Annotated in this window: 49 protein-coding genes and 1 pseudogene (2 of these 50 cut by a window edge); 22 read left to right on the top strand and 28 right to left on the bottom strand. The window is 62.5% G+C overall.

Features of this window, described 5'->3' with window-relative positions:
* The 4 genes in view from IB264_RS08140 to IB264_RS08155 are tightly spaced (at most 8 nt apart) and all read right to left on the bottom strand, a layout consistent with a single transcriptional unit that may run on beyond the window.
* On the bottom strand, positions 1-723 hold the 5' portion of the coding sequence (locus IB264_RS08140; RefSeq protein ID WP_057222802.1) for a P1 family peptidase. 402 nt of this gene lie to the left of the window's left edge; 723 of the gene's 1,125 nt are visible here — the first part of the coding sequence; the start codon lies at positions 721-723; the stop codon falls past the left edge of the window.
* A 2-nt stretch (positions 724-725) separates the two neighbouring features.
* Complete coding sequence (locus IB264_RS08145) at positions 726-1,556, bottom strand: ABC transporter permease (protein WP_057209943.1); 831 nt, start codon at positions 1,554-1,556, stop codon at positions 726-728.
* 8 nt (positions 1,557-1,564) lie between these two features.
* Positions 1,565-2,464 (bottom strand): ABC transporter permease, encoded by a 900-nt coding sequence (locus IB264_RS08150; protein ID WP_057209942.1) that lies wholly within the window; start codon positions 2,462-2,464, stop codon positions 1,565-1,567.
* A gap of 1 nt (position 2,465) precedes the next feature.
* On the bottom strand, positions 2,466-3,557 hold the full coding sequence (locus IB264_RS08155) for an ABC transporter ATP-binding protein (RefSeq protein WP_057222803.1): 1,092 nt from the start codon (positions 3,555-3,557) through the stop codon (positions 2,466-2,468).
* A gap of 166 nt (positions 3,558-3,723) precedes the next feature.
* Here IB264_RS08155 and IB264_RS08160 point away from each other — a divergent pair, with 166 nt between their 5' ends.
* The 8 genes from IB264_RS08160 (at position 3,724) to IB264_RS08195 (ending at position 13,555) form a co-directional block, all read left to right on the top strand.
* Positions 3,724-4,803, top strand: a complete 1,080-nt coding sequence (locus tag IB264_RS08160; protein WP_025429373.1) for a spermidine/putrescine ABC transporter substrate-binding protein — start codon at positions 3,724-3,726, stop codon at positions 4,801-4,803.
* A 100-nt stretch (positions 4,804-4,903) separates the two neighbouring features.
* Positions 4,904-5,758, top strand: a complete 855-nt coding sequence (locus IB264_RS08165; protein WP_025429372.1) for a MurR/RpiR family transcriptional regulator — start codon at positions 4,904-4,906, stop codon at positions 5,756-5,758.
* Positions 5,759-6,355: 597 nt separating this feature from the next.
* Complete coding sequence (locus IB264_RS08170; protein WP_082571696.1) at positions 6,356-7,192, top strand: MurR/RpiR family transcriptional regulator; 837 nt, start codon at positions 6,356-6,358, stop codon at positions 7,190-7,192.
* A 27-nt stretch (positions 7,193-7,219) separates the two neighbouring features.
* Positions 7,220-8,338, top strand: coding sequence for an ABC transporter substrate-binding protein (locus tag IB264_RS08175; RefSeq protein WP_025429370.1), 1,119 nt, complete (start codon positions 7,220-7,222; stop codon positions 8,336-8,338).
* Between the two features lie 54 nt (positions 8,339-8,392).
* On the top strand, positions 8,393-10,141 hold the full coding sequence (locus IB264_RS08180; RefSeq protein WP_025429369.1) for an iron ABC transporter permease: 1,749 nt from the start codon (positions 8,393-8,395) through the stop codon (positions 10,139-10,141).
* Positions 10,138-11,238 carry an ABC transporter ATP-binding protein gene (locus IB264_RS08185; protein WP_107027416.1) on the top strand — a complete coding sequence of 367 codons (1,101 nt, stop codon included), beginning with the start codon at positions 10,138-10,140 and terminating at the stop codon, positions 11,236-11,238. Before IB264_RS08180 ends, IB264_RS08185 begins: the two co-directional genes overlap by 4 nt.
* Positions 11,235-11,840: a histidine phosphatase family protein gene (locus IB264_RS08190; RefSeq protein ID WP_107027417.1), complete on the top strand. Its 606-nt coding sequence runs from the start codon at positions 11,235-11,237 to the stop codon at positions 11,838-11,840. The genes IB264_RS08185 and IB264_RS08190 overlap by 4 nt, the downstream gene beginning before the upstream one ends.
* A gap of 29 nt (positions 11,841-11,869) precedes the next feature.
* Positions 11,870-13,555, top strand: coding sequence for a Na/Pi cotransporter family protein (locus IB264_RS08195; protein ID WP_107027418.1), 1,686 nt, complete (start codon positions 11,870-11,872; stop codon positions 13,553-13,555).
* 109 nt (positions 13,556-13,664) lie between these two features.
* On the opposite strand, the gene IB264_RS08200 is transcribed toward IB264_RS08195, so the two are convergent.
* Positions 13,665-13,916 (bottom strand): hypothetical protein, encoded by a 252-nt coding sequence (locus IB264_RS08200; protein WP_025429365.1) that lies wholly within the window; start codon positions 13,914-13,916, stop codon positions 13,665-13,667.
* Between the two features lie 370 nt (positions 13,917-14,286).
* On the opposite strand from IB264_RS08200, the gene IB264_RS08205 reads away from it, so the two are divergent.
* Entirely contained in the window at positions 14,287-14,709 is a 423-nt protein-coding gene (locus IB264_RS08205; protein WP_025429364.1) for a RidA family protein, read from the top strand.
* 286 nt (positions 14,710-14,995) lie between these two features.
* Complete coding sequence (locus IB264_RS08210; RefSeq protein ID WP_245449179.1) at positions 14,996-15,877, top strand: 3'-5' exonuclease; 882 nt, start codon at positions 14,996-14,998, stop codon at positions 15,875-15,877.
* Between the two features lie 256 nt (positions 15,878-16,133).
* Here IB264_RS08210 and dinB read toward each other — a convergent pair whose 3' ends face one another.
* Both dinB and IB264_RS08220 read right to left on the bottom strand, forming a co-directional pair.
* The gene (gene dinB / locus IB264_RS08215) at positions 16,134-17,240 is read right to left on the bottom strand and encodes a DNA polymerase IV (RefSeq protein WP_375154959.1); all 1,107 of its coding nucleotides are present in this window, start codon (positions 17,238-17,240) and stop codon (positions 16,134-16,136) included.
* Positions 17,241-17,274: 34 nt separating this feature from the next.
* Positions 17,275-19,341, bottom strand: a complete 2,067-nt coding sequence (locus tag IB264_RS08220) for an ATP-dependent helicase (RefSeq protein WP_192433265.1) — start codon at positions 19,339-19,341, stop codon at positions 17,275-17,277.
* Positions 19,342-19,747: 406 nt separating this feature from the next.
* On the opposite strand from IB264_RS08220, the gene recX reads away from it, so the two are divergent.
* Complete coding sequence (recX, locus tag IB264_RS08225; protein ID WP_057212962.1) at positions 19,748-20,260, top strand: recombination regulator RecX; 513 nt, start codon at positions 19,748-19,750, stop codon at positions 20,258-20,260.
* Between the two features lie 413 nt (positions 20,261-20,673).
* Here the strand turns inward: recX and IB264_RS08230 are convergent, their stop codons facing one another.
* Entirely contained in the window at positions 20,674-21,777 is a 1,104-nt protein-coding gene (locus IB264_RS08230) for an IS110 family transposase (RefSeq protein ID WP_192433267.1), read from the bottom strand.
* Positions 21,778-22,143: 366 nt separating this feature from the next.
* Here IB264_RS08230 and IB264_RS08235 point away from each other — a divergent pair, with 366 nt between their 5' ends.
* Entirely contained in the window at positions 22,144-22,824 is a 681-nt protein-coding gene (locus IB264_RS08235) for a L,D-transpeptidase (RefSeq protein ID WP_246811724.1), read from the top strand.
* 48 nt (positions 22,825-22,872) lie between these two features.
* Here the strand turns inward: IB264_RS08235 and IB264_RS08240 are convergent, their stop codons facing one another.
* From IB264_RS08240 to IB264_RS08285, 10 genes are all read right to left on the bottom strand, one after another.
* On the bottom strand, positions 22,873-23,667 hold the full coding sequence (locus IB264_RS08240) for a L,D-transpeptidase (RefSeq protein ID WP_107027424.1): 795 nt from the start codon (positions 23,665-23,667) through the stop codon (positions 22,873-22,875).
* Positions 23,668-23,746: 79 nt separating this feature from the next.
* Positions 23,747-24,718, bottom strand: a complete 972-nt coding sequence (locus IB264_RS08245; protein ID WP_025429357.1) for a murein L,D-transpeptidase family protein — start codon at positions 24,716-24,718, stop codon at positions 23,747-23,749.
* Between the two features lie 337 nt (positions 24,719-25,055).
* Complete coding sequence (gene dhaL, locus IB264_RS08250; protein WP_107027425.1) at positions 25,056-25,703, bottom strand: dihydroxyacetone kinase subunit DhaL; 648 nt, start codon at positions 25,701-25,703, stop codon at positions 25,056-25,058.
* A gap of 57 nt (positions 25,704-25,760) precedes the next feature.
* Entirely contained in the window at positions 25,761-27,848 is a 2,088-nt protein-coding gene (locus tag IB264_RS08255) for a bifunctional sugar-binding transcriptional regulator/dihydroxyacetone kinase subunit DhaK (RefSeq protein WP_081788964.1), read from the bottom strand.
* Between the two features lie 283 nt (positions 27,849-28,131).
* Entirely contained in the window at positions 28,132-28,773 is a 642-nt protein-coding gene (dhaL, locus tag IB264_RS08260) for a dihydroxyacetone kinase subunit DhaL (RefSeq protein WP_057222808.1), read from the bottom strand.
* 15 nt (positions 28,774-28,788) lie between these two features.
* Entirely contained in the window at positions 28,789-29,781 is a 993-nt protein-coding gene (locus IB264_RS08265; protein WP_057222809.1) for a dihydroxyacetone kinase subunit DhaK, read from the bottom strand.
* 30 nt (positions 29,782-29,811) lie between these two features.
* Positions 29,812-30,585: an SDR family oxidoreductase gene (locus IB264_RS08270; RefSeq protein ID WP_057222810.1), complete on the bottom strand. Its 774-nt coding sequence runs from the start codon at positions 30,583-30,585 to the stop codon at positions 29,812-29,814.
* A 60-nt stretch (positions 30,586-30,645) separates the two neighbouring features.
* Positions 30,646-31,632 (bottom strand): substrate-binding domain-containing protein, encoded by a 987-nt coding sequence (locus IB264_RS08275; protein WP_057222811.1) that lies wholly within the window; start codon positions 31,630-31,632, stop codon positions 30,646-30,648.
* Positions 31,633-31,718: 86 nt separating this feature from the next.
* Positions 31,719-32,723, bottom strand: coding sequence for an ABC transporter permease (locus IB264_RS08280; protein ID WP_057222812.1), 1,005 nt, complete (start codon positions 32,721-32,723; stop codon positions 31,719-31,721).
* Between the two features lie 58 nt (positions 32,724-32,781).
* Positions 32,782-34,260 (bottom strand): sugar ABC transporter ATP-binding protein, encoded by a 1,479-nt coding sequence (locus IB264_RS08285; RefSeq protein ID WP_057210108.1) that lies wholly within the window; start codon positions 34,258-34,260, stop codon positions 32,782-32,784.
* A gap of 301 nt (positions 34,261-34,561) precedes the next feature.
* Here IB264_RS08285 and IB264_RS08290 point away from each other — a divergent pair, with 301 nt between their 5' ends.
* The 6 genes and pseudogenes from IB264_RS08290 to IB264_RS08310 all read left to right on the top strand — a co-directional run bounded on the left by IB264_RS08290 (position 34,562) and on the right by IB264_RS08310 (position 40,782).
* On the top strand, positions 34,562-35,632 hold the full coding sequence (locus IB264_RS08290; RefSeq protein WP_057222813.1) for an HlyD family secretion protein: 1,071 nt from the start codon (positions 34,562-34,564) through the stop codon (positions 35,630-35,632).
* Positions 35,632-38,418, top strand: a complete 2,787-nt coding sequence (gene rbbA, locus IB264_RS08295; RefSeq protein WP_107027426.1) for a ribosome-associated ATPase/putative transporter RbbA — start codon at positions 35,632-35,634, stop codon at positions 38,416-38,418. Before IB264_RS08290 ends, rbbA begins: the two co-directional genes overlap by 1 nt.
* A 2-nt stretch (positions 38,419-38,420) precedes the next feature.
* Positions 38,421-39,533 (top strand): ABC transporter permease, encoded by a 1,113-nt coding sequence (locus tag IB264_RS08300; RefSeq protein ID WP_057209922.1) that lies wholly within the window; start codon positions 38,421-38,423, stop codon positions 39,531-39,533.
* A gap of 3 nt (positions 39,534-39,536) precedes the next feature.
* Complete coding sequence (locus tag IB264_RS34570) at positions 39,537-39,752, top strand: hypothetical protein (protein WP_057222815.1); 216 nt, start codon at positions 39,537-39,539, stop codon at positions 39,750-39,752.
* Positions 39,746-40,018, top strand: a pseudogene (locus IB264_RS34575) (phosphoketolase); the annotation flags it as partial. The gene IB264_RS34570 and the pseudogene IB264_RS34575, both read left to right, overlap by 7 nt.
* A 143-nt stretch (positions 40,019-40,161) precedes the next feature.
* Positions 40,162-40,782, top strand: a complete 621-nt coding sequence (locus tag IB264_RS08310) for a pentapeptide repeat-containing protein (RefSeq protein ID WP_057222817.1) — start codon at positions 40,162-40,164, stop codon at positions 40,780-40,782.
* A 154-nt stretch (positions 40,783-40,936) separates the two neighbouring features.
* Here IB264_RS08310 and IB264_RS35365 read toward each other — a convergent pair whose 3' ends face one another.
* The 3 genes from IB264_RS35365 to IB264_RS08320 form a co-directional block, all read right to left on the bottom strand.
* Positions 40,937-41,191, bottom strand: a complete 255-nt coding sequence (locus tag IB264_RS35365; RefSeq protein ID WP_057222818.1) for a hypothetical protein — start codon at positions 41,189-41,191, stop codon at positions 40,937-40,939.
* A 116-nt stretch (positions 41,192-41,307) separates the two neighbouring features.
* Positions 41,308-41,829: a hypothetical protein gene (locus IB264_RS08315; protein WP_057212808.1), complete on the bottom strand. Its 522-nt coding sequence runs from the start codon at positions 41,827-41,829 to the stop codon at positions 41,308-41,310.
* A gap of 88 nt (positions 41,830-41,917) precedes the next feature.
* The gene (locus IB264_RS08320) at positions 41,918-42,274 is read right to left on the bottom strand and encodes a hypothetical protein (protein WP_057222819.1); all 357 of its coding nucleotides are present in this window, start codon (positions 42,272-42,274) and stop codon (positions 41,918-41,920) included.
* Between the two features lie 475 nt (positions 42,275-42,749).
* On the opposite strand from IB264_RS08320, the gene IB264_RS08325 reads away from it, so the two are divergent.
* Complete coding sequence (locus tag IB264_RS08325; protein WP_158268937.1) at positions 42,750-48,524, top strand: alkaline phosphatase D family protein; 5,775 nt, start codon at positions 42,750-42,752, stop codon at positions 48,522-48,524.
* A gap of 27 nt (positions 48,525-48,551) precedes the next feature.
* On the opposite strand, the gene IB264_RS08330 is transcribed toward IB264_RS08325, so the two are convergent.
* Positions 48,552-49,460, bottom strand: a complete 909-nt coding sequence (locus tag IB264_RS08330) for an SDR family oxidoreductase (RefSeq protein ID WP_107027429.1) — start codon at positions 49,458-49,460, stop codon at positions 48,552-48,554.
* Between the two features lie 89 nt (positions 49,461-49,549).
* Between IB264_RS08330 and IB264_RS08335 the strand changes: the two genes are divergently transcribed.
* From IB264_RS08335 to IB264_RS08345, 3 genes are all read left to right on the top strand, one after another.
* Entirely contained in the window at positions 49,550-50,134 is a 585-nt protein-coding gene (locus IB264_RS08335; protein ID WP_107027546.1) for a TetR/AcrR family transcriptional regulator, read from the top strand.
* A 112-nt stretch (positions 50,135-50,246) separates the two neighbouring features.
* Entirely contained in the window at positions 50,247-51,269 is a 1,023-nt protein-coding gene (locus tag IB264_RS08340) for a serine hydrolase (protein WP_107027430.1), read from the top strand.
* 378 nt (positions 51,270-51,647) lie between these two features.
* Positions 51,648-52,088 (top strand): YHS domain-containing (seleno)protein, encoded by a 441-nt coding sequence (locus tag IB264_RS08345; protein WP_107027431.1) that lies wholly within the window; start codon positions 51,648-51,650, stop codon positions 52,086-52,088.
* A 12-nt stretch (positions 52,089-52,100) separates the two neighbouring features.
* Here the strand turns inward: IB264_RS08345 and IB264_RS08350 are convergent, their stop codons facing one another.
* From IB264_RS08350 to IB264_RS08375, 6 genes are all read right to left on the bottom strand, one after another.
* A complete protein-coding gene (locus IB264_RS08350; protein ID WP_113568516.1) occupies positions 52,101-53,063 on the bottom strand; it encodes a CaiB/BaiF CoA-transferase family protein in 963 nt (320 codons plus the stop codon).
* A gap of 141 nt (positions 53,064-53,204) precedes the next feature.
* Positions 53,205-54,221, bottom strand: a complete 1,017-nt coding sequence (locus tag IB264_RS08355) for a LacI family DNA-binding transcriptional regulator (RefSeq protein ID WP_057221912.1) — start codon at positions 54,219-54,221, stop codon at positions 53,205-53,207.
* A gap of 123 nt (positions 54,222-54,344) precedes the next feature.
* Complete coding sequence (locus tag IB264_RS08360; protein ID WP_107027434.1) at positions 54,345-55,625, bottom strand: D-tagatose-bisphosphate aldolase, class II, non-catalytic subunit; 1,281 nt, start codon at positions 55,623-55,625, stop codon at positions 54,345-54,347.
* 5 nt (positions 55,626-55,630) lie between these two features.
* Complete coding sequence (locus IB264_RS08365; protein WP_107027435.1) at positions 55,631-56,572, bottom strand: sugar kinase; 942 nt, start codon at positions 56,570-56,572, stop codon at positions 55,631-55,633.
* 19 nt (positions 56,573-56,591) lie between these two features.
* Complete coding sequence (locus IB264_RS08370; RefSeq protein ID WP_057219226.1) at positions 56,592-57,554, bottom strand: ABC transporter permease; 963 nt, start codon at positions 57,552-57,554, stop codon at positions 56,592-56,594.
* Positions 57,551-57,671, bottom strand: partial view of a sugar ABC transporter ATP-binding protein gene (locus IB264_RS08375; RefSeq protein ID WP_025429327.1) — the 3' portion only. It continues 1,403 nt past the right edge of the window; only the last 121 of its 1,524 coding nucleotides appear in the window; the start codon falls outside the window, past its right edge; it ends in the stop codon at positions 57,551-57,553. The genes IB264_RS08370 and IB264_RS08375 overlap by 4 nt, the downstream gene beginning before the upstream one ends.

Here is a 57,671-nt window from a genome sequence, read left to right on the forward strand (position 1 = left end):
CGTGCAGTCGCGCATGTGTTCGCCGACCGGTACGCCGCAGATTGTCAGCCAGTCCCGCTGGCCATGGTTTGCCTGCACCAGCGTGCCGATCGTGTAATCACACCCGCCAAACTCGACGATCCGCGATGCGGTGCCGGTGCCGCCCTTGAACCCATAGGCGATCATGCCGGTTCCGCCGCCGCAATTCCCCTCCTCAACAGGTCCGCCGCCGGCGGCGTCGAGCGCTGCCCGGACCTCGGCTTCGCCGATGGGCTGGCCGTTGATGTCGTTCAACACACCGTCATAGGTCTCTGCGACCACCGGCATGATCCAGAGAAAATCGTCGCTGTCATAGGTGGAGGCATAGCGCTCCAGCATCCACTTGATCGTGGCGTGATGGGTCATGCCGACCGCATGGGTGTTGGTGATCATCACCGGGCCGAGGAAAAAGCCGCCATCCTCGATCCAATGAGTGCCGGTCATTTCGCCGTTGCCGTTGAAGCGATGCACGCCCGCATAAACCGGGACGGGCACGGCCGAGCCCGCATGCGGCAGGATGGCGGTGACCCCGGTTCTGACCGGGCGCTTGCGGCCCGGTCGCGGCACGTCTTCTGAGATAGTGTGGAAGCCGACGGCAATCCCCGCGACGTCAGTGATGGCGTTGAAGGGGCCGGTCCGGCCCGTGAATGGCAAGCCGAGGTCCCGGGCGCGCGTTTGAGAGACGGTTTTGCGTTTGTTGTCCATGATCATTTCTGCCGGGAGCGGAGGTAGAGGCCGAGAGAGGCGACGACGAAGGAGAAGGTCAGCATCATCACCGCGATCGCATTGATCTCCGGTTTGATGCCGCGTCGAAGCATGGCGAAGATGAACATCGGCAGCGTGGTCACATCGACGCCGGCGATGAAATAGGTGATCACCAGATCGTCCATCGAGATGATGAAGGCGAGCAGCGCGCCGCCGACGATGCCGGGCAGGAGCTGTGGCAGCACCACCCGTCGAAAGGTCGTCCATTCGTCGGCGCCGAGGTCGGCCGAGGCGTTTTCGAGTGTTCTGTCCATGCCGGCCAGCCGCGCTGAGACAACGATGAAGACATAGGAAATCAGGAAAGTGCACTGGCCGATGACGATCGTCGTCAGGCCGAGGCTGATCCCCGAATTGACGAAGAAGATCAAAAGCGCGATGCCGAGCACGATGTCGGGCATCAGCATCGGCATGAACATGATCACCCGGTAGAAGCGCTGGCCGAGAAAGTCGAAACGGTAGAGGCCGATTGCGATTGCCGTGCCGAAGACGGTGGCGATCAGTGTCGTGGAGGTGGCGATGACGAGGCTGTTCCACACCGCCTGAATAAGCTGGCCGGTCGATTCGATATAGAGCGCGTTCTCGGAGATCGTCGTCTTGAAGCCGAGCACCTGGGCGTACCATTCGGTGGTGAAGCCGGTCCAGGTCATCATGTTGACCGGGTTGGCGTTGAACGAATAGACGGCGATCACCACCAGCGGGATGTAGATGAAGGCGAAGAAGAGGGCGGTGTAGGCGAGCAGGCTTCCGCGGAAGAGGGATTGAGCGATCTTCATGGGGGACCTCAGCGAGCAAGTGCTGCGTCGGTGCCGCGGCGGCTAGACGCGAGCACATAGACGAGCAGCAGCACCAGCATCACGCTCATGACCATCATCGCCAGCGCCGAGCCGAACGGCCAGTTGCGGGCGGCCAGGAACTGCTGCTCGATGAGATTGCCGAGCATCATCACCTTGGCGCCGCCGAGAATGGCCGGGACGACGAAATTGCCGAGCGCCGGAATGAAGACGATGATCGCGCCGCCGGCAATGCCGGGAGCCGTCAGCGGTAGGATAATGCGCCAGAATGTGCGGATAGGCCCGGCGCCGAGATCGAGCGAGGCACGCACCAGCGTCCAGTCCAGCTTCTCGACGCTGGCATAAACAGGCATGAACATGAACGGGATGAAGACATAGACCATGCCGAGGATGATCGCGCCGTCCGTATAGATCAGGTCCAGCGGCCGGGCGATCAGTCCCGTCGACAGCAGCATCTCGTTGACGAGGCCGGTCTGGCGCAGGATCAGCACCCAGACAAACAGCCGCACGATCAGGCTGGTGAAGAAGGGCAAGGTGATGAGGAACAGGCAGAAGTTCTTCCATCGCTCTGACAGGCGGGCGATGCAGAAGGCTGCGGGATAGCAGACCAGCAAAGCGGCAATGACGGTGAGTGCGGCGATCTTCACCGAGCGGATGAAGATGGCGATATAAACAGGATCGAAATCCTCGAACATCGGATCTGCAAAGCCGAGGATGCGGCCGAAATTGTGCGGGTAGAAGGTCCATTCCACGCCACCGTAGAGGCCTGGCGCCAGAAAGCTCGTGACCATCATGATGGCGAGCGGACCGAGAAAGAAGACGGCGAGGAACAGGGAAACGGGACCGAGCAGGACGGCGAGCTGGACGCGGCGGCGAATGGCGATCGACATGTCACGCCTCCGCGCAAGGGTGAATGAGGTGTACGGCTGCCGGGTCATAGGCGAGCCGGGCGCGGCGCGTCCGCTCGATGTCGCCGATCAGGCTGCGACGGCCGGCGGGGATCTCGGCGACGATCTTTCTGCCCGCCTGTGTGCGGCCGAACAGCTCGAACGTCGAGCCGACGAAGACGATGGCTTCCAGGTCGATGTCGAGACAGGGAAAGGGCTCGGCTTCATCGGCGAGGAAGAACTGCTCGGGCCGGATCAGCGCCGTCGCTGCACCCGATGCCGCTGACGGCGTTCGCCGATGGCGGATTTCCGTGCCGTCGCTGGTCATCAACCGATCGCCATCGATCCGGCCGTCGAAGAGATTGCTTGCACCGATGAAGGTGGCGACGAAACTGTTGACCGGATGGTCGTAGATCGCGCGTGGCGTATCGAGTTGCTGGATGCGCCCACCGGAAAGAACCGCAACGCGGTCCGACATGGTGAGAGCCTCCTGCTGATCGTGCGTTACGAAGATGAAGGAGATGCCGAGCTCGTGCTGCAGTGTCTTCAGCTCGATCTGCATGGCCTGGCGCAGGTTCTTGTCGAGGGCCGACAGCGGCTCGTCGAGCAAAAGCAACTTCGGACGCGCGATGATGGCGCGGGCAAGAGCCACGCGTTGCTGCTGGCCGCCGGAAAGCTGGCGCGGGCGCCGGCCCTCCATGCCCTCAAGGCCCACCATCTTCAGCGCGGCTGCCACCTGGTCGCGGCGCTTGGCCCTTGCGACGCCGGCGACCTCCAGCGCATAGGCTGTGTTTTCGCCGACGGTCATATGCGGGAAGAGCGCGTAGTTCTGGAAGACGGTGTTGACGGGGCGGCGATAGGGTGGCCTGTCGGTCATGTCCTCCGCGTCGATCAGGATGCGTCCGCCGTCGAGCTCGACGAAGCCGCTGATCGCCTGCAGCAACGTGGTCTTGCCGCATCCGGATGGTCCGAGAAGCGTGAGGAACTCGTTGCGCCGCACCTGAAGATCGATGGCATCAAGCGCTGTCACGCTCCCGCCTTCCGGAGTGGCGAAGGCTTTACTCGCCCCCTCCAGCCGGACAATGGAATCCTGCATCTGTCATTCCCCAAAATGTTATTTAAATAACGCTTGTGCGTTTTGGATATATGGATACCATTTACTCATCGGTGTCAACGGCCGCAGAAGCCGGAGCCGGCAAGGACCAGGGAACGGTCCGATCCTGGGGGCGCAAGTCCCCACGAACCATCAGAGGAGACTATCTATGACGAAAGCAAGCCGCGTCGTCCGGGCGACCAGGGCCAAACTCTTCGGCCCCGCACGGGCCGCCGCATTCTCGCTGTCCGCCTTGATCGCCATGACCGGCCTCGGCCATGCCGCCGAGCTCAACATCTACAACTGGGGCGAATACATCAATCCGGCGGTCCTGAAGAAGTTCGAGGAGGAGACCCAGATCAAGGTCAACCTCTCCACCTATTCCTCCAACGAGGAGATGCTGGCGAAGATCCAGGGCGGCGCGACCGGCTATGACGTCGTCTTTCCGTCGGTGCACATGCAGGACATCATGTCCAAGCTCGACCTTCTGGAGAAGACCGACATCAATGCCTATGAAGGTTTCAAGAACATCGACCCGGCGTTCCTGAGGGCAAAGAGCGACCCCAAGGGCGAGTTTTGCCTGCCCTACGCCTTCGGAACCGTCGGCATCGTCTACAACCGCAAGGTCCTGGGCAAGGACGTCGTCGGCTGGAAGGACCTGATTGCGACCGTCAAGGAAAAGGGGCTGAAGTTCACCCTGCTCGACGACATGCGCGAGGTTCTGGCCGTGGGCTTGATCCTCAACGGCCACAAGGTCAACTCGACCGACCCCGCCGAGCTGCAGCAGGCGGCCGATACGATCATCGCGATGAAACCTGACGTCGCTGCCTTCACCTACGATACCCGGCCGATGGTGCAGTCCGGCGACGTCGCCGCCGGTCATTTCTTCGTCGGCGCGATGGTCGACGTCTTTGCCAACCAGAAGGACCTTGGCTACGTGATCCCCGAGGAAGGCGCGACCATGTACCAGGAGGATATCTGCGTCCTGAAGACCGCGCCGAACAAGGATAACGCCATTAAGTTCCTGCAGTTCTACACCCGTCCGGAAGTGGCAGCACTCAACGTCTCCCAGCAGACCAACGGCACCGCCAACGTGCCGGCGCGGCAATTGACCCCCGACCAGATCAAGAATAGCAAGGAGATCAATCCGACGCCCGAAACGATGCAAAGGCTCCAGATCTTCGAGGACCTGGGCTCCGGCGTGCGCCAGCTCGATCGTGTCTGGACCAAGGTGAAGACGGCGCAGTAAAGGCGGCAAAGATCGGCAATTCCGCCCGCCTGCAGCAAGTTGAAAGCGTTACAGCGCGCGCGGCGCTGTCAGCGGGCGGAAGTATCTCCGGGGAGGGGACGTGGCACAACGAATCCTGAAGCTCGTGCAGAGCGAGGAACTCAGGCGGTCGAAATCCGACAAGCTGATTGCCCATTACATCGAGCGCAATCTGGCGGAAATCCCGTTCGAAACGGCAAAGTCGATCGCCAGTCGTCTCGAACTGTCGCCGATGACCGTCGGGCGCTACCTCCGGCGCATGGGCTTCGACGGCCTCGACCAGTTGAAGCACGAACTGCGGCGCGGCAGCTCCAATCCGGCCTGGCAGGTGAAAGGACCGGTCGACCGGCTGCGCGAAGACATTCGCGAGGGCAAGCTGCTTGCAGGCTTGATCCAGGAGCAGATCAACAATCTCGGAATGGTCTACGAGCTGACCACCTCGCCGGAATGGCAGCAGGCGATCGATGCGCTGATTGGCGCCAGCGAAGTCTATGTCGCCGCCTATCAGAACGTGCGCGGCATCGCCCAGTATTTTGCCAGCCAGCTCTCCTATACCCGCCCGCGGGTGCAGTTCGTCGACGGTCTGAACGGCACCTATTCGGAACTGCTCGACGGTTCGGTGGAAGGCCGCGTGCTTTTCCTGCACGATGTGCGCCGCTTTGCGGCCAAGGCGAAGCCGCTCGCAATGGAAGCGCGCCGGGCCGGCGTCAAGGTCATCCTCTATACCGACGAATATTGCCCCTGGGCAGCAGAGGTGTCGGATATCTGCCTTGTGGTCCCGGGCTCGCATGGCCCCCTGTGGGATGGTGCTGCCACGACTATTGCCGTCATGGACCTGATGCTCAGCAACATCATCGTCGTCCTGGGTGACGAGGTCAGCGAACGGGTCGGCATGCTGACGCGGCTGCAGGATGTGTTCGGCGATTTCGAGGCCTGAACGGTGCGAAGGGGTGGCTTGTTGACGCCGTCGTCAGTGATGTTCCTGCTTCCCGCGAGGTTTTCAGTGCTGGCCGCCATCGCGTGTTGAAGCGACCAGCAGGTGACCGTTTTTAGGCATCTCGGGCGCTGGCGGCATGTGCCAGCGCCCGAGACCTTGAACGCCTTCCCGCGACAAGCGGCAGCACGGCCATCGCGATCGCGAGAACCCAGAGGATGAGCGAGATCTTGCTCTGGAACAGGATGGCGATATCGCCGCCGCTGAAATGGCAAGCGCATTGCGCAGGTTCACTTCCATGACCTACCTACCAAGAACGGCGCCCGGAGCATTTTCACTGAAGGCATGACGGTGCCAATGCCTTTGCGGACCTTTGCAAAGATTTTTCGGGATTGCGTCCGGCCCTGTCGGAAGCGGCAGTCCGGTGTCATTTTTGGTCCGAAATTCGCCTTATATTGTCGGGAAACCCCCGAAAATCGACTGTTTCTCAAGTGCCGCTCCTTGCTTTGCAGGCTCTTGCAAAGATTCTTGCGGGCGTTGCCTTGACTGCAAGTTGATTTGCTTGAACGATGCGTCATGCAAAGAAACTTGTAGAGCGCCATGACACTCATTGATCGCATAAAGGCACAATCGAAAAGGCTGACCGAGGCCGATCAAAAGCTGATCGCCACGATGCTCGACAACCGGGCGGAGGCTGCCTTTCTGTCCGGCCCGCAGCTGTCGCAGCGGGCCAGTGTTCATGAGGCGACGGTCACCCGTCTGGCGCAGAAATTGGGTTACCGCGGCTTTCCGGATCTGCGCGCACAGCTGCAGCGCGAGGTGCTTGATGATCAGGATGCCGCGACCCGCATGCGCCGCTCGGTCGCCAAGGTCGAGCACGGCGATTATCTGACCGATCTGATTGCCGCAGAGATTTCAGCCCTGGAAACGCTCGCGCGCTCGGTGCCGCAAAGTGATGTGGACCTGGCTGCCGACATGATCTTCGAAGGGCGCCGGGTGTTCGTATTCGGCCAGGGGCATGCGCAGTCCGTCGCCGGCTTCCTGCAGCGCCGCCTCGACCGGTTCGGCATGACGACGATCGCGCTCACCGGCCGCGGCCGGGACATCGCCGAGCGCATGGTCAGCATGGACAAGAGCGACGTCGTCATTGCGCTCGCCTTTCGCAAGCAGCCGCAAAGCTATGCGCCGCTGGTGCAGCATGCCCGGCGCGTCGGCGCGCGAACGATTTTGATTTCGGACCTTGCCGGCCCGCTGATGGAGCCGGTTGCGGATCTGATGCTGGCGGCGCCGCGGGGGCGTTCGGGAAGCGAGTTTCAGACTCCGACCATCCCGTTTGCCATCGTCAACGGCATCGTCCTGACGATCGCCGGCAGGCATGAGCGTGAGGTGATCGGCAGGCTGGAGAAACTGTCGGAGCTGTTCAACGACTTCGATTGACTGGGGAAAATGGAGGAGGAAACCATGTTGAAGCGACTGATGAAGTCCGCACTTGCGGCCTGTGTCGTGCTGCCCACGGCAGCAATGGCGACAGATCTGGATAGCATGACGCCCGAACAACTGCTGCCGCTTGCGCAGAAGGAAGGCAGCGTCACCGTCTTTTCGTTGTCGAGCCGGATCGCCAAGATCGAGAAAGCCTTCGAGGAGGCCTATCCGGGCGTCGACCTGATCGGCCTCGACATGAGCTCGACAAAGCAGATCGCGCGTCTGGAGGCAGAGCAGCAGGCAGGCGTTCATGCGGTCGACGTGCTCTATATCGCCGACACGCCCGTCGTCTTCAGCAAGCTTCTCGAAGCCAAGCGCATCGTCAACTATGTGCCGCCGCGCGTCGCCGCCCAGATCGACGATCGCTACAAGGGGCCGCTGCTCACCCAGCGTCTTTCGACCAAGGTGCTGATGTACAACGAGAAAGCCTTTCCCGGGGGTTCACCGGTTACCAACCTGTGGCAGCTGACCCAGCCGGAGTGGCAGGGCAAGGTGCTGATGGTCGATCCGAGCCAGCGCGGCGAACTGCTCGACCTCCTGACGGAGATTGCGCTCCATCCGGATGAGATGGCCGCGGCCTACAAGGCGCAGTTCGGCAAGGACATTGCCGTTGATGCCGATCTTCAGGGCGCCGGCGAGCAGTTCATCAAGGACCTCTTTGCCAACGACCTGATCCTCGTCCCCAATAGCGACGTGCTCAACAAGTCCGTCGGCGATGCCACTGCCAAGAACCCTCCCGTCGGCTTCGGCACCTATTCGGACCGGCGTGACAATGAGAAGGAAGGCTGGGCACTGCAAGTCGCCAACAATGTCGAGCCCGCCAACGGCATCCTGTTTCCGGCCGTTCTGACGATTGCCGAAAAGGCGCCGCATCCGGCCGCCGCCCGGTTGCTGATCGACTTCATGTTCGGCGACGACACGCCGACGGGAGGTGCCGGCTTCGAGCCGTTCAACGTTCCCGGCGACTATGCCACGCGCACGACCATCGCCCACCATCCGGACTCCGTCAAACTCGGCGAGCTGAAGGCCTGGACCATCGACCCGGCAAAGACCGCCGCTGCCCGTGGGCGCGTCTCCGATCTCATCATCACGCTTCAGTAACGGGCTTATTGCCGGCGCAACTTAGGCTGCGCCGGCAAATGCCGAGGTTCGCAAATGACATTCATATCGACCTTCGCGCCATCGGGCGGTCGCCGGCTGCTCCGATCAGGCTTCGTCATGCCGGCAATCCTCGTTGCCATCGTCGCCATCCTGGTGGTGGCGCCGCTTGTGCGCATCCTTCTGTCGACGCTCACCCCTGCAGGCATCGGGGCCTGGCAGGCGGTGCTCTTCAGCCCGCTGTCCTTCAATCTTTGGTGGCGCCCCCTGTTCAACACCATGGTCCTCGGCTTCGGGGTCGCCAGCGGCTGTCTTATCCTCGGCGGGTTTCTGGCCTGGCTGGTGGTCCTGACCGACGTGCCGGGACGTCGCCTGCTCGGACTGATGGGGACCTTGCCCTACATGATCCCGAGCTTCGCCGCGGCGCTTGCCTGGGGGACGCTGTTTCGAAACTCACGGCTCGGCGGCTCCGCCGGCTTCTTCGAAACCAATGGCCTTGCCATTCCCGACTGGCTCGCCTGGGGGCTGGTGCCGACCGCGATCGTGCTGATCGCCCACTATTATTCGCTGGCCTATACGATTATCGCAGCGGCCCTGAGTTCGGTCGGCGCCGATCTCGTTGAAGCCGGTCAGATGGCTGGTGCGAAGCGTCCGCGTATCTTCTTCGGCATCATCCTGCCCGTCGTCACGCCGGCGCTGATCGCTGCCGCTTCGCTTACCTTCGCCGGCGCCGTTGCCAATTTCGCCGCACCTGCGCTCCTGGGATTGCCGGTGCGCATGCAGACGCTTTCGACCCGCCTCTTCGGCATGATCGAAACCGGCCAGAACGAGCGCGGCTTCGTGCTTGCGCTGTTGCTGATCGCCGTTTCCGCACTGTTCCTGTGGATATCGGACCGCATCGTCTCCGGCCGCAAGGCCTTCATCACGGTCACCGGCAAGGGCGGACGCACGAAACGGTTTCCCCTTGGCGCCTGGCGCTGGCCGCTCTTTGCCGTCGCCGTGCTCGTCGGTCTTCTGACCACGGTGACGCCGGTCCTGGTGCTTGCGGCCTCAAGCCTTGCGCCTCAAAGCGGGGCCCTGTTTTCGAACTGGACGCTGCATTTCTGGATCGGCGAAGGTGGCGGCGAAATTGCCCAGGGGCAGGCGGGCATCTTCCGCAATCCCGTGCTGATCGACGCGATCTGGAATACCATCCGCCTCGGCCTTGTCGTCGCGCTGACGACGATGCTGCTTGGCCTCGCGCTCGCCTATACCATCGTCCAGCGCCGCGGCAGTCTGCTCGCCACGATCCTCAGCCAGCTTGCCTTCATTCCGCTTCTGGTGCCGAGCATTGCCTTTGCGGCCGCCTATATCGCCCTCTTCGGTGCGCCGATTGGTCCGCTGCCTTCGCTTTACGGCACCTTCGCGTTGCTGGTGATCGCGGCCTCTGCCCACAATCTGCCCTTTGCCGTGCAGTCCGGCCGCTCGGTTCTCGGTCAGATCTCCGCCGATATCGAGGAAAGCGCGCGGCTGACCGGGGCCGGCCTGCTCCGGCGGCTGTTTGCGATCATCTTCCCGCTGGCGATCCGCGGCCTGTTTGCCGGTGCGATCCTCGTCTTCGTCAAGATGGTGCGCGATCTCTCGCTGGTCGTGCTGCTATTTACCGCGACGTCGCCCGTACTCAGCATGGTCGCCTATCGTTATGCCGCCGAGGGCTTCATGCAGTTCGCCAACGCCATCACCCTCGTCATCCTTATTGTCTGCCTTGCGGCCTCGTTTCTGGCCCACGCCCTCCAGAACCGCGTCCAGAAATGGAAAGAGTCATGAACGCCTTAGCAACCGGCGCTGCGGACGCCATAGAGATCCGCAACCTCGTCAAACGATTTGGCGCCTTCACGGCGGTCAAGGATGTCAACATCTCGGTCCCGGCCGGCTCGTTCCTGGTACTCGTCGGCCCCTCCGGCTGCGGCAAGTCGACATTGCTGCGCATGCTGGCGGGCCTGGAAGGCCCGAGCGAAGGCGAGATCGCCTTTGTCGGCCAGACGGTCTCCAGTGGTGCGGGAGGCGTCATCGCCGACGCCGGCCGCCGCAACGCCGGCCTCGTCTTCCAGAGCTACGCCCTTTGGCCGCATATGACCGTCGCCGGCAACATTGCCTGGCCGTTGAAGGTCGCGCGATGGCCGCGCGAAAGACGCGACCGCCGCGTCAAGGAGGTGCTTGCCCTACTTGGCATTGGTGCCCTTGCCGAACGTTATCCAGCGGAAATCTCCGGCGGCCAGCAGCAGCGAGTGGCAATCGCCCGCACGATCGCGCCCGAACCCAGCATCCTGCTGTTCGACGAGCCGCTGTCGAACCTCGATGCCAAGCTGCGCATCGAGATGCGCAGCGAATTGATGCGCATCCACCGGGCAACGGGCGCCACGTCTGTTTATGTCACCCACGATCAGGTGGAGGCGATGACCATGGCTACGCATGTGGCCGTGCTCAACAATGGTCGTGTCGAGCAGTTCGGCAAGCCGATCGAGTTGCTGCGCAACCCGGCAACGACCTTCGTCGCCACCTTTCTCGGCACGCCGCCGGCCAACCTCTTACCGGCGCGCCGGGTGGGAGAGACTTTCGTGTTCAATGAAACGCCACTGGTGTCGGGCTCGATCGCCGCTGGCCATCCAGAGGTGCAGCTTCTCTATCGGGCCGAGGACGTCTGCGTCGGCGCGGTGCCGGACAAACCGTCGGTCACCGCGCGGTTTGCCGAGGCAGCACCGATCGCCGGACGCACGATGGTCACCGCCATGCTCGGCGATCTGCGCATCACCGGCATGGCGGAGGGTTACTTCAGCGGAATGCCCGGGGACGCCGTCACACTGTCATTCATCAGGACCCCTGACGCTGTCTTTGCCGTCAGCGGAGAAAGGATAAATCAATGAGGCTGATCCTCATGCGCCATGGCGAAACCGAGTGGAACGCCGAACAACGGCTGCAGGGCCAGGACAACTCGCTGCTGTCTGAACGCGGCGTTGCCCAGGTCCGGCGTTTCCGCCCCTATGCCAAGGCGCTGCAGCCCGCCCGTATCATCGCATCGGATCTCGGCCGGACGCGGCAGACCGTTGCGCTGATCGGACATCCGGACGCGCCGTCCGACGAGCGGTTTCGCGAGCTCGACATGGGCGAATGGACGGGGCGTCGCAAGCCGGAGCTGATCGCCGAACGTCCGGGGGACTACACCGCCTGGCGCGCCGGCACCTTCACGCCCGCCAATGCCGAAACCTGGATCGCCTTTCGCAATCGCGTTGCTGACGGGGTTCGTGACTGGATGTCGCGCACGGATGGCGACCTGCTGGTGGTCGCCCATGGCGGGGTCATTCGCGCAGCCTGCCACGAGTTTCTGGACCTGCCGCCCTCGCGCGTCGTTCCGGTTACCCCCGGCACGGCAACCATCCTGAATTTTCCCATGCCGGACCGATCTGCAGCCCAGCTCGAAGGCTACAACATCGGATCTGTCGCTCCCGACATTTCCGTCGCCGATTGATCGCTTCGAGCGGAAGGACCTTGCTGGACATGAATTCCGGAACGTTTGTCATTGTGGAGCTGCTCGGCGGCGTCGCGCTCCTGCTCTGGGGTGTGCGGATGGTTAGAACCGGCGTCATGCGGGGATGGGGCGATCGGCTGCAGCGGTTCGTCGAACAGCGCCTGTCCAACCGGCTGACAGCATTCGGTGGCGGCATCGCCGCCACCGCTGTTCTCGGCAGCGCCACGGCCATGGCCCTCATTATCGCTGGCCTGGCTGGTGCCGGTGCGATCGGGGCGACGACGGGCCTTGCGGTTCTCCTCGGTGCCGATATCGGCTCGGCGCTCGTATCCGGCCTTTTCGCATCGGGCTCATCGCTGGCAACGACGCTGGCGCCGCTTTTCCTGTTTGCCGGCTATCTCACCTTCGGAGCGTCGAACGAGTTTCGCCCGCGAAACGCCGGCCGCATCATGATGGGGCTCGGCCTCATGTTGCTGGCACTGAAGGTCATCGTTTCGGCGACCGCTCCGCTGCGCGAGGCGACGCTGTTTCACGACGTTCTCGCCGCGATCGCCAACGAGCCGGTGCTCGGTTTCCTCGTCGGCGCCGGTCTCGCCTGGTTCTGCCATTCGACGCTCGCGGTCATCTTGTTAATCGCTTCGCTGCTGACCAATGGCAGTCTGGAAGTGGCCGGCGCCGTGCCCCTGATCCTCGGCGTCAATTTCGGCGGCGGCCTGCCGGCCGTCAGCGCGACCCTCGACCAGCCATCTGTCGCCCGAAGGCTCCCAGTCGCCAATCTGCTTTGCCGCGGCCTTCTGGCAATCGCGCTGCTGCCGTTGGCGCGACAGATCGTCGATGCTGCCGCCGGTGTGCCGCTGGACCCCTTGCATGTCGCGGTCGGACTCCATGCGGCGTTCAACTTGACGGTCGCCGCCGTGTTCCTGCCGATCTCCCCTGTCGTCGTGCGCTTCGTCGACCGGTTGATCCCCAATGCTTCGGCCGCCGATGATCCCTTGGCCACACCGCGCTATCTCGACAGCGCTTCGTTGACGACGCCGGCCGTCGCGCTTTCCAATGCCACGATCGAGACGATCCGGATGAGCGAACTGCTGGAGCGCATGTTCAAGATGTCGCTCACGGCGTTGTCGTCCAGTCGGTTGGAGACATTGAAGGAGGTCAACGCCATCGATTTCAAGCTCGGCACCTACATGGGGTCGGTCCATGCCTATCTCGGCCGGCTGGCCCAGGGCGAACTGTCGGGTGGCGATACGCGCCGCGCTTTTGAGATCATGCTTTTTGCCAGCAATCTCGAACATGCGGGTGATGTGATCAAGCTCAACCTCGCCGACCGCATCCGGGCAAAGATCAAGCAGGACATCCAGTTGGCGCCGAGCCAGCGCGAGGCCCTCGATATGCTCTGCGACGAGGTCGCGGTGTCATTACGCCTTGTGCCGGTGGTTCTTTCGTCGCGCGACGTCGGCGCTGCCGCCCGCCTGGCATCCCAGAAAGATCGCTTCCGCGCGCTCGAGGAGCGCGCGATCAATGAGCATCTCGGCCGGGAAGGCATGGAAAAGGGCGTCAGTCTTAGAAGCAATGCTCTGTTCATCGATCTTATTGGTGACCTGCACCGGATCAATTCGCACATAGCGGCCGCGGCTTACCCGCTGATCCAGGCGGCCGGCCTGTTGAACACCACCCGTCTTCGCACGTCTGCCCTCAGCGAGCGGCTGGCGTGAAAGTCGCCCCGGGCGCTTTCAATGGCGGGAGGTTCGACCCGGGAGCGGCGCCGGTCACTTTATCGGTCGTGGCGCCGTTCGGCCCGGAGCCGGAAAATATGGTAGCTCGTCAGTGCAGCGCCGAAGGCATCACGAACACGGACATGCCATCCTGCTCGACGGCGCTGAGAAATTCGGCGAGCGCTGCGGCATCCGTTGCGAAGAGATCCTCCCAGCGTGTCGACATGCCCTGGGTATCGATGACTTCCAGCGCCCACTCGTTGCCGTCCTCGATCCGGGAGATTTCGACGGTCACAGTGATGCCGTCGCGGGAGAACTCCTGCGAGAGCGGGGACAGGACGATTTTCGGTTCTTCGTTCATGGGGCACCTTTCGCTGTGATGCGGAGACGGTTGGACCGATTTGTCGAACCGACTGCCTAGCTACGCCATTGCTGTTAAAGCAATCAAGGCCGTCGTCGGGTTGGGCAAGAAGCTACCCGATCTGCCCTGTTCGAACGCAAGCAGTTCAATCATCGCGTCGTGCGGGATCCGGCACCCGTGACCGCCTGTGTCTAAATGCGAACGCTCGCAGCCTAAAAAGAAATCCACTCGCCCGCGTCACGGGAAGCATTGCTGGATCGTCAAAACGATATGGAGCCTGAACGCGCTGTCCGGCACGCCGACCCACAACGTCGGCGATCCTCCATACGGCGTTTCCACGGCTTCGTCGTGCAACAACGGAAAGCAAAAAATGTCGTCTACAACTACAAAATCGCCTATTCGCCTTTTCAATCCTCCTGGGCTTTATGATGCATCGGTCAATGGTTACTCCCATGTCGGCCTGGTCCCGGCGGGCGTGCGGCTGGTCTTTGTCGCCGGCCAGGGAGGCGAGGACGTGCAAGGGGCTCTCGATCCGGATTTCCGACTGCAGGTCCGCCAGGCGCTCGCCAATCTGCGCACCGCGCTTGGTGCCGCGGGCGCTGATACAAGCGACATCGTCAAGCTGACGGTGCTGATCGTCGACCACTCCGAAGAACGGTTGCATATCTTCGGCGCTGAAATGGAAGCGGCGCTGGGTGAGGGCGCAAAACCCACATGCACACTGATCCCGGTGCCGCGGTTGGCGCTTGACGGGATGCTGTTCGAGATCGAGGCTGTTGCCGCGCTCGGCTAACCGGAACCATCGCGGGCGCCGTGAGTGGCGCCCGTTCGACCCTTCCGGGCCGAGATCTTGCCGCTTGGCGGTCCGCTCACAGGTTTTCCCGGGTTAAATCCGGCCCGCTCGCCACAGGTTGTTGACAGTGGGGGAAAGTGATGGCGCGATAGGCGCTCGGTCTTCCCTTTCGCCAAAAGTTCCGGGAGAAGGGCTGATGGCATTGCAATACGACATGTTTGTTTCGTCCGATCCGGACGAGAAGGGCGCACGCTCCAAGCGCGCGTCCTCACGCGCGGCTGCCGGCATGAGCGCCGGCGCCATGGTCGATCATCTGGAGGCGACGGGTCGCTACCGCGTTCTGCAAAAGCTGGAGCCGCGCCCCGTCGTGGCCGCGCCGCGCGCCGAGTTTCCGCTCGTCGGCGTCATCCTCGACACCGAGACCACCGGCCTCAACCATCGCAAGGACGAGATCATCGAGATCGGCGTCATTGCGTTCACCTTTGACGCTCACGGGGCCATCGGCGACGTGATCGACGTCTATGGCGGTCTGCGGCAGCCGAGCGGCTCCATTCCAGCCGAGATCACGCGCATCACCGGCATTACCGACGAAATGGTCGCCGGCGAAACCATCGATGTTGCCCGGCTTCAGGCGATCATTGAGCGCGCCGATCTGATCATCGCCCACAATGCCGGGTTCGACCGGCCGTTTTGCGAAGCTTTTTCGCCGATCTTCGAGAAGAAGGCCTGGGCCTGCTCGGTCTCCGAGATCGGCTGGAGCGACCGCGGCTTCGAGGGCACGAAGCTCGGCTACCTCATCGGCCAGGCGGGATATTTCCACGACGGCCACCGCGCCGTCGACGATTGTTTTGCCCTGCTCGAGGTGATTGCGGGCCCAGCCCATGATACGCAAGAGACACCTTTTGCCGAGCTCTACGCGGCAAGCCAGCGATCACGCGTTCGCCTCTATGCGGAAAACAGCCCCTTCGAAATGAAGGACCACCTGAAGGGCCGCGGCTATCGCTGGTCCGACGGCAGCGATGGGCGCCCAAAATCCTGGTGGATCGAGATCGGCGAAGAGGGGCTGGACGAGGAGCTGCGCTACCTCAGAACCGAAATCTATCGCTGGAACGAGGCCGATCCGCCGACGGTGCGGCTGACAGCCTTCGACCGCTTCAAGGCGCGCTGAGCCGCTTGACCGGCGCTCCACGCATGGCTGGTCTGCGAAGTCAGATCTACGAAATCGGTAGGTTTCTTCTATAGTCAACTCATCGAAGCGATGCATCTCCTCCCGCAGGACTTCGAGTGTGCAAGCGCTTTCTCCTCCTCCCAACGAGCGCTTGCCGGAATGGCGACACTCCTCCTCCCGGTTGCCATTCAATCCCTTTAAAAGCCTGCCGCACCTCCTCCCGCGGCAGGCTTTTTCTTTTGGCATGGCCTGATCGTCAGAAAGAAAGCTCCAGCTGCGGGCGGGCTTCTTCCTCATTGCCGTTGAGCGACGACAGCGTGACCCCAAGCAGGCGCACGCCGCGCTTGAACGGGTGGACCGATGCCAGCAGCGAAACGGCCACCTCAAGCATCTCGGACGCTCCTGCAACTGGTGCGCCGAGCGTCTTGCTGCGTGTCGCCTGGGTAAAGTCCGAGTACTTCACCTTGACGGTCACCGTCTTGCCGCTCATGCCCTGCGCCTCGCAGTATCGCCAGACCTTGTCGGCCAATGGCAGCAACTCGGCACATGCCGGTTCGAACTCGAAAATATCCTCGACGAATGTGTCTTCCGCACCAACCGATTTGCGCACCCGGTCGGGCTGCACCCGTCGCTCGTCAATGCCGCGGGCGATGCCGTAGAAGTACGGGCCGGATTTGCCGAAATGCTCCTGCAGGAAGGCCAGGGTCTGTTGCCGCAGGTCGAAGCCGGTTTCGATGCCCAGCCGCTTCATCCGCTCGGCCGTCGCCGGCCCGACGCCATGGAACTTTTTCACCGGAAGCGCCTCGACGAATGCCGGTCCGTTCTTGGGCGTGATGACGAACAGCCCGTCCGGCTTTCGCTGGTCGCTCGCCATCTTGGCGAGGAACTTGTTGTAGCTGACGCCGGCCGAGGCCGTCAGGTTCGTCGTTGCCTTGATCTTCGCGCGGATCTCCTCGGCGATCTCGGTCGCGATCTCCATGCCCTTCAGATTGTCGGTCACGTCGAGATAGGCCTCATCGAGCGACAGGGGTTCGATGACAGGCGTATATTCGGCAAAAATCTCGCGGATCTGCTGCGACACGGCGCGATAGACGTCGAAGCGCGGCTTGACGAAGATGAGATCGGGGCATTTTCGCTTCGCAGTGACGGATGGCATGGCGGAATGGACGCCGAACTTGCGTGCCTCGTAACTTGCGGCGGCAACGACACCTCGCGCAGCCGCGCCGCCGACAGCCACCGGCTTGCCGCGCAGCTCCGGATTGTCGCGCTGTTCGACCGAAGCATAGAAGGCGTCCATATCGATATGGATGATCTTGCGCTGCCGCTCCGTTCCCGACGCATCGGCTGTAGTCTGTCTTCCGATCACGGTGTCGCTAGGCTCGGCCACGTGCCGCTCCTTACTTCCACATGGTCCGCATGCGCGCGCCGACATCGATGCGGATCTGCCTGGCGCTGCGCTCGGACGCTGAGGCGCTGACCACCGGCCAGGATGCCGTCTCGAAGAACTGCAGGAGCGTTGCCGGAATGAACCGCGTGCGCGAGGCGTAGACGTGGCGATCGCCCTGCGCATGCTGGCCGCTCGTGAAGAACCGCTGTGGGGTGATCAGCGTCAGGCTGTCCTTTGCCCGTGTCATGCCGACGTAGAGCAGCCGCCGTTCCTCTTCGATCTCGTGCGTGGTGCCGACGCCAAGATCGGAGGGGATGCAGCCGTCGACGACATTGAGCATGAAGACCGAGCGCCATTCCTGCCCCTTGGCCGAATGGATCGTCGAAAGGATCAGATAGTCCTCATCAAGCAGCGGCACGCCGGCCTGGTCGCTGGTCGCATCAGGCGGATCGAGCGTCAGTTCGGTGAGGAAGCGTTCGCGGCTCGGATAGCCGCCGGCGATCTGCTCCAGTTGCAGGAGGTCGGCCTTTCTGGTGTCGGCATCCTCGTGGATGCGGTCGAGATGCGGCTCGTACCATTCGCGTGCCTGGGCAATTTCACCCGGCCAGCCGCCTGCCTGTTTGCGTAGCCCCTCGATCAGGGTGACGAAATCCCGCCAGTTGTCGCCGGAACGCGGCGGGGCGGGGATCTCCCCGAGGGCTGCCAGAGGTTCCGGGGCGGCGGCGATCGCGTCAAGGATCTTGCCGGCCGTCTGCGGGCCGACACCGGGGATCATGTGCAGCAGGCGAAAGCCGGCGACCCGGTCCCGCGGGTTTTGCGCAAACCTGAGTACCGCCAGCATGTCCTTGACATGGGCGCTGTCGAGAAACTTCAGCCCGCCGAATTTCACGAAGGGGATATTGCGCCGGGTCAGCTCCACCTCGAGCGGCCCGCTGTGGTTCGATGAGCGAAACAGCACCGCCTGCTGCTTCAGCGTCATGCCTATTTCCCGGTTCTCCAGAACCTTCTCGACGATATAGCGTGCCTGGTCGGCCTCATCGGCGACCGCCAGCAGCTTGGGCCTTTCCGCAGACTGCCGCTCGGTCCAGAGGTTCTTGGTGAAGCGTTCCCGGGCGAGATCGATGACGCCGTTGGCGGCGGCAAGGATCGTCTGGGTGGAGCGATAGTTTCGATCAAGCGTGATGACGTCGGCCGGAGGGGTGAACTCGCCCGGAAAATCCAGGATGTTGCGCACTGTCGCTGCCCGGAACGAATAGATCGACTGGGCATCGTCGCCCACGACCGTCAGGCCCCTGCCGCCTGGCTTCAACGCCATCAGCACGGATGATTGAAGACGGTTGGTATCCTGATATTCGTCGACCAGCACATGGTCGAAACGGTTGCCGATGTCCTCGGCCAGTTCCGGCTCGCTGACGGTCTGCGCCCAGTAGAGCAGCAGGTCGTCGTAATCGAGCACGTTCTGCGTCTGCTTTGCCTCGACATAACAGGAAAACAGCTGCTTCAACTGCTCCTCCCAACCTCCGACCCAGGGATAATGCGCGCGCAAGACCTCGCTCAGCGGCGTCTCGGAGTTGACGGCACGAGAATAGATCGACAGGCAGGTGCCCTTGGTCGGGAACCGGGTCTCGGTCTTCGAGAGGCCGAGCTCATGCCGGACAAGGTTCATCAGGTCGGCACTGTCTTCCCGGTCATGGATCGTGAAATCGACATTCAATCCGATCTGCTCGGCATAGATGCGCAGCAGGCGCGCTCCGATGCCGTGGAATGTTCCGGCCCAGGTGAGCGCGTCGGTGGCAACAGTGGCGTTTGCCCCAAGTACCTGGGCGCAGATGCGCTCGACCCGTCGCGCCATTTCGTTGGCGGCGCGGCGTGAAAACGTCATCAGCAGGATGCGGCGGGGGTCGGCGCCGTTGACGATGAGGTGGGCAACACGATGGGCGAGCGTATTCGTTTTGCCCGACCCGGCGCCGGCGATGATCAGGAGTGGCCCTGCAATCGTTTCGCCCGGTGCGGTTACGCCAAATTCGACGGCATCGCGCTGTCGATCATTCAATTTTTCCAGATAGGCCGCCGCCACGCCGAAGTCCCCGGTAAGTTCCTGCCGATTCTACCCCTTGCGCCCAGCGCCGGCACCGATTGCCCGGCCCTGCGGGCGACGCCGAGGCATCCCCGCGCTCGATATGAGAGATTCACGACGGGGAACGAATTAGGAACATATCAGCCGGGGATCACATTGCAAAGGCCCGGTTGGCAATGGCTGAAATGCCCATCGGTTTCCGGTCGCAAAATGCCGGGCTAGCGTTACCGCAATCAATCCCGCCGGTGGCGACTACCGAAGCGTCACGTTTGCGGCTATCTCTGTGGGCGAAATATCGCCCATCAAGCGCATCCCAAACGAGCCCGCCCACCCCGTGACATCAAACGATCTACAAGCCGACGATCCGTCTTCTGACACGCCGCCCTCCGACGCGCCGACCGCGCGCATGCTGTCTTGGGCGCGCAATTCGGCGGTCTATCGCCTCGAACGACAGATGATGACGGAGAAACAGTTGTTCGACGCCATCACCCGGAAGGCACGACAGAAGTTCGAGGATATCAGCCAGCAGCAGCTCAAGGCCGTTGCCGAGTTCGCGGTCAAGTTCGCCTATGATCTGAATGCCCTGAACGACGCGGATTATGCGCAGCTCAGCACGCAGTCGGCGGTGCGCAGCGGGAAGTCGAAACGGGCGATTGCGCAGAAGCTTTCGGCGAAGGGCATCGACAGGGAAACCGCCGCCGTGGCGCTGGAGGAGACCGACGATCTGTTTGCTGCCGTGGTCTTTGCTCGCAAGCGCGCTTTCGGCCCCTTCCGCCGCGGCGAGCTCGACGACAAGCGCAAGGCCAAGGAGCTGTCCGCATTCGCTCGCAACGGTTTCGGGTTCGAGATAGGCAGAAAAGTGTTCGAGATGAGCTCGGAGCAGGCCGAGAGTGTGCTGCGGAAGGACGCTTTCACCTAAAGCGCGTCGCGATTTCCAGGGTTCGCTTGCTGCGCTTTAAGCTCTTGTTTTTGTGCATGTCGTCATCGCAAAACCGCTGCGCACTTTTGCGCGGTTCGCCTTTTCAAGTCGCAGGAATAGAAATTCTCCCGCCCGATTTTCTCGGACGTCGTGTTTCGTATGAGTGCGTCCTGGGGAAAGCAGGAGGCACGGTCAATGAACGACGGTTGATCATGCTCTGATGCGCGGGTTGGTTACCGCCGGACCTGATGCGTCGCGGAGCGTCCTCAGTCTAGTTGGCAGCGTCGGAATTAAACCGGCTGATAGTCGAAACGAGGGTTCTCCTGCCGTGACCGTGCCCCCAGCCTTGCCCAGGTGCACATGGCTTTCTGATCGGCTCTTCTCCTCCTCGCTAATCTACACTTTGGCGGCGTTCAACGCGGTGAGACCTGGCAGGCAATCGCCCAGACGAAGCCCGATAGTTCGCGCGCGATCGCCGTGGTTACGGTCGTGGCCGGCTTTCCGGCCCTGGTGAGCTTGCGGTAGCGGCCGCAGAGCCGCTCCTGCGCTTTCCACGCCGTGTCGCGGATCGTTTTTGGGAGCTGCTCCTGGCGCAGCAATTGTTCGCGGCTCACCCTTGCGGGAAACCGGTAGCTCCAGGCCGCCTCGATCAACATGCGACGTGCAGTTCCGTTCCCCGCTTTTGTAATTCCGCCCTGGCGTCGAGTGCCGCCGCTCGAATGCTCCGATGGTACGAGCCCCAGATAGGCCATCAGCTGACGCGGATTGGCAAAGCGACTGATATCACCCAATTCGGCAATCATCGTTGCTGCGGTCACCAGAGCCATGCCGCGCAGTGATTGCAGTGCATGGACGACCGGGGCCAATGACCAATCGCTCAACATCATCTCGATTTGCTTCGTCAGCCGATCGCGCCGGTCCGTAGCAGCCTCGACCGTCGCGATATGATCCTCAAGCACAATGTGGTGGGCCGGTTGCGCGAAGCGAAGACCGGCCAGCCAGCGGCGGTGCATCTGCGTCCAGGCTGGACGGCCATAATGGCAGCCATGGCGCAGGAGGAATCCGCTGAGCTGCTGGCGCGCCTGTCGCAGGCTGCGCACGGCAGCCAGGCGTGCCCGCACCAGATCGCGCATCGCCTCATGGGCGGGATCGGGGATCCAGACGGCGCTCAGTTCACCAGCGCGATGAAGCCTTGCCAAATTGTTGGCATCCCGGCGGTCCGTCTTGATGCGATCGCCTGGCTTTCGAGGGATCAAAGACGGGGCCACGACTACGCAGTGATGGCCAGCGGCAGACAGTTGCCGCTGAATGCCGTAGCCGCAAGGTCCGGCTTCGTAGCAAAACTTCAGCGTCCGGCCCGACTGCGAAAGCTTGGCCAGCATGCGGGCCAAGGCCGTTGGTGTGTTGACGATCTGGCCAAACGCGCGCACGTCACCGCGCTTACCGCCTTCAGCAAGCGCGACCGAAATCGTTTCCTTGTGAACATCCAATCCGACATATGTGGTAGTCTCTTCCATGGCCCGTCTCCTATGCATGAGGCTCTGTGCGAGGATAACTCACGCAACCCTCGATACCTGCATATTGTGAGACGGGTCACCCAGTCCCCAGGCGAACATTTAGTCTAGGCTGAACGCGACTTGCCGCTTCCGTCTGCCGTCAAGTTGACTCCCCGCTCGCGCCCGACCGGGTGAATTTTGCAACACTCAGTTGGCGGCGAGCGACTGGCGAGGATCATCCACCAAAGAGATCGGCTTTGACCACATTTCGGTCACGAATGGGACCAACAGCCACAACTCTCTCCTCGCATACATCCAACCCGGAATAAAAAAGTGTCTTTTCAATTGTCCCGCCGATCACTGCTTGCAGTGGTCGCAAGCTCTATTTTGAGCGCCTGCACACAGGTCCCCAAGCCCGGTCTCGAGCCAAATGCCGCCGACAAGACCAGCAAGGGCGTCATCACCCCGCCAGAGAAGGCCCCGATCGAGCTTGAGCGCAAGGATGAGCCGGCGCCGAAGCTCGATTACGCCCAGATCTACGGTCCGGTAAAGGACGAGGGCTATGATGTTCCGGGGGTGCAGTTCGATGCGATAAAGCCGGAATTCCTGCGGCAGGAGGTCGCCTATGCGACCAACGAGCCGGCCTATTCGATCGTCGTCGATACGCAGAAGATGTTCCTCTACTGGGTGCTGCCCGGCGGCAAGGCGATCCGCTATGGCGTCGGTCTTGGCGCACAGGGACGCGCCTGGAAGGGCAGGGCGGTCGTGCACTGGAAGCGCAAGTGGCCGCGTTGGACGGTGCCGGACGACATGGTCGCGCGCCAGCCGCACCTGAAGAAATATGGCATCGAGGCGGGCGGCATGGATCCGGGCCTCAGCAATCCGCTCGGCGCGCGGGCGATGTATATCTTCCAGGATGGCCAGGATACGCTCTACCGGATCCATGGGTCGCCGCAGTGGCGCTCGATCGGCAAGAACGCTTCGGCCGGCTGCGTGCGGATGCTGCAACAGGACGCGATCGATCTCTATAATCGCGTCCGGGGAAAGACGCCGCTGCTCGTCATCTGAGGCCAGCCGTCGACTGTGGGAGCGCTCCCACAGTCGACATCGCCGGTCCTAATAAATCGGCGGGGGTGCGCCGGGGATGCCGCCTTCGCCGGGCAGGAGATTGTCCTGCGGCTGGGCCGGTGTTTGCGCCGCCATTCCGCCGCCCGACAGATCCGTCACCACGACCGGCGTGCCGTTCGGCACGCGGTCATAGAGATCGACGACGTCCTGGTTGATCATGCGCACGCACCCCGACGACACCGACTGGCCGATGGTCCACCATTCCGGGGAGCCATGGATGCGGTAAAGCGTATCTTCCCCGTTCTGGAAGATATACATCGCGCGGGCGCCAAGCGGGTTCTTCAACCCCGGCTCCATGCCGCCGGCCTCGATGCTGTACTGCTGCAGTTCCGGCTGGCGTGCGACCATTTCGTTCGGCGGTTTCCAGCGCGGCCAAGGCCGCTTGTACTGGATGACGCCGCGACCGGCCCAGGCGAAGCCGGCCCGGCCGAGGCCGACGCCGTAGCGCATCGCCTGGCCGTTCTCATAGACGCGATAGAGGAAATGGTTGCCGACATCGACAACCAAAGTGCCGGGCCGCTCGCCCGTCGGATCGGGCACCATCTGCCTGTAATATCGCGGGTCGATCTTTTCGTAAGGGATCGCCGGCAGAGGATAGGTTTCTCCCGGCCGTTCGCCATACATCTCGGAGAGCACGGTGTTGGCGGCCGGCACTGGTTCCGGCGCCGGGGCGTATTGCTGCGAAACCCGCTCGCGCGTCGAGCCGCACCCCGCCAAACCGAGCACCGCCATGCCGGCGGAAAGCTTGAGGAAGGATCGGCGACAGACGTCACGTTGCGGCATGGGGAACCTCGATTACCTGTGTTCGGTGACCACCGGGGGAATGACGCATCTAGCGCTGCTCATCTCCCGCCGCCACCGATCACAGGCCGGCATAGGGATCTGCCAGCGCCGCGTCCGGTCGGCTAATGGGGTATTTAGTTCCCGAGATCTTGGCGGCCAGCTTTTCAGCGCCGTTTTTCTCAAGCAGCGTCCGGAAGCTTGGATGCATGCCGCCATCGACATAGGAATTCACCGGAGCGGGCGTCTGATTGGCGACCATGCCCGCGACCTTGGCGTCTTCCGTTTGCAGCCTTGCCATCAGCCCGGCGTCCGATGTTGCCGTGGTCGCAGGGCAGGCGCCAAGCGGGTCGGTCGGCTCGCCGTTGGCAAAGTCGGTGTTGAAGACGTAACGACCGCCACAGACCGAAACCTTCGGCTGGCGCTTCGTCGCTTCAAAAATGTCGTAGCCTTGTTTGATGTTCTTCCAGAAATTGAAGTTCGGGTCACCGCTGTTCCGCGCCATATTCGTTGCCGTCATGCGGAACGGATAGGCCTGCACCTGGAATTGCCCCTGACCGCCGGCAAGCGCGCGCTGGACGACGGGATAGATTTCTCCGACCCCCTGGTCCGTCAGCGCGTAGCAACCGGATGACGAACAGGCACCATGCACCATCAGCGCCTCACCGGTGTAGCCGAGAGCCTGCTCGAGCCGGTTGGGGTAGCCGAGATTGAACGACAGATAGAATTGCGACTTCGGATTCAGCATGCGGGCGGACACGTGGTAAAACCCTTCCGGCGCCTGGCGGTCGCCCGCCTTGGTCTTCGGCCCGAGCTTTCCAGACCAACGGCACATCGGATAGGTTTTGAGGAGCGCATACTGCCCGGATTTGTTCTGTTTCCAGATCTCGAGTTCGCTTTCCTGCTTGAAGATGCGAACGAGCACCGGGCTTTCCGGCTTGGAGCCGTTCTTGGCCATGGCGCCGATCAGCTTCGCCGGGATCGGCGGGGGCGCACGAACTTCGTCAAAGGCCGACATGCAGCCGGAAAGGGCGATGGCGATCGTCGCGGCCATGGCGGCGCGCAGGGCGGGCTTCGTCTTGCCCAGGAATTCGCCGGCGTTTGCGGGCGAAAGGGAAAGAAGGTGTCTCGTTATGCGCCGCATGCGGGCTCCTTGAAATGGCGACCGGACCATAAAACCTCTAGCGGCTTTAGCTGCAAGCGCTTGCCGCTGGCTTTCGTCTGTCGGCAGTTCAATAAAACTTGAACGCCGGACATCCCCACTGCTCACCAGCCTTGGCATGTGATGGTAAATTTTGTCCAAACAGCGGCATCACGTGCGCGTTACTCGCGAACGCAGGTTCGCGCTACTCCCGAACCTGGTTTCGCGGCTGTTGGTCGGCGCCCGCGCGCTAGGCCGCTCTGTTGAGCGAAGATGCCATGGCGCGCAGGATCACGACGGACGAGGCGGCTCCGGGATCGACATGGCCAAGCGAGCGCTCGCGCACCCTTGCGGCGCGTCCCTTTGTAGCGATCATCGAGCGCGTCGCATTGGCGCCGGCCTCGGCCGAGGCGACAACGTCTCGCCAGAAACCGTCAGCTCCCTTGTTGTCTGCAAGCGCTGCTGCGGCGGCATCGGCTGCCGGCAGCCAGGCGTCGAGCATCGTCTTGTCGCCGCGTTGCCCCTTGCCGCGCTCGCGCATCCCCGAACCCATGGCATCGATGATGGCGGCGCAGGTGGCGAGATCGAGCTCCGTCTTGCCGGCGACGGCTTGTGCGGCGCGGCGAAAGGCCGTGGCATAGAGCGGTCCGGTCGAGGCGCCGACGGCATTGAGGAAAGCGCCCGCCGCCGTCGCCATGACGTCGGAGATCTGGGCATGGTCGAGGTCGAGCTTGGCCAGTTCGGCCTTCACCGCCAGGAAGCCGAGTGACATCGTCGTGCCGTGATCGGCATCGCCGATGGCGCCGTCGAGTTCCGACAGATGATCCTTTTCGGCTTCGACAGCCTCGGAGATCGCCTGAAACATGCTGACCAAGCGGCGCGCCGCACTTTCCGACATCACTGTCCTCCCAGAACGCCCGGTACCCATGCTTGACCATGGGTCCCTGACGGGATGCTAATTGATACGCAGGAAAGCCGTTTCGCAAGGGTGATGCAGCAGATCGGTCAGTTCCTGGTCGAGATGGAGGATCGAGATCGATGCACCGACCATATCGAGAGACGTGCAATAATGGCCGATCCAGTTGGCTTCAATCTCTATGTTCTTGGCGGCAAGGCGCTGCGCAACCCGCCGGTAAAGGATGTAGAGTTCCATCAGCGGCGTCGCGCCGAACGAATTGATGAGCACGGCGACACGATCTCCGGCCGAAGCTTTCATCTCCTTGAAGATGTTGTCCATGATCGCATCGGTGATGTCGTCGGCCGGCTTGATGTGCTCGCGGGTCACGCCGGGCTCGCCGTGGATGCCCATGCCGATTTCCATGTCGTCGGGGCCGATCTCGAAATTGTGGCGTCGGGTCTGCGGCATCGAGCAGGGCTCGAGCGCAACGCCGACCGTATAGGTGCGAAGGTTGGCCTTCCTGGTCACGGCCTCGCAGGCGTCGAGCGAAAGTCCCCGATCGCAGGCCGCACCGGCGATCTTGAAGATGAAGAAATTGCCGGCAACGCCGCGCCGACCCTCGCGATCCTCGATCGGCGAGGAGGCGATATCGTCCGTGGTCAGGACGGTACGGACCTTGATGCCCTTTTCCTCGGCGATCTCGGCTGCCATCTCGAAGTTCATCACGTCACCGGCGTAGTTGCCATAGACGAAAAGCACGCCCTCGCCGCCCGATGCGGCAACCGCACATTGGACGATCGGATCAGGCGGCGGCGAGGAGAAGATGTTGCCGACCGCCACGGCGTCGGCGAGGCCCTTGCCGACATAACCGAGGAAACAGGGTTCATGGCCGGTGCCGCCGCCGATGACGAGGCCGACCTTGCCCGGCCGCGGTCCGGTCTTGGCAACGAGCGCGCGATGCGAACCGTTGATCGGCTCGATATAGTCCCGGTGTGCCCTGACGACGCCGTCGAGCATCTCCTCGACAACCTCATTGGGGTTGTTGAGGAACTTCTTGACGTGGGTGCGGTAGGAGCTGGGCGTCTGGGCAAGCTTCGGCCGCTGCGAGATCCTCGTGTCGAGGCCGGTGACGCCGTCTGCCCTGAGGATGCCGTGACCGGTCGCCGCGTCGGTAATCAGCACGTTGGCGTAACCACCGCGCAGCGCCGCAAGCAGCGCCGGAACCTTGTCGAAGCCGCCGGCAACGGCAATGCGCGTGCCGATCCGGCGTAGCATGTCGAGCGAAATCCCAACTGTCCTGTCGTCGAGTGGTCCCGCGACGGGCCGTCCGCGCTCGTCGATGAACCGTCCGGCGACGACGCCGACGGCGCCGGCTGCGAGATAGTGTTGCAGCGAGACCGATTCGAAGAAACCGCTGGTATGGATGGTCGAGTTAGGGCGCAGCGACGAGATGCCGAAGAGGATGCGGTTCGCCTGTGCCAGCGTGGCGAATTGTTCCTGCAGCAGCGGCTCGTCGAGCAGCATCTGCCGCAATTCCGGCGACTTGACGATCGCCGGCGCGGTTATGCCGACGCAGCGCGCAGAGATCGCACGGGCGATCGAAGCGGCGCAGAGCTCCGGCGTATAGGAGAACGCCGCCGTCGTGCCGCCGGTCGCCTGCACCACGGTCGCGTCCTGGAGCGCATGCACATCGGCATGCTCGCCCACCGACATCACCGTGCGTCCCCAGGAGACCGCCAGCGTGTCGCCGGATTTCACCAGCTTCTGCAACGCCATTGCGCCGGCCACGCCGAGCCGGTCGATCAGCGGCCGGGCGTTGTCGTCGCTTGGAACGACGAGACAGTCGGCGAGGCCGAAATGGCGCTTGAGTTCCTGGGCGATCGTGAGCGACGCAAGACGCGCCGGCTCGAGCGAGATGTTGACGATGCCCTTTTCCCGGGCTTCGGCGAGGTAGCTGTTGACGGTCGCACGCGAGACGCCCATCGCATCGGCGATCTCGCCCTGGGTCATTCCGTCTTCGTAGTAGAGCCAGCAGGCCCAGACATAGGGATCGTCACCATAGCGCAGGGGGATGGCGTCCGACGTATCGGTCGCGCCGCTCCTGCTCGCACCGCCCTTGCGTGGTGAGGATGTCTTCGATGTCATCTGGTTGCGTTCGTTCCCTGTTTTGGTTGGTGAACATGGAAGCAACGTCGTGCTTTTGCAACCTTACTGCACCGTTCCTTAGGTCGGGTCTGATCGAAGTGCAGGTTTATACAGTAGATTTGGAATGTCGCGCATTCAGCCATCTGTGCCGGCCGGCACCAGCAGCTGGTATGACTGTCGTCGCGGTGTGCGATCCCGCTGTTTTTGAGCGGGATCGCACCGGCCTTGGGAGGCGAAGGTGTCTGGCGACGGCACGGAACCGTGCCGTCGCCTTCGGCAGGGGTTACGTCAGGCGTGCGCGTGCGCCCAGCGAAAGTTCCTTCAGGATGATCGCGCAGGAGGTCGCACCGGCGTCGAGCACGCCGAGCGAGCGCTCGCCGAGCCGGCTGGCGCGGCCGATCTTGGCGACGAGGTCGCGGGTCGATTCGCGGCCAGCTTCGGCTGCGGAAACAAGCGCATTGAGCGCCTCGTCGAACGGTTTGCCGCTCGCGGTCGCACCGTCAAAGGCTTCCACGGCCGGAACGAGCGTGTCGATCAGCGTCTTGTCTCCGACCTTGGCCGAGCCGATCGACTGGATGCCCTCGAGGCCGGCATGCAGCATGAGGCTATAGGTTGCCGCATCGATGGCAGGCACACCGTCGAGCTTTTCGGCGAACTCGGTGAACATCACCCCGTAGAGCGGGCCCATGGATCCGCCGATCTCGGTCATCAGCACGGTTCCGAGCGTATCCAGCGCCTCGGACAAGGTTGCCTCCTTGCCCTTCAGCCGATCGGCGGCCATGCCGAAGCCCTTGGCCATGTTGACGCCGTGGTCGCCGTCGCCAATCTTGCCGTCGATCTCGCTCAGATAGGCGCGGTTCTCGATGATGCGCTCTGCGAGCGACAGCACGATCGCGCCTGAGTTGGCGTTGCTAAACGTCTGCATGATGCGCCTCTTTCGTCACAGGATGGTGGTGCAGCGAACCTCGACGTCGAGGAGCGCCTTGAGTTCGTCGTCGAGCGCCAGCACGGTCAGCGTGGCGCCGACCATTTCCAGCGAGGTGAAGTAGTTGCCGATATAGGTCCGGTAGATGCGAAGACCGCGACCGGTGATTTCCTTCTCGATCGTGTCATTCAGGATATAGAGTTCGTTGAGCGGCGTTGCGCCGAGACCAGAGACCAGCACCGCGACCTCGGTACCTGACGCCAGGTTGTGATCGTCGAGCACGATCTGGCACATGTCCTTGGCGACGTCGTCGGCGGTCTTCAGCGCTTCGACGCGTACGCCCGGTTCGCCGTGATGACCGATACCGACTTCCATCGTGCCGGGCTCGATCTGAAAGTTCGGATGGCCGACCGCCGGAAGCGTGCATGGCCCGAGACCGACGCCGATCGAACGGCAATTGTCGATGGCCTTCTGCGCGGTTACACGCACCTCCTCGAGGCTTGCGCCTTCAGCCGCCTTGGCACCGCCGATCTTCCACATGAAGATTTCGCCGGCCACGCCGCGGCGCTTCTCGCGCTCCTCCGGCGGTGCCGAGCAGACGTCGTCATTGGCAACGACGGTCAGGACGTCGATGCCGTCCTTGGCGGCGAGCTTCATCGCCATCTTCACGTTCATGTTGTCGCCGGCGTAGTTGCCATAGAGGCAGACGACGCCCTTGCCGCCATTCGCTTCACGGATGGCATCATGGAAGCTCTTGGCGGTCGGCGACGAAAAGAGTTCGCCGACGGCGACCGCGTCCAGCATGTTGCGGCCGGTGTAGCCGATGAAGGCAGGTTCGTGGCCGGAACCGCCGCCGGTGACGACGCCGACCTTGCCGGCAACCGGTGCGCCCTTGGCGACGACCACGCGCGGGTTGTCAGCCAGGCGCACGATGTCGGAGTGCGCCTTGACGAAGCCCTTGACGGTGTCCTCGACCACCTCGTCGGGATTGTTGATGAACCTTTGCATGGTGTCTCCTGTAGATGGGGTCGTGCGTCGTCAGAGAATGGTGTAGCCGCCGTCGATCAAGAGATCGGCGCCGTTGATCATGTCGGCTCCCGCCGACGACAGGAACACGGCAGCGGCCGCGATTTCCTCGGGATAGGCGAAACGGCCGGCCGGAATGCGCTTCTTGGCGGCTTCGCCCTTTTCGCCGCTCCAGGCCTTCTTGCCGAGTTCGGTCAGGACGATGGTCGGCGAGATGGTGTTGACGGAGATGCCGTGTTTGCCCCATTCGGCCGCAAAGGTCTTCGACATGCCGATGACGCCGAACTTCGAGGCGCAATAGGCGACATGGTCTTCGATCGCGACGGTACCGGCCTGCGAGGCGAGGTTGATGATCTTGCCGCCCTTGCCGGCGGCGATCATCGCCCGGCCGACGGCCTGGGTGACGAGGAAGCTGCCCTTGAGGTTGATGGCGATGGTCTTGTCCCAGTAGTCGAGCGACAGCTCTTCGGCAGGCGCCAGAAGCGCTACGCCGGCGCTGTTGACGGCGATGTCGATGCCGCCGAAAGCGGCGACCACGCCCGACACGGCCGCATTGACCGAGGCTGGGTCCGAGACGTCGCAGACGAAGGGTCTTGCATCAGCCCCGAGAGCCTCGGCTTTTGTGCGCGCGGCATCCTCGTTGATGTCGAGCACCGCCACTTTCGCGCCCTTGGCGGCAAAGGCGCTGGCAATCGCCGCGCCGATGCCGGAGGCACCGCCGGTGACGAGGGCAACCTTGCCCGTCAGCGGGAAATTGAGGTCGATCTGCGGTGTGGTCTCGGTCATGTCGTTTTCCCTAGGCGGTTGGAAAGCGGGGCGGGCAGGCCGCCCCGCTTGAGTTGGCGATTACTTGCGGGCTTCGAGCAGCTTGTCGACGTTTTCGGTCGTGACCGGCGTCCACGGAACGTTGTATTCCTTGTCCTTGCCGTCGTTGAACGGCATGTCCGGATACTGCGCCCAGATGTCCGACTGTGGCTTGTAGTCACCCTTTTTCGCCTGGAAGATCGCGAGGTCGAGCGCGCCCTGTGCCTGCGCGCGGGCATCCTGCAGGATCGAGGTCATCGTGCCTTCCTTGACGGCCGTCAGGGCATCGGTCACGCCGTCGATGCCGGCAATGGCGAAGTCGTCGACCTTGAGGCCGGCAGACTTGATCGCTTCGATCGCGCCGAGCGCCATCTCGTCGTTCTGGCCGATGACGCCGTTGATCTGGCCTGAATGGGCCGTCAGCCAGTTTTCCATCAGGGTCTGGGCTTCGGCGCGCGACCAGTTGGCCGTCTGCTGCTCGAGAACTTTGACGTCAGGGCACTCGGCAAGCGCCTTCTTGTTGCCCTCGAGGCGGGAGATCTGCGCCGACTGGCCGATCGGGCCTTCGATAATGACGACGTTGCCCTTGCAGCCGATCTTGTCGAGCACGGTCTTGGCTTCCATGTAGCCGGAGACGGTGTCGTCGGAGCCGACATAGGCGGTCAAGAGGTCGGAGTTGACGCGGGTGTTGGATCCGACGACCGGGATCCCGGCATCACGCGCCGCCTGAACGGCGGTTGCGCCGGCCTCGATGTCGATCGGCACGAAGATGATCGCGTTGAACTTCTGCGTGATCATCGTGTTGAACTGTTCCTGCTGGACCAGCGCGTCGTAGCGACCGTCAAACACGGTCAGTTCGACTTCGCCACTCTTGACGGCGGGGTGCTCTTCAAGCGCCGCCGACCAGATCTGCATGAATTCGGCATTGAGTCCGTAGGGCGCTGCACCGATCTTGAGCTTTTCCTGCGCGACGGCTGATGACGCGAAGAGGGCCGTGGCGGAAGCCAGGGCGATCACGAGTTTCTTCATGCTACTCCTCCATATTGTGGTTTCCGCGACCTTCATGGCGCACGGATTGGTTCATGGCAGCCGCTCGGCGGCCAATCTCTTAGGGGTCAAAGACCCTGATTGCGTTTCTGGTCGAGCATCACGGCGCCGACGATCAGCGCGCCCTTGAGGACCTGCTGGTAGTAGGATTGGATGCCCATCAGATCGAGGCCGTTGTTCATTACGCCGATGATCAGCGCGCCGATCAGCGTTCCCGTCACCCGGCCGACGCCGCCCGAAAGGCTGGTGCCGCCGATCACGACCGCGGCGATTGCGTCGAGTTCATAGGCGATGCCGGCCTGCGGCAGGGCCGAGCCCGTCCTGGCAGAGAGCATCATGCCTGCAAGGCCCGAAAGACCGCCGGAAATGACGTAGACGAGGAAGCGAATGCGAGTGACATTGATGCCCGAGGTTTTGGCCGCATGCGGGTTGCCGCCGACGGCGTAGATGTAGCGGCCGAAGCGCGTGCGGGTCAGGATCCACCAGGAGGCCAGGAAGACGATCGCCAGCAGGATGACCGGCATCGGGATGCCGAGGATGTTGCCCGTTCCGATCCAACGGAATTCCGGCGTCAGCGCCGGCACCGGCTTGCCGCCGCCATAGATCAGCGTCGTGCCGCGCGCCGCAGACAGCATGCCGAGCGTGGCGACGAAGGCCGGAACAGAGAAGCGCGAGACGATGAAGCCGACGATGATACCGCAGGCGACGCCGACGAGAATGCCGATCGCCAATGCGATGAAGAAAGGGTAGGGCGCGCCGGCGATGCCTGCCGTCGCCGAGGTCGTCGCGAAGCTGGCGCTCACCATGCCGGCAAGGGCCACGACCGAGCCGACGGAAAGATCGATGCCGCGCGTCAGGATGACGAAGGTCATGCCGATGGCGAGCACGCCGTTGATCGACGTCTGCAGCAGCACGTTCGAAATGTTGCCCGGCGTCAGGAAATATTCGTTGGAGAGCGAAAGGATGAACGCCAACAGCAGGAAGGCGAGAAAGATGCCGTATTCCTGGATCATCGTGCCGCGGTTTTCGGCATTGAACCAGCTGCTGGACGATTTGTTTTCGATATTGGACACGGTTCTCAGGCCCCTTTGATGTCGGACAAGCGCTTCTGGCGTCGATCTCGCGGGTGGTTCAGGTCGACAGGTGGACGAGCGAACGGGCGTCGGTCGCCCGGCGGTCATAGATGCCGGCGGATTTTCCCTGGCGCATGACCAGGATGCGATCGGACATGCCGAGCACCTCGTCGATCTCCGAGGAAATCATGACAACGGTGCCACCGGCCGCGGTGAAGTCGCAGATGATGCGGTAGATTTCGCGCTTGGCACCGACGTCGACGCCGCGGGTCGGCTCATCGAGCAAGAGCAATCTCGGCTGGCGCAGGAACCATTTGCCGAGCACCACCTTCTGCTGGTTTCCGCCCGAAAGGCCCGAGACCGGCATCGTGTCGCGGGCGGCCTTGATGCCGAACCGGGCGATCATCTGGGCGCTTGCCGCGGCCTCGTCCCGGCGCTTCATGACGAAGCTCGGGCTCATCTCCGGGAGGCTTGCAAGGCAGATGTTGCCGCGAACGCTGTCTGCAAGGTTGAGGCCGCTCACTTTCCTGTCTTCGGTGACGAAGGCGATGCCGCTGGCCATCGCGTCGGCTGGCTTGGTGACGTTGACCGGTTCACCTTCGAGCCTGACGTCGCCTTGCGACGGGCGATCGAGGCCGAACAGGCAGTTGAAGATTTCCGTGCGGCCGGAGCCCATCAGCCCGTAGATGCCGAAGATTTCGCCCCTGCGCACCGAAAACGAGATGTCCTCGATTTTGCCCGGCAGCGTCAGGCCCGAAACCTCCAGGCCGATCTCGTCGGTCGGGTCGTTGGTCTTGATATATTCTTCGCCAAGTTCGCGCCCGACAATCATCTTGATCAGGCCCGGGCGGTCGATATCGGCGAGCAGGCCGCTGCCGACATAGCCGCCATCGCGAAAGACAGTGTAGCTGTCGGCAATCTGGAAGATCTCCGACAGCCGGTGCGAGACGTAGACGACGCCCTTGCCTTCGGCCTTGAGGCGGGCAACCGCAGCGAAGAGGTGCTGAGCTTCCTTCTCGCCGATCGCCGATGTCGGCTCGTCCATGAAGATGACTTCGGCTTCATGGCTGAAAGCCTTGGCGATCTCGACCAGCTGCATCTGCGCAACCGAAAGGGTCATCATCGTCTGGGTTGCACGGATGCCGAATTCGAGCCGATCCAGCAGTTGCTGGGCATCCCGGTTCATCTTCTTGAAGTCGATGCCGCCGAAGCGCCCCGAGGGCTCGCGGCCGAGATAGATGTTTTCGGCGACCGTCATATGCGGGACGGGGCTCAGTTCCTGCTCGATGATGGCGATGCCGGAGGCGAGCGCTTCGGCGGGGTTGCCGTAGTGCACTTCCTTGCCGCGGCGCCAGATTGTGCCACCGTCGCGCTGCTGGATGCCCATCAGGATCGACAGAAACGTCGACTTTCCGGCGCCATTGCCGCCGCAAAGCGCATGAACGGAGCCGGCTTGAAGCTCCAGGCGGCCGTCGCGCAATGCAGCAACGCCCCCGAATGATTTCTTCAGCCCTTCAACCTTCAAAAGCGGTTGCATGGTGTCCTCCCACGCTGCGATGGCGATTTTGCCACCATCGAGTTCGACAAAAATCACACGATGATCGACATCTGTCAATATCAGCTTTTTACTTTTGATTTTTTCAATCGTCTTTTGTCAAATGGCAGTGCCTGTCTTGAGCCCAATTGACATGAGTCAATGCGATGACCTGCTCCTTCGCGTCTGCTTTAGCGATCCGTTTACGCCGCGGTGACGGTTCCCCGCGCCAGGCCTATTCCCGGTTGTGTTTGGGTGACCGCGGTCTATTGTCGTGGGATGCATTTGAAGGTGGGACGCTGATATGGAAAAAGCCCGGAAGAATTGGCTCGTGATCGGTCTGGTCGTTCTTGCGCTGGCGGGCGGCTACTACGCCTGGCAGAATCTGGATCGCAATGCGCTACCCGCCGGGATCGCCAGCGGCAACGGACGCATCGAGGCGGTCGAGATCGATATCTCGACGAAAACGCCGGGCAGAATCAAAGAGATCATGGTGGACGAGGGGGACTTCGTCACTGCCGGTCAGGTGCTTGCCCAGATGGATACGGTCCAACTGGAGGCCCATAAACGGCAGGCGGAAGCACAGGAGAGGCGCGCCGTCATCGGCGTCGAAGCGGCAAAGAACCTTGTGACCCAGCGCGAGGCGGAAAAGGCGGCAGCCGACGCCGTTCTGGCACAACGCCGGGCACAACTGGACGCTGCCGAGCGGCGGCTCGCCCGTTCCGAGCAGCTCGTCAAGACGAGCACGGTTTCACAGCAGGTGCTCGACGACGACCGGGCGACGGCAGAGGGGGCAAGAGCTGCCGCCAGTGCCGCGGAAGCCTCGCTCGCCGCGTCGAATGCGGCGATCAATTCGGCGAAATCCCAGGTCGTCGATGCCGAAGCCTCGGTCGAGGCAGCCAAGGCATCGGTCGAAAGCATCGTCGCAGACATCAACGACAGCACTCTGGTCTCGCCGCGTGATGGCCGCATCCAATATCGTGTCGTCCAGCCCGGCGAAGTGTTGGCGGCGGGCGGCCGTGTGCTCAATCTCGTCGATCTCGGCGATGTCTACATGACATTCTTCCTGCCGACGGATCAGGCGGGGCGTCTATCGATCGGCAGCGAGGTCCGTCTCGTGCTGGATGCAGCGCCGCAGTACATCATTCCCGCCAAGGTTTCCTATGTCGCCGATGTCGCGCAGTTCACGCCGAAGACGGTCGAGACGGCCGAGGAGCGGCAGAAGCTGACGTTCCGCATCAAGGCGCAGATCCCCAAGGAACTCCTGAAGAAGTATATCCGCATGGTGAAAACCGGTCTTCCGGGCGTTGCCTATGTGAAGGTCGACCCCAATGCTGAGTGGCCGGCGAGCCAGACCGGCACGCTGGTGCAGTGATGGCGGATCCCGACCGGGCCGGCCTGCCGCCGGCGGAGCCCGTGGTTCGCCTGAGCGCCGTCACGCTTTCCTATGGGAAGACGAAGGCGCTGGACGACGTGACGCTCGATATACCCTCGGGCTGCATGGCCGGCCTGATCGGGCCGGACGGGGTGGGAAAATCGAGCCTGCTCTCTCTCGTCGCCGGTGCACGCGCCGTGCAGGGCGAACGCGTCGACGTGCTCGGCGGCGACATCGCCGATGCCGGCCACCGGCGCCGCACCTGCCCGCGCATCGCCTATATGCCGCAGGGCCTCGGAAAAAACCTTTATCCGACGCTTTCTGTTTTCGAGAACGTCGATTTCTTCGGCCGTCTGTTCGGCCACGATCGCGAGGAGCGTAAAAAGCGGATCGCAAGCCTGCTCGAAAGCACGGGTCTGGCTCCCTTTGCGGAGCGTCCTGCGGGCAAGCTTTCCGGCGGCATGAAGCAGAAGCTTGGGCTCTGCTGCGCGCTGATCCACGATCCCGATCTCCTGATCCTCGACGAGCCGACCACCGGCGTCGACCCCTTGTCGCGCCGCCAGTTCTGGGAACTGATCGACGACATCCGCACTGAGCGGCCGGGTATGAGCGTCATCGTCGCAACCGCCTATATGGAAGAGGCGGCGCGCTTCGACTGGCTGGTGGCAATGGATGCCGGCCGGGTGCTGGCAACGGGCACGCCCGGTGAACTGCTTGAAAAGACTGGCGTCGACACGCTCGACGCCGCCTTCATCGCCCTGCTTCCCGAGGAGTTGCGGCGCGAGCATCATGACGTCGTCATTCCGCCGCGCCCGGAAGGTGTTGGCGAGGATATCGCCATCGAGGCGAACAACCTCACCATGCGCTTTGGCGATTTCGTCGCGGTCGACAATGTCAGCTTCCGCATCGGCCGCGGTGAGATCTTCGGCTTTCTCGGCTCCAACGGCTGCGGCAAGACGACGACGATGAAGATGCTGACGGGCTTGCTTGCCGCCAGCGAAGGCACGGCAAAGCTGTTCGGCCGCGAGGTTGACCCGCGCGACATGGAGGTCCGCCACCGTGTCGGCTACATGTCGCAGGCCTTCTCGCTCTATACCGAGCTTACGGTTCTGCAGAACCTCGAACTGCACGCCAAGCTTTTCGGCATGGCGGCCGATACCATTCCTGACCGAATCGAGGAACTTGCGGCACGCTTCGACCTCTCAGGCGTGATGGAGGCTTTGCCGGACGCGTTGCCGCTCGGCGTGCGCCAGCGGCTCTCGCTCGCGGTCGCCCTGATCCATTCGCCCGACATCCTCATCCTCGATGAACCGACATCGGGCGTCGATCCCGTGGCGCGTGACAGTTTCTGGCAGATCCTCGTCGACCTCTCCCGCAACGAGCAGGTGACGATCTTTATCTCCACCCATTTCATGAACGAGGCGATGCGCTGCGATCGCATGTCGCTGATGCATGCGGGCAAAGTGCTGGTGAGCGATACGCCCGCCGACATCATGAAGAGCCGCTTGGCAGCGACATTGGAGGAGGCCTTCATCACCTATCTGGAAGAGGCGATCGCCGGGGCGAAGCAGGCGGCTCCCGCGGTAGTTCGGGCAAAGGCCCCCTCGGAGCCGGTCGTCAAGCCTGAGGCCCCAAAGCGGCCCGCCTCGAAATCGGGGTTTTTCGATGTCGGGCGCATGTTCAGCTATACCCGCCGTGAGGCGCTGGAGCTGGTTCGCGATCCGATCCGGGCGACGCTTGCCACCATCGGCACCGTAATCCTGATGTTCGTCATCGGCTACGGCATCAACATGGATGTCGAGGACCTGACCTTCGCGGTGCTTGATCATGACCAGACGACCACCAGCCGCGAATACATTCTCGAGATCGCCGGTTCGCGTTACTTCATCGAGAAGGACCCGATCACCGACTACGCCGACCTCGACCGGCGCATGCGCAACGGCGAACTCAGCCTGGCGATCGAGATCCCGCCGGGTTTTGCCCGCGATGCGGCCCGTGGCGATAAGGTCGAAATCGCCGCCTGGATCGATGGCGCCATGGCCAGCCGGGCCGAAACGGTCAAGGGCTATGTCCAGGGGCTGCATGCCCATTGGCTGACCGGCAAGATCCGCGAACGCTACGGCAATGCGGCAACCACCGGCACCTTCAAGATCGAGACGCGCTTCCGCTACAATCCTGACGTCAAGAGCATCGTCGCCATGGTTCCCGTAGTCATTCCGCTTTTGCTGATGTTGATACCGGCCATGCTGTCGGCGCTCAGTGTCGTGCGCGAGAAGGAACTGGGGTCGATCGTCAATCTCTATGTCTCGCCGGTGACGCGGCTGGAATTCCTGGTCGGCAAACAGATCCCCTATATCGCGCTCGCAATGCTCAACTTTGTTCTGTTGACGGCGTTCGCGATCTTCGTCTTCCGGGTGCCGTTTACCGGCAGCCTCCTGACCTGGACGGTCGCGGGACTGATCTATGTCTCGGCGGCGACGGCGATGGGGCTTGTCATCTCCACCTTCATGTCGAGCCAGATCGCGGCGATCTTCGGCACGGCGATCCTGACGCTCATTCCGGCGATCCAGTATTCCGGCATGATCGATCCGGTCTCGTCGCTTGAAGGGGCAGGCGCATTCATCGGCCAGATCTACCCGACCACGCATTTCATGACGATCGCCCGCGGCACCTTCTCCAAGGCGCTCGGCTTCAGCGATCTTGCCGGCGCCTTCGTGCCGATGCTGATCGCGGTGCCGGTGCTGCTCGCCATCGGCACCCTGTCCCTCAAGAAGCAGGCGAGGTGACGATGCGCCTGTCCCACATCTATCAACTCGGCATCAAGGAACTCTGGGGCCTCTGGCGCGATCCGATCCTGTTGATCCTGATCGTCTATTCCTTCACGCTGTCGGTCTATACCGGCTCGACAGCGATGCCGGAAACGCTCAATCGGGCGGCCGTCGCCATCGTCGACGAAGATCGCTCGCCGGTTTCGACGCGGATCGCCACAGCTTTCTATCCGCCCTATTTCGTGCCCCCACAGATGATCACGCCGGCGGAAATGGACCGGCGTATGGACCAGGGCCTCGACACCTTCGCCCTCGACATTCCACCGAATTTCCAGACGGATCTCTTGGCCGGGCGTTCGCCGACGATCCAGCTCAATGTTGATGCGACGCGCATGAGTCAGGCCTTTTCCGGCAATGGTTACATCCAGCAGATCGTCACCGGGGAGGTCTCAGGCTTCCTCGATCGCCATCGCAGCGAACAGTCACTACCGGTCGATCTTGTTCTTCGTGCGAGGTTCAATGCCGAGCTGAACAAGGGCTGGTTCGGCGCCGTGATGAACGTCATCACCAACATCACCATCCTGTCGATCGTGCTGACAGGTGCTGCCCTCATCCGCGAGCGCGAGCATGGGACGGTGGAGCACCTGCTGGTCATGCCCGTGACCCCGTTCGAAATCATGGTCAGCAAGGTGTGGTCGATGGGACTTGTGGTGCTGTTGGCCTCGGCGGTTTCGCTGGTCTTCATCGTCAAAGGGGTGCTCGCCGTTCCTGTGCAGGGCTCATTCATCCTGTTCCTGCTGGCAACGGCCCTGCAACTCTTCGCCACCACGTCGATGGGCATCCTGCTTGCGACCATCGCCGGCTCCATGCCGCAGTTCGGTCTGCTGCTGATGCTGGTGCTTCTGCCGCTGCAGGCTCTCTCCGGCGGCATGACGCCGCGCGAGAGCATGCCTGAAATCATCCAGACCATCATGCTTGCGGCGCCGAACACCCATTTCGTCATTCTGGCCCAGGCAGTTCTTTTCCGCGATGCAGGGCTGGACGTGGTCTGGCCGCAGCTCCTTGCTTTGCTGGTGATCGGCGCCATTCTCTTTGCCTTCGCCATGCGACGCTTCCGGGCATTCCTGAAATAGCTCATGCGCCACAAGCCTCCAGCCAAGCGACGGAGGATATGCGCGATCTCATCGACGAGATTCCAGCTCATTTCGACATGCATCGGGTGGAAAACTGCCGGCCATGGTGTTGTTCATGGCGGCGATCGCTTCCAAGGGGCGGTCCGGCTCGACGATGCAAACATCGCGGCGATCGAAAAACTCACCGATCTCGCGCCGCTGCATCAGCCGCAAGGCTGACCTATAGGCGCACCAATCACGAGAATTTCCACGTACGCGGCTTCATCGAGGAAGGCACGACCACGATGCCCTTTGACATGACGGTGCTCAACGAGCTCGACCGTTTTCATCTGGCGCTGGAGGCGATCGCCCGGGTTTCGGGGCTGGCGGAAAAGGTAGCGGGTGTCGTCGTCGAACTTCACGGCAAACTTGACGAGCACCATCGATATGTCCGCGAACATGGCGAGGACATACCGGAGATCCAGGGCTGGCGCTGGCCGGGCTGATCTTCTCCGGTGCGGTTTGTGCAGGCCGTTGAAGGCGCTGACGGAGTGCTCTACAGCAATAGACCGGCAACGGCAGTCAAGGCCGATGCAATGGCCGCCATCGTGCGCCAGACAATGCTTGAATTGGGGAAGGGCGGGGGAAAATGGCCGAACGCAAACACGGAGAAGCAGTCCCCGCAACGGAAACCACCCTTGCGGGCGTAGACTGGTACGGTCTGGATATCTCCGACCGTAACCATAGCCGAACGCTTTTCTCGGATCTTGATATGACCGAGGCAACGAGCGCCGGTGCCGTCTTCAAGGAATGCACCTTCCGTCGCGCCAAGTTCAATTGCTCGCGCCATGAGGGCAGCGCCTTCATCAACTGTACCTTTGTCGGCTGCAATTTCTACGACGTCATCTTCAACGACTGCAAATTCGTCGGCAGCATGTTTGACGGCTGCAAGTTCGACGCGATGAGGGTCAAGGGTGGGAACTGGTCCTTCGTCGGATTGCCGGGCGCGGACCTTCGCAGTGCCGTTTTCGCCGACACGGTCATGCGCGAGGCCGACCTCACTGGCGCGCGTTGCGACGGCGGAACGATGAATGGGCTCGACTTGTCGGGTGCCTGGCTTCACAGCGTCAATTTCAGCGGATGTGATCTGCGCGGTAGCGATATAAGTTCAATCGAGCCTGAAACGGTGACGCTGAAGCGCGCCGTCATCACGATCGAGCAGTCGGTGATGATCTGTGAGGCTTTGGGCCTGGTGGTCCGGGCGTCTTAGAGAGCATTTCCAGGAAAAGGGCGAAGCGGTTTTCCGTCAGGGAACGTGCAAGAACAAAGGGATAGAGCGTTTCCAGAATTCCGCCTAAACCGGAAGCGCTCTAAATCGCCTTCCAACGATTTGTGTGTCGATCGGCAGGCAGGCGGAACCTCGTTTAGTTTCGCGGTTCGCCACTCGGCGCATAGACCGTCTTCTGCTTGAAGGCGAAGATATGGCCGCAGCGGCACCGCATCATGTGTTTGGCAGGATCGCTCGACGGGCGCTCCGTCGAAAAGCCCGTTGGCATCTGGTCGATGAGAAAACCACGGGTCCTGCTTTTCGGATCGTCGTTCTCCGAGGCTTCTGCAAAGCCGGACGCCCCACATTTCGAGCATTCCAGTTTTCTCGAATAACGATCTCTCGACACGATTGTCCCAATCCAAAATCAACTCGGCACCCGGACTATAGGAGGCGAGAGGCGCGTTCAAGGCCGTCGACGGAAAACCGCGCTAGGCTGAGGCCGGGTTGACGGCGGCCTGTTGCCGATCAGACAGTATCCTGTCGGCGCCGTATCTCGGCTGCGATGGTCGCCTCGTCCTGCCGGAGCGACAGGCGCCTGGCTGCGGCAAGACCCTGAGTCCAGGTCGACAGCGCGCGCTCCTTGCTGTCGTCCAGCCAATGCGCCAACCCGCACCACAGCCCGTATTGCGCCGTACCCACCGGGAAGACCCGGCAATAGCGCGAAAGCTCATGCAGAACCTGGCGCTCCCAATGACCCCATTGCTCGTACTCGCGCGATAGCCCCTCCTCCCGGCCGCGAAACAGCACTTCGACGCCGGAGATGCCGATCAGCGCGCTGTGGGAGGAGGGCCGACGCATGGCGCGCAGCAGACGAAGCGTGTCGACGGCGGCCTCGACGCTTTCTGCGTGCCTGCCGATGCGGGCGAGCGCCAGCGCCAGCGCACCGCGCGCCGATATCTGTGCGGCAAGATCGACGGAGCCGAGCATGGCCGAGGTGATCAGCCTGAGCACCTCCACCGCCTCGCGCGGTCGATCCATGTGCAGCACGCAGAGCGCCTTGCAGCGCAGGGCCCATATTTCCTGCTGGATGTTCCGGCGTTCTGGGCCCGCGATAAAAGCGTCAGCGCCGCAGGCTCTAACGCGCTCCAATCTCCGCGATAATAGAGCGACCAGAAACGGATGCCCTGCGCATTGCACCAGCGCAGCTGGTCTCCGGCGCTGAGAACGAGCGTCCGAGAACCTCGCCGCCCCGGCTGCAGATCTGTTCGGCGCAGCGGGCGTAGGAGAGCGTGAGCAGTTTCGGGATCTGGTCCAGGCCGTCCTGTCCGCGCCGGGCCAATTGTTCGACGAGGGCCGTGTAGCGCGACACATCCACGAACAGCACCGCGGCCGGAAATGCGACGGCTGCCGGGCGGTCGCCATTGGCGCCGTGGATCCTGCCGAGCAGTTCCAGCGGCAGGAAGCCCTCCAGGAGCGGATCGTTTTTTCCCATGACTTCTTTCTCACGGCTGCAGAACGACGGAGGAAGCGCCGGGGCGCCCAATTCGCTCACACGATGGGGTGAGGAGCCTACTACTTCTGGATTAGTGGTTCCCCTCTCACGTATCTGCAGACTTTCGCATATAATTCACCCGGCGCTAAGAGGGGGGCGTCAACCTCAGTCGAAATCAGGACATGGGTCGGAAGGGCCAATGCGGCGCTTTGTGCTCATGTACAACCCAAGGTTAAGTCGATATCTTCTGGCTTCGACGCATGAAATGGATGCGAGCATATTTTGCGGGCGTGGAAAGACCGGAAGAAAGGCGGCTGCGACCGAGGGTGGCGGCACATCTGGTGGAGAACTCTGTGCAGAGAAGCGACATTGGCAAAGGCAGATCGCAGACCGACAAAAGATCGGGGGCCGTCATCGACGAGGCGTTGCGATACCGCATCGCCGGGCGTCGCGGCAGCTTGCCGGAGAGGTCGGCATGAGCGACCTCGACACGGAATCGAAAACGGCCTGGATATCGCAGGGATTCGAACGGTTGGTCGATCGTGTTCGCAAGGCGCCCGCCAATGTGCACTTCGATGTCCTGATCATCGGCAGCGGGTATGGCGGTGCCGTTGCCGCATCGAGCTTCGCCGGTCGCATGCATGAGGGCAGGCCGATCTCCGTTGGCGTGCTCGAGCGCGGGCGTGAATATCTGCCAGGCTCGTTTCCGACAGGGCTTGGTGAATTGCCGCGCCATATTCGCAGCGACAACAACAAGGAGGGCCTGATCGACATAAGGATCGGTGCGGAGGTCGTTACCGTCGTCGCCAATGGCGTGGGCGGCGGCTCGCTGATCAATGCCGGGGTCATGGAAACGCCGCTGCCAAGCATTTTCCATAGGGGATGGCCAGCGGCCCTCAAGGACCTCTCGGTCTGGAAATCCTATTTCGATCGCGCCCGTGATCTGCTCGGCAGCACCATCATGGGCACCCCAAACACCATTGCAAACCATGTTGATGGCGTGCCGCAAAAGTTTCGCTCCGTTCGCTCCATCGCCCCGGACGGCAATTTCCGCCCCGCCTCGATCACGGTCGCGATGAGCGACACCGTCAGTTCGGGCAATGTACGCCTTAACAAATGCGTGCGCTGCGGCGATTGCGCCACCGGCTGCAATGGGGGTGCGAAGAACTCGCTCGACGTCAATTTGCTGGCGCGGGCACACGAGTACGGTGCGGAAATTTTCAGCGGTGCGACCGTGCTGACCATCGCCAGGGATGGCGAGGCGGGCTGGATCGTCAACAGCGTCTACACCGACGCAAAATTGCGAAAGCGCGACGGCGGGACGGTGCCGATCAGGGCGCGCAAGGTCGTGCTTGCCGCCGGTACTCTCGGCTCCAGCGAAATCCTGATGCGGTCACGCGGATTGGGCCTGCAACTGCCCGACAAGAACCTCGGAACGCGGTGCTCGACCAATGGTGACATGCTGGTTGCCGACTATGCCACTACAGCCACTGTCAACACTGTCGCGGATGAAACGGTCAAACCCTCGGCCCGGGCGATCGGGCCGATGATTACCGGCGTGATCGACCTGCGTGCCTCCGCCGGTGTCATGATCGAGGAAATGTCGGTGCCGGCCGCCCTGCGCATCGCCTTTGCCGAGGTTTTTGCCACGCTCAATACGCTGCACGGCCTCGCCAGGCATGACGGCAGCCGTCACCGGCCGGGGTTTCCGGAAGACGATATCTACGCGGTGCCGCCGGCACGCATCGGCCACTCGGCACTCTACGCCGTCATGGCCGATGATGGCGCGGCGGGCCGGATCGAGCTCGACGGCGATCTCATCGCGACCGATCGCGACGGCATCGCGCGGATCCGCTGGGACAAGCTGCAAGGCCTGCCGATCTTCGACAAGGAGATCGAGGCGCTCTCGGCGCTGACCAAGAACTCAGGTGGCCGCCTCATCCCCAATCCGGTCTGGAAACTGTTGCCGGCCGATCTGACCTGGCTGCTCAAAGACCAGCGCGGACCGTTGGCAACCGTCCACCCGCTTGGCGGATGCGTGATGGCCGATACCGGCGCGGACGGTGTGGTCGACCATCTGGGGCGCGTCTTCACATCGGCGGATTCCGATGCTGTGTATGACGATCTCGTCGTGCTCGACGGATCGATCATTCCAACGGCCCTTGCAACGAACCCTGCCTTGACGATTGCCGCGATCGCGCTGCGCGCGGCCGAAATGTTGGCGGACGAGTGGGGCTATGCGGCGGCCGAAGCCCGGCCCATGGGTCCACCACTGGTTCGTCCGGTCTTTCGCAGCACCGACGTTGCCGCACGGGCGCAGTCGAGCGAAGTGGAAATCACCGAACGGCTTGTCGGCCCCATTCGCCTGACGCCTACTGATGGGGTCGAGGAAACCCGGATCGTCGAGCTGACCATGCGGTTTACACCGACGAGACTTGGACAGTTGACGCCGAACAATGGCGGGCATCCGATCCTTCGTGTCGCGACCGAAGTGCCGGATCGCGCCATCAGAAGCCAGATCCGGATCTTCCCCCGGGAGGTCTGGGAAACGCTCGAGAAAACCTGGTTGCCTTTGCATGTGAAAGAGCAGCGACTCGACGCCGCGGTCGAGTTCAGCGCGCCGATTTCCGGCAGCCTCAGGATATTCGAGCGGCAGGAAAGCACGTTGCTTGGGCGGGTGTGGCGTGCCGGCAAGGCGTGGACGCTGAACCGGGGCCTTCGCGACGGCTACCAGGCTCTTGTCGATGGGGATGACGGCCCCGGTATCTGGTCGCGGCTTAAATCGGCTTTTGCGATCGCCAGCCGCTCCGGCGAGATCAGGGCGCTCAGCTATGATCTGACCATTGGGCCACGGGACGTCGGCGGCAAGATCGCCCTTGCTGGCAACCGTATCGTCGGCACCAAGACCTTCACCTATGAAAGGCGCTGCAACCCCTGGCGGCAGCTCATGGAGGTGAGGCTCGACAGGTTTCCAGGCCTCAGCGCCGACAGCGGCGAGCGCGTGCTGAAACTCGATGTCGGCTATCTCGCGCGGATCGGCCTGCCGTTATTCCGGATCGTCAATCAACGCGATGGCGCCAACACCATCGGCGAATTGCTGACATTCTTCGGCTTCGTCACGCGGCTTCTGCTTGGTCTGCACATCTGGAGCTTTCGTTCTCCCGACCAGGACAAGCGGTCAAGCGAGGCGATTGTCAACCGCCTGCCGCCGACCACCCTGAAGCTGCCTGGCGGCGCATCGATCACCGCCGAACTGCATCGCATCGCGCTTGCGCCCGAACGGCCGGATGGCGGAGGCAACGACATCCCCGGCGAAGTGCGGCTGACGCGCTATCGTCATCCCAACACCAAGAAACGGCCGCTGGTGATGTTCCACGGCTATAGCGCCAGCGGCACGACGTTTGCGCATCATGCGGTCAACCCCAATTTCGCCAGTCATTTCTGGTGCACCGGCCGTGACATCTGGATCGCCGATCTGAGAACCAGCGCCGGCCAGCCTACCGCGACGCAGGCCTGGAGTTTTGACCAGATCGGCAATGTCGACGTACCGGCAGCGCTGAAGACCGTGGCGGCGACGTCGCCTGACGGAACGGTCGACGTGATCGCCCATTGCATGGGAACCGTCGTCTTCAGCATTGCGGTTTTGAACGGCCATGCGACCGGGCTCGTCAATCGCGCCGCGTTCACGCAGGTCGGCCCGCTCGTGGTCTTCGCACCGGCCAACATCTTTCGGGCCTATGTCGTGCGCTATCTCATCGATTTCCTGCCGGACAGCTACAGCTTCAACCCGAAGGAGCCGACACTGGCCGACGATCTTCTCGATCGGCTGCTGTCGACACTGCCCTATCCCGTCGAGGAATTCGACGTCGAAAATCCGCTATGGCCGACGAAACGAACGCCCTGGACGCGGACGCGGCACCGCATGGACGCGCTTTACGGTCGCGATTTCAACGTGCGCAACATGGAGCCCGAGATGCTGCGCTATATTGACGAGCATTTCGGTCCGCTGAGCCTGTCGACGGTGTCGTCGACACTGCATTTCGTGCGCTATTCGACGATGACGGACTTTCATGGGCGCAATCGCCTGGTATCGCGCCAGAATCTGGAAAAGCACTGGTCGTTCCCGACCTTCAGCGTGCATGGGGCGGAAAACGGCCTGTCGCACGTCTCGACCGTTGATCGCATGCGGCAGATTTTTGGCGATGCCGGTCGGGTCTATAGGCCTCCCTTCGTCAACCCGGGCGCGGGGCATCAGGATGCTCTGGTCGGAACGACGCGTCATGCGACCTTGCAGCAGATCCAGCAGTTTCTCGACGCCGACATACCGACGGGTGCAATCAAGGCCGACAGCGAAAAAGTGGTCTATCCGCCCTGGATCGGTCCGATCCTCACCGAAGAGCGCCCGAAGACCCCGGCGCTGGTGATCCGCCTTGGTTCGGCGCCCTCGCACCGGGCGACGGAAGCCGCATTGTTGCTGCGCATCCGGCTGGTCAACGAACGTATCTGTCGACCGGATGATGCGGCGAAGCCCTGGGATGTCCAATATCTCATCGAACACCTTGTGGCCTATACTTCCAAGGCGCTTGAAGACGATGGTTGGGACGCATTCGAAGTCCCGCTGCCGGCCCGGATGCCGGGCAACGCTGGTGCGGATCGCGGCAATGCGCTTCTAGTCCTGTTGGTCTATGACGAGGATGCGGCGTTGGCGGCACCGGACTTCGAGCATGAGGAGCCACCGCCGCCGCTTGAACCCATTGCGGCACCACCGCCGATAATCGTGCTGCGCGAGACCGCCGCTCCGCGTGATCCGATTGCTGGTCCTGGCGGCGGGCTGTCGTTGCCGACCTTCGATTTCGACAGGCATCTGGCACAGCCCGGCCGTGCCGGGCAGGGGCCGGCCTACGGCTATTTCGTTGCCGATATCGCGAAGAAGCAGATGCGCCGGCTGGATCCGACAGGTGCGGGCAATGCCGCGAGCAAGCAGGCGATCGCCTTTGCCTTCAGTCGATTTGAAGAAATGGCCGTCGCCGTGGAGCGTGCGCTCGCCTTTCCTACTCCGAATACAAAGCGGCAGGGTTTCATGCAGGCAGCGCCTCTTCCCGTTGTCGAACAGGATTTCGACTTGAGTGACGGCGTCATTCCCTACGATCCGCCGATGCAGCCGCCCCTGGAACCGACGCCGAACGGCACCAGTTTTACGCTGTCGTCGTGCCAGTATCCGGCAGGATTTCTCGACGAGGCCGTCGCCTACCATTCCTATCGCCGCATCGGCGAGCGGCTCGAGGCCAATGTCGGCGTCAAGCCGCGCTTCGCGCTTTTCGTCGGCGACCAGGTCTATGTCGACCCGACAGCGGGCCTTTATGACCCGACCCGGCGGGACGATCGATATCGTCTGCCCTATGAAGCCTGGCTCAACCAGCAAAGCGTGCGCAACGTGCTGCGGAAGATCCCGTCCTTCATGCTGCTTGATGATCACGAGATCGACGACGATTGGGAGCCGATTTCCGATCCCGACGACGATGACAACGCCGAAAAGGTGACGCGGGGCATCGAAGCCTACAGGAAGTATCAGCGCGGCATGCATGCCAAGCTCGAGATGTTCGATTTCGACGGCTTTCATTTCTTCATGCTCGACACACGGACGCAGCGCACGCACCGCAAGGTCGGCGACGGTCTTAAGAAGGCGGCGATGATTGCGCCGGCGACGATGGACAGTTTGAAGCAATGGCTGTTGCTGGCGCCCGCACCGAAGTTCGTGGTGTCGCCGGCGATGTTCCTGCCGCGGCATCGGCGCGCCATACAGCGCGATCGCAGCCTGTCGTGGACGAACCTGAGTGCACTGCATTCCGACGGCTGGGACGGATATCCCAACACGCTTCGCGAGGTGCTTGCCTATATCGCCGAGAACCGGATCGAGCATGTGGTGTTTCTCTCGGGCGACGAACATCGAGGCTGCATTGCAACGGTCGATCTCTGCGATGAGGATGGCTCTCTCATCACTCGTCTACACTCGATCCACACGGCGGCGATGTTTGCGCCCTATCCCTTCGCCAACGGCATCGATGAGGAGATCGTCGACAGCGAGACGATCGAGATCCGAAATGGTGCGAAGACCTACCGCTGCGTCGTCAATGCAACGCGCCCGGCGGCTGGAGACGGGGCGACATTTCTGCGTGTGCGTGGCGCTGCCGCCGGTTGGGAACTCGATTGCGAGTTCGGTGACGGTGCGATCCAGACACTGACGATCTGATCGCTGAACGCCTTCGCGTGAGATGTTTCAGCGATAGCCCGTCGCGTCGGCGGGCTTGTTCTGCTCCATCACCTCGCGCATGTAACGCCAGCAATCGGGGCGCGAGCCGTCGAGGTCGGTTAAGCCGTATTCCTGGGCAAGGCTGCCGCTCGACAGCGATTGCCCGTTCCACCGGGCCTTCTGTGGATCCGCGGCCAGCGCCGCGATGGCGCGGCCGACGAAGCGTGGACTTTCGGAAATGACGAAATGCGGCTGGATCTTCGTTGCCTCTCGCCAGGTCTCTTCCGTCACTTGGAAATGCTCCAGCATCATTTCAGAGCGCATCCAGCCAGGGGTAATCGAGATGGCCGTGGCGCCGTGCGGTTCCAGATCTTTGGCATGCGCCCAGGCCATGCGGTTGGCCGCGACCTTGGCGAGGTCGTAGAACGGCGAGAGCCGATAATGCTCGGCATTATATTCGGCCGTGCCGTCCGTCACCTCGACAAGCAGCCCGCCGCGATTTTCGATCATCAGCGGCAGGGCATGGTGGGCGGTGATCAGATGCGTGTCGATCGCCAGGCGCAACAGCTTCAAGCCGTTGTCGAGATCATGTTCCCATACCGCCTTGTTCCATTCGAACAGGTTTTCTCCACCCCAGACGTCGTTGACGAGAATGTCGAGCCGACCGTGCTCGCGCCGGATGCGTTCGATGAGAGCCTTCACCTGCGTGGATTGCAGGTGGTCGACCTGCACCGCGACGCCTTCGCCGCCGAGTTCGCTGACGAGTTCCGCCGTCTCCTCGATCGTTTCGGGGCGCTTGTATTCCGACTGCTGGTTTCTCGTGGTGCGGCCGGTGACATAGACGGTTGCGCCCGCCGCACCGAGTTCGGCGGCAATGCCGCGTCCGCCGCCGCGAGTGGCGCCTGCGACCAATGCAATTTTTCCCTTGAGCGTCATATTTTCCTCCATCGGTGATCGAGGCCATCTGGTCGTGGCTATGAGAATAGGATATATAAACGATTATTCGGTTATTAATGAGAGTCAAGATGCCACGGCCCAAAACAATGCCTGATGAAGATGTGTTGGCAGCCGCGTTGGCGATCATGCATGCGAGCGGCCCGGAGGGCCTGACCTTCGCCGCTCTTGCCACAGGCACCGGGCTCTCCGCCTCCACCCTGGTCCAGCGGTTTGAGAACAAGCAGAACCTCGTTCGGCGCACGCTTTTGCAAGCCTGGGACGGGCTCGACCGATTGACTTCAGAGCTTTCCGCGACCTTGCCGAAGACACCGGAAGGCGCCGTCGACCTGCTCGTCGGACTGTCCGGCGGCTATGGCGGCATCGAAACCTATGCCGACGGGCTTCGGATCCTGCGCGAGGATTTGCGCGATCCGGCGCTTCGCGCCCGCGGCGCGCGATGGCGCGATGCGCTCTCACAGGCGCTGGATGAACGCCTCTCTGGTCCATCGGGGCCGGTGCCCGGCATTGGCCTCCTGATGGCGTCCCACTGGCAGGGGGCCCTGCTTTGGTGGAGTTTCGATCCGCAGATCCCGGTTGCGGATTTCGTGCGGCAGAGCCTGGGCCGTTTCGTGTCGGTCCTCGCCACAGGCGCATCCGCTCCACACGCTGCTTGAAGTGCTGCGCGACTGGGCCACGACAGGACCGATCGGTCACCCGGCTTCAAATCCGCGTGACATTGCACGCGGCCTGGTGACGCGGAGGCGTAGTCAGCCTAGATCGGAATGGATGATCAGGTTTGCTGCTGCATTTTTCTCGCTGCTTGTGATGTGCTCCCTGGCGGTCGCACAGGATCGGCCAATGCTTCCGACGCTGTTGGACGGCCTTGCAACGCGCGACGACTTGAAACCGTTGAAGACGGTGATTGTCGCCCGATCCGGCTCTGTCCTTGCCGAGCGCGGCTACCGGGGCACCCGCCCTATGGACACCACCAACATCAAATCGGCTTCCAAATCGATCGTATCGGCGCTGGTCGGCATTGCGATCGACAAGGGCTTGCTTGAGGGCCCGGACCAGAAGATCGCTCCGATCCTGAAGCCGGACCTGCCGGCTTCGCCCGATCCGCGGCTTGAGGACATCACCATCGGCAATCTGCTTTCGATGCAGGCCGGTCTCGGAAGGATGTCCGGTCCGAATTACGGCCGCTGGGTGTCCAGCCGGAACTGGGTCCGCTCCGCACTCGCGCAGCCGTTCGACGACGAACCGGGCGGGCAGATGCTTTATTCGACCGCGTCCACCCACCTTCTCTCTGCAATCCTGACCAAGGTCAGCGGCAAGTCGACGCTTGCTCTCGCCCGCGAATGGCTTGGTCCGATCAAGGGCTTTCGCATCGATGCCTGGGACCGCGACCCCCAGGGCATCTATCTCGGCGGCAACCAGATGGCCATGAATGCGCGATCTCTGCTTGCTTTCGGCGAGATTTACCGCAACGGCGGCAAAACGGCAGATGGAAGACAGGTGGTGCCGGCGCAATGGGTCGCACTTTCCTGGCAACCGCGAACCAATTCTCGGTTCTCCGGCGACATCTACGGCTACGGCTGGTTTCAGCGTCAGATCGCCGGCGAGACCGTGCATTTCGCCTGGGGCTATGGCGGCCAGATGCTCTATATCGTTCCAGCGTTGGATCTGACCGTGGTGATGACGTCTGAGGAGAGCGGCCCGTCGGCACGCAACGGGTACCGCGATGCGCTGCATCTGCTGCTCGGCGATATCATCGACACGGTCAGGGCGTCGCCGCGTCTCGGCGAATAGCTGCGTTTTCCGCCCCATCACCGGCGAAACCTGCGGTGCCGGGTGCAGCCGCCGTGTCGCGTGCGTGGCTTCGTGCGGAGCGAACCTGCTGTGGATGAACGGCGTCTCCTTTTCCTGATGGGCTCGTGGGCCGCCGGCCGGCAAACGCAGGCTTGCACGGCAATTCAGCCGGCGCCGGCACCGGCGATATCGTGCGCGCCGAGCGCGGGACGGACCGTCATTTGCCGGAGGCTGTAACGCTTCCCCCCGATCGTAGTCTAACGATCAAGAGAAATAGAGATCGCAGGAGAAACACCGGTTTCGCGCAGCCGGTTCATTGGATGCGCCGTATGTCTACAACCAGGAAGACGCAGCAATCTGTCAACGTGGAGAAGCACCATGACAATTCCCAGACCCCTCCTTGGAGCCGTTATCGTTGCTCAGTTGGCAACTGTCGCCGTGGCCGGAGAGACCAACGAGAAAAGCGGCGTGGCGATTTCGGGCTATGATCCGGTCGCATATTTCGTCCAGAGCAAGCCGGTTGAGGGCAAAGCGGACCTTGCCGTGACCTACCGTGATGCACGCTTCCTGTTCGCCTCGGAGGAAAACCGCAAAGCCTTCGAAGCAAACCCGGGAAAATATGCGCCGCAGTATGGCGGCTTTTGCGCCTACGGCATGTCCCGCGGCTACAAGGCCCCGATCGATCCGGCGGCGTTCACGATCGTCGATGACAAGCTCTACCTGAACTACGATCAATCGGTGCTGGAAACCTGGCGCAAGGATATCAAGGGTTATGTGACCAAGGCCGATCAGAACTGGCCGGCGGTGAAACTGCAGTAAGCCGGTGGACGCTCAGCTATCCTGTGTCTCATCAATGAGGCGCAGGATAGCCTCGCGATCTTCATCGAGATGCGGCGGGCGCTTGCGGTACTGCACCGGTGTTGCCGACATCTTCAGCGGATTGCCCAGAACGCGGATCGGGGTCTCACCTGCTTGGTCCTCCATGCTGACCACCATTCCGCGCGCGAGCGTATGCGGATCACGCAGGGCCTGATCGACACTAGCAACCCGACCGGCGGGAACACCCTCGGCGTTCAGCCGTATCTCCCAATTGCGAGCGGTGTCCTTGACGATTTCGCCGGCGATGATGGCCTGCAGGTCTGCCAGATTGGCAAGTCGATCGCGATTGCGGCGAAAGCGAACGTCTTCGGCCAGTTCCGGTTTGCCGATGACGGCAGTAAAGCGGGCGAACTGAGCATCGTTGCCGACGGCGACAGCCAGATGTTCGTCGGCCGCCTCGAAGGTCTGGTACGGCGCGATATTGGGATGGGCGTTGCCGATGCGGCCCGGCACACGCCCGGATACCAGATGATTGGTTGCCGCATTGATCAGCCAGGCGATCTGGCTGTCGTAGAGGGCGAGATCGATCTGCTGGCCTTGCCCTGTGCGGTCGCGATGGCGCAACGCCGCCAGAATGCCTACGGTCGCGTACATGCCGCACATCACGTCTGCTATCCCGACGCCGGTCTTGACCGGAGAGCCACCGGCCGTGTCCGGCCCGCCTGTAATGCTCATGATGCCGCCCATGGCCTGGATCAGGAAATCGTACCCGGTGCGGTGGCTGTAGGGGCCGGTCTGGCCAAATCCCGAGATCGAGCACCAGATCAGATCGGGCTTGATGGCTGCCAGATCCTCATAGGCAAGGCCGCGGCGCGCCAGATCGCCCGGCTTGTAATTTTCGACGACGATATCGGAAATCCGCGCCAGGCGACGCACGAGGTCGACGCCTTCCGGCGTGGCGATGTCGATTGCGATCGACTTCGTTAGTCATGGGGACTGAGTGTTAGACCGGAGCCGAGCGTCAAGTATTGACGTTTGTCTCGATTGTTCTCGGAGAGTTCAAAGATGGCTTCCGGCGTTGTTCTATCCAGACGAACACGTCTTGAAAGGGCACCGCTAGGCCGAGCCGCGCAGCATGATCTCGGCGCTGAGCAGAATGCGCTCGTCCGCGGGGAAGGCCTGGTCGTCGTTCTCAGTTTCGCCGAGCTTGAACAGTAGCAGCTCGATCGCCAGCCGGCCGATCTCGTTGTAGTTCTGCGCCACAGTCGTCAGCGGTGGACAGGTGTAGCGCGACAGCGGATGGTCGTCGTGGCCTGCCACCCGCAGGTCACTGTCCGGTTCGCGGCCGACCTTGACGCCGGACTGGAAGGCCGCCGCAATCACGCCGAAGGCAACGCGGTCGTTGGCGCACAGCACCGTCTTCGTCGGAAAACCGCCTTCTCCCAGAATGCGCAGCGTTTCGTCGTAGCCGAACTTTTCGAAATCCCACGAGGCGTTCGGCGCCGTCGGCACGATGACGGGATCCATCTTCAGCTGCTGCATCGCCTCCTCATAGGCGTGTTGGCGGGCCAGCGCGTTGTTGTTGACCGGCGGCATGCCGAAGTAGCAGGGCGGTGCGCCGGACCGGCAGAGATAATCGACCATCAGCTTGAAGCTCTGGCGGTTGTCCGTGCCGACGAAGGAGGAACTGCCGTCGAGCGGCGAGTCGACATAAACAAGCGGGATGCTCTCGCCGAGCGAGGTGAGTTTTTGGTGATGGGACTGGACGCCGAGCGGGGCGATGATCGCGCCGGCGACGTTCATCGACTTGAAGGTCTCGATGGCGCGCTCCTCCATCTCCGGCTTGCCGTCGGAGGAGAGAACGAAGGCGAGAAAGCCCGCCTGGTTGGCGATATGTTCGATCCGCCGCGTCAGCGCCATGTAGAACGGGTCGGTCGAATTGGGAACGATGACGCCAAGAATATTGGTTCGCCGCCGGTTGAGATTGACGGCGAAGATGTTGGGCCGGAAGCCGGATTGCTTGATCGCGGCCTCGATGGCGTCGCGGGTCTTCTTGCGAACCGAAGTCGGATCGTTGAAGTATTTGGAGACAGTGGGGCGCGACAAACCGACGAACTCCGAAAAATCCTCCATCGTCTTGATTTGTCTGTCCACGGTCGAAGCGCCCCCATTCTTCTTTTGGGTTTCGTTTATAGATTTATTTCCGAGGGATAGGCAGTGTCGACTGCGAAATATTCACGGAATGAACGGCCGGCCCTATCCTTTGCAGGCGGCGAAGTAATCCTCCAGAACCGCGTCGACGGCGGCAATCGCCAGGGCCTTTGCTTGCGGCGGCACCTGACCGTCTCGCACGCGCTCGTAACTGCCCGAAAGATACTGGCTGATCAGCGTCTCGGGGATGGTGACGCCATCGAGCAGGCGAAGAAGCTCTTCCACTGCAGTCGCGACCTTCGGGTGCGGCCAGTAATAGCGGATGCGGTCGCTGTAGGAGAAATGGCGCTGAACACGCAGCGCGTCGGGCGAGCCGTGATAATACTTGCCCCAGTTGCCCGGCTCCTCGCGCATGACCTCTTCGGTGACCTCGGCCAGCGTTTTGGATCGCGCATCGGGAAACAGGAACGCGGCGATCTGGTCGAGCCCGTAAAGCGCTTCACGCAATGCAAACGTGAGGCCGGGGCCGACCTTGAGGATGGCAAAACCATCCGTCACCAGATCACGAAGTGCTTCTTGCGTCTGGTAGTCGGTGGAATGCGCCTCGAAGACGAGGCCGTTTAGCTCGGCCAGGCTTGCGCTCAACTGAGCGGCCCTCGGCCGGTCATAGGCGATCACGTTCTCGTTGCCGAATTCGACGCCCGGCTGGACGACGGCGCCGACAACCCGGGAGAAGGCCTCGCCGGCACCTGCATCGCTGAACGCCTGCCGATGAATATCGACGGTCTCGACGGCTGCTTCGGGTGCGGTAACTTCGAGCGTATCCAGTTCCTCGAGCGCGCCGCCGGGAACAGGCACCTCGGTGCCGATGATGTAGACCGGGGCGATGCCGTTACGTCCGCGGATGGCATCTTCGGCGGCGGCGGCAAGCCGCGCGGCACGCAACGCCGTCGTCGCATCGGGAAGGGCGACGGGTTCGCCGGCACAGCCCATGCTGGTATCGAGATGCAGCTTGGTGAAGCCGGCCGCGGCATAGGCGCGGATCATCGCTTCCGCCTTGTCCATCGCCTCATCGGCCGGCAGATGTTTCCACGGGTTGGGGCCGAGATGGTCGCCGCCGAGGATGATGTTTTCGATCGGGAAGCCGGTCTTTGCGGCGATCTCCCCGACGAAACGGGTGAAATCGGCGGGCGTCATGCCGGTATATCCGCCGTCTTGATTGACCTGGTTGCAGGTCGCCTCGATCAAGAGATGGGTGTCTTCCCTAAGGGCACGCAGCATTGCGGCCTCGATGACCAGCGGATGCGCCGAGCAGATCGAAGGAATACCGCGCAGGCCCGGACGGTCGCGCCACTGGGCAATGTCGATCAGATAATTGGGTTTCATGGTCTTCAATCCTTTCGCGCGCTGATGAAGGCTTCGAGTTCTGCTCTCGTCGATGCGCCCTCCATCGGGCCGGAGATCATCACGGCGCGAGCGCCCGACGCGTTGGCGAGTTCAAGCGCTTCGCGGGGGCTGGCGTCATTCAGCCAACAGGTGACGAAGGTGGCGCCGAAGCAGTCGCCCGCGCCGGTCGGATCGATCTCTTCGACGGCAAAGCCGGGCAGGGAGAGCGTCGTTTCCGCATCGAAGTAGCTGGCGCCTTCGGCGCCGCGCTTGACCACGATGACCCTGATGCCGGAGGCGAGAAGTTCGGCGATGGCGTCCGCCTCGGTTTTCGCTTCAGTGAACAGGAAGAGTTCGGCGCCGCTCGGCAGGAACACGTCGGTCTTGGCAAGGACTGTCCTCAGCGCTTCCCGCATCCCCGGGCTTTCGAGGATTTCTGCGCGAAGGTTCGGATCGAAGGAGACCGTGCCACCGGCTGCCTTGATGATGTCGATTGCGGCGAAAATGCTCTCGACCACGCTCGGAGCGTAGAGCGACGACCCCATCACATGCAGGTGGCTGCAGCTTTGAACCAGCACGATTGCGTTGTCATCGAGGGAAATGGTGCCGCAGGCGCTGTCGCGGATGTTGAAGACGAAGGCACGGCTGCCGTCATGACGGTAGCGAACGAAGGCGCTGCCGGTTGTGGCGAGCGGATCGACCGCGATGCCGGAGGTATCGACGCCGTCCGCCTCAAGGCGGGCGAGGTTGACGTGACCGAAGTCGTCGCCGCCAACGCGGGAAATGATCGCGCTCGCCTGGCCGAGCTTGCCGACCTGGTCGATGAAGATGGCGGGCGCGCCGGAAGGGAAAGGCCCGACCAGTGGTGTCGCCTGCCGGAAGCCGTCGCCCTTTTCGGTGGCGATGATCTCGACGAGGATCTCGCCGATCGTCAGTATCTTGTGCATGGGTTTCACTCGTGCCGGGTCAGCGCTTTGCCTGTTTGGCGCGAACGTCGAGCCAAACGGCGACAAGGATCACGAGGCCCTTGACGATGAGCTGGTAGAAATAGGGGATGGAAAGCATGTTCATGCCGTTGTTCATCACGCCGATGATGAGCGCGCCGATGAGCGTGCCGACCATGGTGCCGACACCGCCGGCAAGCGAGGTGCCGCCGAGAACGGCCGCGGCGATGGCATCGAGCTCGTAGCTCATGCCGGCATTGGTCTGGGCGGAAAAGAGGCGCGAGGAGAGCAGCACGCCGCTGATCGCCGCCATCACGCCCGAGATCATGAAGATGATGATCTTGAGGCGATCGACCTTGATGCCGGAATAAACAGCCGCTTCGCGGTTGCCGCCGGTAAGATAGGCGCGACGACCGAAGCTCGTCTTGCTGAGCACGATCTGGTTGATGACGAAGAGCACGGCAACGACCCAGATGATGATGGGCAGGCGGAGGAAGCTCTCGGTGCCGATGGCGGTCCATGTCGCGTTGTCGATCATCGCCGGCGCGCCGTTGGTCGGCAGGCTGACGAGGCCGCGATAGATGCCCATCGTGGCGACGGTGACGATGAACGACGGCAGTAGCAGTTTTGCCGTCAACACGCCGTTGAGCATCCCCATCAGCGCGCCCGCCACGATAGTTACCGCGAGTGCCGGGCCGAAGCCGAGCCCGAAGGCGAAACATTGCGCCCCGACCATGCCGGCGACTGCGATGATCGAGCCGACCGACAGGTCGATCTCACCGAGCAGGATCACCCAGGTCATGCCGAAGGCGGCAATAGCGATCACGGCCACCTGCTGCAGGATGTTCATGAAGTTGACGACCGACATGAACCGGGGATTGAGGAACGAGAAGATGACGCAGAGCATCACCAGCGAGAGGAAGATGCCGCCATATTGCTTCAATGCCCTGACGAGGGCGGCCTGGGCTGCAGTTTGCTGGGTCATGATTGGAAACCTGTCGCGTGCGCCATGATCGTTTCGGGGGTAAGGTCGGTGCCGGCGAGGGTCGCGCCGAGCACGCCTTCATGCATGACGACCACGCGGTCGCTCATTCCAAGCACC

Origin of the sequence: Ensifer sp. ENS11 (genome assembly GCF_014851895.1) — a bacterium.
Classification (GTDB): Bacteria; Pseudomonadota; Alphaproteobacteria; order Rhizobiales; family Rhizobiaceae; genus Ensifer; species Ensifer canadensis.

Excerpts from the sequence above, each read along its gene's own strand:
- IB264_RS08160 (WP_025429373.1), top strand. The coding sequence starts at position 3,724 with ATGACGAAAGCAAGCCGCGTCGTCCGGGCGACCAGGGCCAAACTCTTC.
- IB264_RS08370 (WP_057219226.1), bottom strand. The coding sequence starts at position 57,554 with ATGACCCAGCAAACTGCAGCCCAGGCCGCCCTCGTCAGGGCATTGAAG.
- rbbA (WP_107027426.1), top strand. The coding sequence starts at position 35,632 with ATGGCGGATCCCGACCGGGCCGGCCTGCCGCCGGCGGAGCCCGTGGTT.
- IB264_RS08265 (WP_057222809.1), bottom strand. The coding sequence starts at position 29,781 with ATGCAAAGGTTCATCAACAATCCCGACGAGGTGGTCGAGGACACCGTC.
- IB264_RS08335 (WP_107027546.1), top strand. The coding sequence starts at position 49,550 with ATGCCACGGCCCAAAACAATGCCTGATGAAGATGTGTTGGCAGCCGCG.
- IB264_RS08145 (WP_057209943.1), bottom strand. The coding sequence starts at position 1,556 with ATGAAGATCGCTCAATCCCTCTTCCGCGGAAGCCTGCTCGCCTACACC.
- IB264_RS08230 (WP_192433267.1), bottom strand. The coding sequence starts at position 21,777 with ATGGAAGAGACTACCACATATGTCGGATTGGATGTTCACAAGGAAACG.
- IB264_RS08245 (WP_025429357.1), bottom strand. The coding sequence starts at position 24,718 with ATGGCCGCGACGATCGCCATCGCCCTTTCCGGCTGCATGTCGGCCTTT.
- IB264_RS08180 (WP_025429369.1), top strand. The coding sequence starts at position 8,393 with ATGACATTCATATCGACCTTCGCGCCATCGGGCGGTCGCCGGCTGCTC.
- IB264_RS08285 (WP_057210108.1), bottom strand. The coding sequence starts at position 34,260 with ATGCAACCGCTTTTGAAGGTTGAAGGGCTGAAGAAATCATTCGGGGGC.
- IB264_RS08200 (WP_025429365.1), bottom strand. The coding sequence starts at position 13,916 with ATGAACGAAGAACCGAAAATCGTCCTGTCCCCGCTCTCGCAGGAGTTC.
- IB264_RS08310 (WP_057222817.1), top strand. The coding sequence starts at position 40,162 with ATGGCCGAACGCAAACACGGAGAAGCAGTCCCCGCAACGGAAACCACC.
- IB264_RS08155 (WP_057222803.1), bottom strand. The coding sequence starts at position 3,557 with ATGCAGGATTCCATTGTCCGGCTGGAGGGGGCGAGTAAAGCCTTCGCC.
- IB264_RS08355 (WP_057221912.1), bottom strand. The coding sequence starts at position 54,221 with ATGGAGGATTTTTCGGAGTTCGTCGGTTTGTCGCGCCCCACTGTCTCC.
- recX (WP_057212962.1), top strand. The coding sequence starts at position 19,748 with ATGCTGTCTTGGGCGCGCAATTCGGCGGTCTATCGCCTCGAACGACAG.
- IB264_RS08210 (WP_245449179.1), top strand. The coding sequence starts at position 14,996 with ATGAGCGCCGGCGCCATGGTCGATCATCTGGAGGCGACGGGTCGCTAC.
- IB264_RS08205 (WP_025429364.1), top strand. The coding sequence starts at position 14,287 with ATGTCGTCTACAACTACAAAATCGCCTATTCGCCTTTTCAATCCTCCT.
- IB264_RS08190 (WP_107027417.1), top strand. The coding sequence starts at position 11,235 with ATGAGGCTGATCCTCATGCGCCATGGCGAAACCGAGTGGAACGCCGAA.
- IB264_RS08300 (WP_057209922.1), top strand. The coding sequence starts at position 38,421 with ATGCGCCTGTCCCACATCTATCAACTCGGCATCAAGGAACTCTGGGGC.
- IB264_RS08195 (WP_107027418.1), top strand. The coding sequence starts at position 11,870 with ATGAATTCCGGAACGTTTGTCATTGTGGAGCTGCTCGGCGGCGTCGCG.
- IB264_RS08270 (WP_057222810.1), bottom strand. The coding sequence starts at position 30,585 with ATGACCGAGACCACACCGCAGATCGACCTCAATTTCCCGCTGACGGGC.
- IB264_RS08150 (WP_057209942.1), bottom strand. The coding sequence starts at position 2,464 with ATGTCGATCGCCATTCGCCGCCGCGTCCAGCTCGCCGTCCTGCTCGGT.
- IB264_RS08290 (WP_057222813.1), top strand. The coding sequence starts at position 34,562 with ATGGAAAAAGCCCGGAAGAATTGGCTCGTGATCGGTCTGGTCGTTCTT.
- IB264_RS08255 (WP_081788964.1), bottom strand. The coding sequence starts at position 27,848 with ATGACATCGAAGACATCCTCACCACGCAAGGGCGGTGCGAGCAGGAGC.
- dhaL (WP_057222808.1), bottom strand. The coding sequence starts at position 28,773 with ATGCAGACGTTTAGCAACGCCAACTCAGGCGCGATCGTGCTGTCGCTC.
- IB264_RS08365 (WP_107027435.1), bottom strand. The coding sequence starts at position 56,572 with ATGCACAAGATACTGACGATCGGCGAGATCCTCGTCGAGATCATCGCC.
- IB264_RS08170 (WP_082571696.1), top strand. The coding sequence starts at position 6,356 with ATGACACTCATTGATCGCATAAAGGCACAATCGAAAAGGCTGACCGAG.
- IB264_RS08340 (WP_107027430.1), top strand. The coding sequence starts at position 50,247 with ATGATCAGGTTTGCTGCTGCATTTTTCTCGCTGCTTGTGATGTGCTCC.
- IB264_RS08360 (WP_107027434.1), bottom strand. The coding sequence starts at position 55,625 with ATGAAACCCAATTATCTGATCGACATTGCCCAGTGGCGCGACCGTCCG.
- IB264_RS08185 (WP_107027416.1), top strand. The coding sequence starts at position 10,138 with ATGAACGCCTTAGCAACCGGCGCTGCGGACGCCATAGAGATCCGCAAC.
- IB264_RS08240 (WP_107027424.1), bottom strand. The coding sequence starts at position 23,667 with ATGCCGCAACGTGACGTCTGTCGCCGATCCTTCCTCAAGCTTTCCGCC.
- IB264_RS34570 (WP_057222815.1), top strand. The coding sequence starts at position 39,537 with ATGCGCCACAAGCCTCCAGCCAAGCGACGGAGGATATGCGCGATCTCA.
- IB264_RS08275 (WP_057222811.1), bottom strand. The coding sequence starts at position 31,632 with ATGAAGAAACTCGTGATCGCCCTGGCTTCCGCCACGGCCCTCTTCGCG.
- IB264_RS08345 (WP_107027431.1), top strand. The coding sequence starts at position 51,648 with ATGACAATTCCCAGACCCCTCCTTGGAGCCGTTATCGTTGCTCAGTTG.
- dhaL (WP_107027425.1), bottom strand. The coding sequence starts at position 25,703 with ATGTCGGAAAGTGCGGCGCGCCGCTTGGTCAGCATGTTTCAGGCGATC.
- IB264_RS08320 (WP_057222819.1), bottom strand. The coding sequence starts at position 42,274 with ATGGGAAAAAACGATCCGCTCCTGGAGGGCTTCCTGCCGCTGGAACTG.
- IB264_RS08325 (WP_158268937.1), top strand. The coding sequence starts at position 42,750 with ATGAGCGACCTCGACACGGAATCGAAAACGGCCTGGATATCGCAGGGA.
- IB264_RS08330 (WP_107027429.1), bottom strand. The coding sequence starts at position 49,460 with ATGACGCTCAAGGGAAAAATTGCATTGGTCGCAGGCGCCACTCGCGGC.